The organism is Dyella sp., assembly GCF_035503745.1.
In the GTDB taxonomy this organism is placed as follows: Bacteria; Pseudomonadota; Gammaproteobacteria; order Xanthomonadales; family Rhodanobacteraceae; genus Dyella_B.
Map to the genome: position 1 here is coordinate 115,343 of NZ_DATJTC010000017.1, position 49,064 is coordinate 164,406.

47 protein-coding genes (1 of these 47 cut by a window edge) are annotated in these 49,064 nt (G+C 63.6%); 22 read left to right on the forward strand and 25 right to left on the reverse strand.

The window, feature by feature from the left end; genetic code table 11:
• The 6 genes from VME63_RS06515 to VME63_RS06540 all read right to left on the reverse strand — a co-directional run.
• Positions 1–719 carry the 5' portion of an FUSC family protein gene (locus tag VME63_RS06515; protein WP_325431472.1) on the reverse strand. Its footprint begins 439 nt before the window's first position, so only the first 719 of its 1,158 coding nucleotides appear in the window; the start codon lies at positions 717–719; the stop codon falls past the left edge of the window.
• A gap of 391 nt (positions 720–1,110) precedes the next feature.
• Positions 1,111–1,593 carry an FAD-dependent monooxygenase gene (locus VME63_RS06520; protein ID WP_325431474.1) on the reverse strand — a complete coding sequence of 161 codons (483 nt, stop codon included), beginning with the start codon at positions 1,591–1,593 and terminating at the stop codon, positions 1,111–1,113.
• Positions 1,594–1,618: 25 nt separating this feature from the next.
• Positions 1,619–2,320 carry a hypothetical protein gene (locus VME63_RS06525; protein ID WP_325431476.1) on the reverse strand — a complete coding sequence of 234 codons (702 nt, stop codon included), beginning with the start codon at positions 2,318–2,320 and terminating at the stop codon, positions 1,619–1,621.
• Between the two features lie 475 nt (positions 2,321–2,795).
• Positions 2,796–3,086, reverse strand: a complete 291-nt coding sequence (locus tag VME63_RS06530) for a hypothetical protein (RefSeq protein WP_325431478.1) — start codon at positions 3,084–3,086, stop codon at positions 2,796–2,798.
• Positions 3,087–3,129: 43 nt separating this feature from the next.
• Positions 3,130–3,876, reverse strand: coding sequence for an SDR family NAD(P)-dependent oxidoreductase (locus VME63_RS06535; RefSeq protein WP_325431480.1), 747 nt, complete (start codon positions 3,874–3,876; stop codon positions 3,130–3,132).
• A 56-nt stretch (positions 3,877–3,932) separates the two neighbouring features.
• Complete coding sequence (locus tag VME63_RS06540) at positions 3,933–4,811, reverse strand: NmrA family NAD(P)-binding protein (protein ID WP_325431482.1); 879 nt, start codon at positions 4,809–4,811, stop codon at positions 3,933–3,935.
• A 306-nt stretch (positions 4,812–5,117) separates the two neighbouring features.
• Between VME63_RS06540 and VME63_RS06545 the strand changes: the two genes are divergently transcribed.
• Positions 5,118–6,026: a LysR family transcriptional regulator gene (locus tag VME63_RS06545; RefSeq protein WP_325431484.1), complete on the forward strand. Its 909-nt coding sequence runs from the start codon at positions 5,118–5,120 to the stop codon at positions 6,024–6,026.
• Positions 6,027–6,072: 46 nt separating this feature from the next.
• On the opposite strand, the gene VME63_RS06550 is transcribed toward VME63_RS06545, so the two are convergent.
• Together VME63_RS06550 and VME63_RS06555 are read right to left on the reverse strand one after the other, a co-directional pair.
• Positions 6,073–6,531: a MarR family transcriptional regulator gene (locus tag VME63_RS06550; RefSeq protein ID WP_325431486.1), complete on the reverse strand. Its 459-nt coding sequence runs from the start codon at positions 6,529–6,531 to the stop codon at positions 6,073–6,075.
• A gap of 50 nt (positions 6,532–6,581) precedes the next feature.
• Positions 6,582–7,463, reverse strand: a complete 882-nt coding sequence (locus VME63_RS06555; RefSeq protein WP_325431488.1) for an NmrA family NAD(P)-binding protein — start codon at positions 7,461–7,463, stop codon at positions 6,582–6,584.
• A gap of 414 nt (positions 7,464–7,877) precedes the next feature.
• On the opposite strand from VME63_RS06555, the gene VME63_RS06560 reads away from it, so the two are divergent.
• The 5 genes from VME63_RS06560 to VME63_RS06580 all read left to right on the forward strand — a co-directional run bounded on the left by VME63_RS06560 (position 7,878) and on the right by VME63_RS06580 (position 11,887).
• Positions 7,878–8,192 (forward strand): hypothetical protein, encoded by a 315-nt coding sequence (locus VME63_RS06560; protein ID WP_325431490.1) that lies wholly within the window; start codon positions 7,878–7,880, stop codon positions 8,190–8,192.
• A 22-nt stretch (positions 8,193–8,214) separates the two neighbouring features.
• Positions 8,215–8,697: a hypothetical protein gene (locus tag VME63_RS06565; RefSeq protein WP_325431492.1), complete on the forward strand. Its 483-nt coding sequence runs from the start codon at positions 8,215–8,217 to the stop codon at positions 8,695–8,697.
• Positions 8,698–8,984: 287 nt separating this feature from the next.
• Complete coding sequence (locus VME63_RS06570; protein ID WP_325431494.1) at positions 8,985–10,022, forward strand: two-component system sensor histidine kinase NtrB; 1,038 nt, start codon at positions 8,985–8,987, stop codon at positions 10,020–10,022.
• Complete coding sequence (gene ntrC, locus VME63_RS06575) at positions 10,015–11,412, forward strand: nitrogen regulation protein NR(I) (protein ID WP_325431497.1); 1,398 nt, start codon at positions 10,015–10,017, stop codon at positions 11,410–11,412. The genes VME63_RS06570 and ntrC overlap by 8 nt, the downstream gene beginning before the upstream one ends.
• 22 nt (positions 11,413–11,434) lie before the next feature.
• Positions 11,435–11,887, forward strand: coding sequence for a GNAT family N-acetyltransferase (locus VME63_RS06580; protein ID WP_325431499.1), 453 nt, complete (start codon positions 11,435–11,437; stop codon positions 11,885–11,887).
• A gap of 50 nt (positions 11,888–11,937) precedes the next feature.
• Here the strand turns inward: VME63_RS06580 and VME63_RS06585 are convergent, their stop codons facing one another.
• Both VME63_RS06585 and VME63_RS06590 read right to left on the reverse strand, forming a co-directional pair.
• Positions 11,938–14,424, reverse strand: a complete 2,487-nt coding sequence (locus VME63_RS06585; protein ID WP_325431501.1) for a sensor domain-containing protein — start codon at positions 14,422–14,424, stop codon at positions 11,938–11,940.
• Positions 14,425–14,522: 98 nt separating this feature from the next.
• A complete protein-coding gene (locus tag VME63_RS06590; protein ID WP_325431503.1) occupies positions 14,523–15,665 on the reverse strand; it encodes a hypothetical protein in 1,143 nt (380 codons plus the stop codon).
• Positions 15,666–15,789: 124 nt separating this feature from the next.
• Here VME63_RS06590 and VME63_RS06595 point away from each other — a divergent pair, with 124 nt between their 5' ends.
• Positions 15,790–17,073 (forward strand): acetyl-CoA C-acetyltransferase, encoded by a 1,284-nt coding sequence (locus VME63_RS06595; protein WP_325431504.1) that lies wholly within the window; start codon positions 15,790–15,792, stop codon positions 17,071–17,073.
• A gap of 1 nt (position 17,074) precedes the next feature.
• On the opposite strand, the gene VME63_RS06600 is transcribed toward VME63_RS06595, so the two are convergent.
• The 5 genes from VME63_RS06600 to VME63_RS06620 form a co-directional block, all read right to left on the reverse strand.
• Positions 17,075–18,973: a phospholipase D family protein gene (locus tag VME63_RS06600; RefSeq protein ID WP_325431506.1), complete on the reverse strand. Its 1,899-nt coding sequence runs from the start codon at positions 18,971–18,973 to the stop codon at positions 17,075–17,077.
• Between the two features lie 21 nt (positions 18,974–18,994).
• Complete coding sequence (locus VME63_RS06605; RefSeq protein WP_325431558.1) at positions 18,995–19,534, reverse strand: YceI family protein; 540 nt, start codon at positions 19,532–19,534, stop codon at positions 18,995–18,997.
• 32 nt (positions 19,535–19,566) lie between these two features.
• Positions 19,567–20,040 (reverse strand): histidine phosphatase family protein, encoded by a 474-nt coding sequence (locus VME63_RS06610; RefSeq protein ID WP_325431508.1) that lies wholly within the window; start codon positions 20,038–20,040, stop codon positions 19,567–19,569.
• A 52-nt stretch (positions 20,041–20,092) separates the two neighbouring features.
• Positions 20,093–20,725, reverse strand: coding sequence for a ParA family protein (locus tag VME63_RS06615; RefSeq protein WP_325431510.1), 633 nt, complete (start codon positions 20,723–20,725; stop codon positions 20,093–20,095).
• Between the two features lie 65 nt (positions 20,726–20,790).
• A complete protein-coding gene (locus tag VME63_RS06620) occupies positions 20,791–21,822 on the reverse strand; it encodes a hypothetical protein (RefSeq protein WP_325431512.1) in 1,032 nt (343 codons plus the stop codon).
• A 136-nt stretch (positions 21,823–21,958) separates the two neighbouring features.
• Between VME63_RS06620 and VME63_RS06625 the strand changes: the two genes are divergently transcribed.
• Both VME63_RS06625 and VME63_RS06630 read left to right on the forward strand, forming a co-directional pair.
• Positions 21,959–22,156 carry an antitermination protein NusB gene (locus tag VME63_RS06625; protein ID WP_325431514.1) on the forward strand — a complete coding sequence of 66 codons (198 nt, stop codon included), beginning with the start codon at positions 21,959–21,961 and terminating at the stop codon, positions 22,154–22,156.
• Between the two features lie 141 nt (positions 22,157–22,297).
• Complete coding sequence (locus VME63_RS06630) at positions 22,298–22,813, forward strand: hypothetical protein (RefSeq protein ID WP_325431516.1); 516 nt, start codon at positions 22,298–22,300, stop codon at positions 22,811–22,813.
• Positions 22,814–22,879: 66 nt separating this feature from the next.
• Here the strand turns inward: VME63_RS06630 and speE are convergent, their stop codons facing one another.
• On the reverse strand, positions 22,880–23,731 hold the full coding sequence (gene speE, locus VME63_RS06635) for a polyamine aminopropyltransferase (RefSeq protein ID WP_325431518.1): 852 nt from the start codon (positions 23,729–23,731) through the stop codon (positions 22,880–22,882).
• Between the two features lie 265 nt (positions 23,732–23,996).
• Here speE and speA point away from each other — a divergent pair, with 265 nt between their 5' ends.
• The 5 genes from speA (at position 23,997) to VME63_RS06660 (ending at position 29,778) form a co-directional block, all read left to right on the forward strand.
• Positions 23,997–25,886, forward strand: a complete 1,890-nt coding sequence (speA, locus tag VME63_RS06640; RefSeq protein ID WP_325431520.1) for an arginine decarboxylase — start codon at positions 23,997–23,999, stop codon at positions 25,884–25,886.
• Between the two features lie 105 nt (positions 25,887–25,991).
• Entirely contained in the window at positions 25,992–26,777 is a 786-nt protein-coding gene (locus VME63_RS06645) for a 3-hydroxybutyrate dehydrogenase (protein WP_325431522.1), read from the forward strand.
• 173 nt (positions 26,778–26,950) lie between these two features.
• A complete protein-coding gene (locus VME63_RS06650) occupies positions 26,951–27,691 on the forward strand; it encodes an acetoacetate decarboxylase (protein ID WP_325431524.1) in 741 nt (246 codons plus the stop codon).
• A gap of 11 nt (positions 27,692–27,702) precedes the next feature.
• Complete coding sequence (locus tag VME63_RS06655) at positions 27,703–28,899, forward strand: patatin-like phospholipase family protein (RefSeq protein ID WP_325431526.1); 1,197 nt, start codon at positions 27,703–27,705, stop codon at positions 28,897–28,899.
• Positions 28,900–28,914: 15 nt separating this feature from the next.
• The gene (locus tag VME63_RS06660; protein WP_325431528.1) at positions 28,915–29,778 is read left to right on the forward strand and encodes an NAD(P)-dependent oxidoreductase; all 864 of its coding nucleotides are present in this window, start codon (positions 28,915–28,917) and stop codon (positions 29,776–29,778) included.
• Between the two features lie 59 nt (positions 29,779–29,837).
• Here VME63_RS06660 and VME63_RS06665 read toward each other — a convergent pair whose 3' ends face one another.
• Entirely contained in the window at positions 29,838–30,611 is a 774-nt protein-coding gene (locus tag VME63_RS06665) for a hypothetical protein (protein WP_325431530.1), read from the reverse strand.
• Positions 30,612–30,939: 328 nt separating this feature from the next.
• Here VME63_RS06665 and VME63_RS06670 point away from each other — a divergent pair, with 328 nt between their 5' ends.
• A complete protein-coding gene (locus tag VME63_RS06670) occupies positions 30,940–32,430 on the forward strand; it encodes an RDD family protein (protein WP_325431531.1) in 1,491 nt (496 codons plus the stop codon).
• A 70-nt stretch (positions 32,431–32,500) separates the two neighbouring features.
• Here VME63_RS06670 and VME63_RS06675 read toward each other — a convergent pair whose 3' ends face one another.
• From VME63_RS06675 to radC, 3 genes are all read right to left on the reverse strand, one after another.
• The gene (locus VME63_RS06675; protein WP_325431532.1) at positions 32,501–33,211 is read right to left on the reverse strand and encodes an SPOR domain-containing protein; all 711 of its coding nucleotides are present in this window, start codon (positions 33,209–33,211) and stop codon (positions 32,501–32,503) included.
• Positions 33,212–34,903 (reverse strand): arginine--tRNA ligase, encoded by a 1,692-nt coding sequence (gene argS, locus VME63_RS06680; RefSeq protein WP_325431534.1) that lies wholly within the window; start codon positions 34,901–34,903, stop codon positions 33,212–33,214.
• 504 nt (positions 34,904–35,407) lie between these two features.
• Entirely contained in the window at positions 35,408–36,079 is a 672-nt protein-coding gene (gene radC / locus VME63_RS06685; protein ID WP_325431536.1) for a RadC family protein, read from the reverse strand.
• A gap of 100 nt (positions 36,080–36,179) precedes the next feature.
• On the opposite strand from radC, the gene coaBC reads away from it, so the two are divergent.
• Genes coaBC through VME63_RS06700 form a run of 3 tightly spaced genes read left to right on the forward strand, consistent with a single transcriptional unit; the run spans position 36,180 to position 40,209 of the window.
• Positions 36,180–37,385, forward strand: a complete 1,206-nt coding sequence (gene coaBC / locus VME63_RS06690; RefSeq protein WP_325431538.1) for a bifunctional phosphopantothenoylcysteine decarboxylase/phosphopantothenate--cysteine ligase CoaBC — start codon at positions 36,180–36,182, stop codon at positions 37,383–37,385.
• The gene (gene dut / locus VME63_RS06695; protein WP_325431560.1) at positions 37,385–37,840 is read left to right on the forward strand and encodes a dUTP diphosphatase; all 456 of its coding nucleotides are present in this window, start codon (positions 37,385–37,387) and stop codon (positions 37,838–37,840) included. The genes coaBC and dut overlap by 1 nt, the downstream gene beginning before the upstream one ends.
• Before the next feature lie 20 nt (positions 37,841–37,860).
• A complete protein-coding gene (locus VME63_RS06700; RefSeq protein WP_325431540.1) occupies positions 37,861–40,209 on the forward strand; it encodes a phosphomannomutase/phosphoglucomutase in 2,349 nt (782 codons plus the stop codon).
• A gap of 35 nt (positions 40,210–40,244) precedes the next feature.
• On the opposite strand, the gene VME63_RS06705 is transcribed toward VME63_RS06700, so the two are convergent.
• The 3 genes from VME63_RS06705 to VME63_RS06715 all read right to left on the reverse strand — a co-directional run bounded on the left by VME63_RS06705 (position 40,245) and on the right by VME63_RS06715 (position 42,158).
• A complete protein-coding gene (locus tag VME63_RS06705; RefSeq protein WP_325431542.1) occupies positions 40,245–40,898 on the reverse strand; it encodes a DUF4124 domain-containing protein in 654 nt (217 codons plus the stop codon).
• A gap of 95 nt (positions 40,899–40,993) precedes the next feature.
• A complete protein-coding gene (gene pyrE, locus VME63_RS06710) occupies positions 40,994–41,641 on the reverse strand; it encodes an orotate phosphoribosyltransferase (protein WP_325431544.1) in 648 nt (215 codons plus the stop codon).
• Between the two features lie 22 nt (positions 41,642–41,663).
• Entirely contained in the window at positions 41,664–42,158 is a 495-nt protein-coding gene (locus VME63_RS06715; protein ID WP_325431546.1) for a GNAT family N-acetyltransferase, read from the reverse strand.
• A 35-nt stretch (positions 42,159–42,193) separates the two neighbouring features.
• On the opposite strand from VME63_RS06715, the gene VME63_RS06720 reads away from it, so the two are divergent.
• From VME63_RS06720 to VME63_RS06730, 3 genes are all read left to right on the forward strand, one after another.
• Positions 42,194–42,964 (forward strand): exodeoxyribonuclease III, encoded by a 771-nt coding sequence (locus VME63_RS06720; RefSeq protein WP_325431548.1) that lies wholly within the window; start codon positions 42,194–42,196, stop codon positions 42,962–42,964.
• Entirely contained in the window at positions 42,954–44,252 is a 1,299-nt protein-coding gene (locus VME63_RS06725) for an AmpG family muropeptide MFS transporter (protein WP_414648212.1), read from the forward strand. Before VME63_RS06720 ends, VME63_RS06725 begins: the two co-directional genes overlap by 11 nt.
• A gap of 134 nt (positions 44,253–44,386) precedes the next feature.
• Positions 44,387–44,671 carry a hypothetical protein gene (locus tag VME63_RS06730; protein ID WP_325431550.1) on the forward strand — a complete coding sequence of 95 codons (285 nt, stop codon included), beginning with the start codon at positions 44,387–44,389 and terminating at the stop codon, positions 44,669–44,671.
• Positions 44,672–44,689: 18 nt separating this feature from the next.
• Here VME63_RS06730 and VME63_RS06735 read toward each other — a convergent pair whose 3' ends face one another.
• Both VME63_RS06735 and VME63_RS06740 read right to left on the reverse strand, forming a co-directional pair.
• Positions 44,690–45,817 carry an anhydro-N-acetylmuramic acid kinase gene (locus VME63_RS06735; RefSeq protein WP_325431552.1) on the reverse strand — a complete coding sequence of 376 codons (1,128 nt, stop codon included), beginning with the start codon at positions 45,815–45,817 and terminating at the stop codon, positions 44,690–44,692.
• Positions 45,818–45,825: 8 nt separating this feature from the next.
• A complete protein-coding gene (locus VME63_RS06740) occupies positions 45,826–47,271 on the reverse strand; it encodes an OapA family protein (RefSeq protein WP_325431554.1) in 1,446 nt (481 codons plus the stop codon).
• Positions 47,272–47,486: 215 nt separating this feature from the next.
• Here VME63_RS06740 and tyrS point away from each other — a divergent pair, with 215 nt between their 5' ends.
• On the forward strand, positions 47,487–48,698 hold the full coding sequence (gene tyrS / locus VME63_RS06745; protein ID WP_325431556.1) for a tyrosine--tRNA ligase: 1,212 nt from the start codon (positions 47,487–47,489) through the stop codon (positions 48,696–48,698).
• Positions 48,699–49,064: the final 366 nt, after the last annotated feature.

Here is a 49,064-nt window from a genome sequence, read left to right on the forward strand (position 1 = left end):
TTTGGCAACGCGTGGAAATGGTTGACAGAACCAATAAGCGCAATAGCGATGGCGCCCTGCAGTGCCTGCCATATTCGTGTGGATCGTGAGCATTCGGCGACGTGTGGCGTAAAAGAGTCGCGGGAGCTTCGCTCTGAGGGCCCGGAAAGGTTAACTGACGAAGGGCCGCGGCGAAGCAATCGTTCAATGGAAAATGACGCTGCCGAGATCGTAGCCGTTGCGAGAACCCCCACGGAAACATCCAGGACTCTGTTCACGGCAAGACTGGGGGACGAATCGACGCCTACAGCATCACTGAGCACCATAATCGCGGTGACGGTTCCAAGAACCCAACTATAGGAATAGGGTGAACCAAGCATGCAGTAAACGCCAAGGCCGGAGACGAAGGAAAGCGCTACAACGGTCAGCCCGGATTGGCGAGACGCCATGGTTGCGAGCAGCACGCCGATCGACGCGCCGATTACCGTGCCAGCAAGTCGCTCCAGGCAACGCCGAAATACCACCGTGGGGCTTGCTCTGATGAGTGCATAGGCGCTTAGCGCCACCCACCAACGCTCTTTGAGGTTGAAAATATCCGCCAGATACACGGCAAAAACAACGGAAGCGACCGTTTGCGCACACAGTTTTCCGCGATCGCCCCGTAGGGTGACGAGACGAAGTTCCGTAACGACGCCGCCAGTTGTACGACGAAAATACCGGCGTAACATCGACATCTTCATGCGGCAGGATACCTCGTCAAGTCAAACACCTATTGAGCGTCGCGCTGCCCCTCTTTTGGCGGCCCCTTACCTGAAGCACGCGCGGCGTCGATGATCGCTGCTACCGCAGTCGGATTCGACAGCATTGGCATGTGGTTTGCATCCACCTTATCACTGTCGCGCCAAGTCGCTAGCATGTCTGCTTTCGATACAAACCGCACGCCATCTTCTCTGTTATTAAGCCTTCCAAGCCGAAACGATCGCTGGAGTCGAGTAAGCCCCGGCAGCAATTCCATGAATCCCAGGCTACCCCTATGAACAGATCAAGCAGAGCGACACGGTTTTGCTCTCGTCATCGGGTCATCGGGAATGGGTCCTTTTCGATTGAGATCCGCCACTGCCTGATTGAGATTTACGTACGGCGTGTACGTCGTTCGTAGGCTAGCCATGCCCGCTTCGACTCATCAGGATAACGAGCCATTCCGCAGGCCAGCACAAACGAACTGACCAAGGCGAGGTTCGTACCTTGACCCGTAAAAGGAGAAGGGCAATGGGCTGCGTCGCCAGCCAGCACTACCGTGCCCTGGGACCATGCGGGCATATCTATCTGGGCGAGTTCTTCATAATAAAACTGCGGCATCTCTTTCAAGGCTTCAATGATCCGAAGAGAGAAGCCACCCAAGCCTGCACATTTGGGTGCCACCATTTGCTTCTGCGCACCAGCATCGTGGCTGAATACTTCGGCGCCCTTTGTGCCGTAGCCAACGCCGACGCGGAGATTGTTTTGGTCGCGGCTTGGGTACATCGCTACGCTAGCCCTTACACAGAACAACCTGCTGCTATGCCGCGCCATGCGCAATCGCTGAAAGCCCTTCAAGTCGAGCAGGTAGGTCAAAGGGCAAACTCAAACCCCGGCAAGATTATTCAGAGGACGTCGTGCATTGAGTCTGATCGGCAACCTGACCTGTCCACCGCGCCCCGAATAGTCCGGGATAGATCCCCATGCATAAGGGATCGCCGATCTTTGTGCGGTTATATTGGTCGTAGTCGACCCATATTCTGTCGCCATGAATGCCCGGTCCCCAATCGCCAACCTTTAGGTAATACGACGTGCCCCTGTGATCGTCCACGTATTTCTGCGTAACCTGACTTGGATAGGCTTGCGGTGAGTGGTAGTCCAACAGGCGATTGAACAGCGCGGCCGTTGAGCCGCCGTAGATCAGGCACAGGACGCCCAACGCCAGCATTTCACCGAGCTTCGGCCTGTCAGCAACGACCACGCGCGTTGAAGCAACATAAAATGCGAGCCATAGCAGGATGCCCACTATTGCGGCGGGTAACAGGATGTCGCCAGGGTGCAAAAGATCTGACAGCACATTTGCACCGATCCCAAGGAAAAAAAGGGCGGCCACCAACGGTAAGAGCACGGGATCTTTGCTCTTGGGTCTTAGGAACGCCATCCGTCCGCTGCGAAAACTCTCAACTACATAACACCATGGAATGAGAGCAACGCCGGTAAATAACGCAGCTTGGCTGTTAAAGCCTACGGCGACCAGCGCGATCAATAATAAACCCGAGATGATCCAAACCGTCGAGGACTTGCTTGTTTCTTGGGTATCCATCGCTCCCCCTGGGCGCTGTGGCCATTTTTTGCGGTTGAGGAGGACGCCACTTCCCACGACGTCCCTGTCGTTCTCGCGAACAGGGCTCATTCTATCCGTTGGATAGGTACAGGGGCGGTGATGCGGGGATGTTCGATTACCAAACGAGTATGGGCGTTACTTTTGGTGCACCCGTCTCGTGTATTTCTCGGCAAGCCATTGATTGAAAATAACTATTCGATCTATATGAAAATCCATAGTTTATAAAACCCGCACAAACTATGTGCCTGAGAACAACTGAACAGAACTCCATAGTTTGTACGCTTTAGTACCCCATAGTCTGCGGGTTTAGTGGGCCATCAACGCGGACTATGCGTACAAACAGTACGCATAGCTTGCACATGGTCTTGGAAATCAGAAGGTTATCGCGCATCAATTGGCTTCGATGGGTACTTACGGAGCTCCACAGTATGTACATAGCCCTTCTCTGCGCACTTCACTTGCCCCGAATCAAGCGCCGAAGCGGGGCAAGCGGCACGACGGGCATGAATTCGTAAGACATCAGCTTCTCAGCCACGAACGGCAGCTCGTTGAGAATCGCTTTGGCTTCGTCGACCGATTCGACGTTCATCAGAAAAATAGGACCGAGCTTCTCTCGGAACCAGAACTGCTCGACCTTTCCATCAAGATAGAGCTGTAGAGTGGCAGGCGCTTCGTGCGGAATGTGCTTGTCGAACAGCTCGGGAGTGAGCGCCGCGCTAGCGGTCGCAATGGCCATGACTTTCATAATCGGATTCCTTATTTGGTCGGTGGATGTCGAAGGATTGGCGTTACGCGCGGATGGGCAGTCGCGTAAGCATCATCGCCTGCATGCCCTTGGGATCAGCCAGAAACGCTTCCATCGTGCCGCGTGTCTGCGCTCCGGCAACAACTTCGTCGTTGGTTCCGGCTTGCAGTGCGTCCAGCACGTCACCGACCACCTCCGCCGTCGTCATCCTGGGTTCCGGCATGACCGAACCCATGGATGTTTCGGTTTGCACGGCAACGACGCCGATGACTTGCGTCTTCTGCGCACCGAGTTCGGCGCGCAGGCTGCGCGTGAGCGAGAGCGCCGCAGCCTTTGAGGCAGCGTACGTGGCGGCGCGGGGCAAGCTGACGTACGACAGCATGGAGAGCATGTTGATCACCGCGCCGCCACCGTGGCTTGCCAACACAGGTGCAAATGCACGCGTCATCTCCAATGTCCCAAAGTAATTGACCTCCATTTCCTGTCGCGCACTCGCCGTGTCGTTAGCTGACAAGGCACCTTCGTACTTGGAGACGCCCGCATTGTTGATGAGAAGCGTCACGTCCGTGGCGACGTTGGCGGCAGCGGCCACCTGGTCGGCGTCGGTAACATCCAGCGGGAGTGGCACCAACCGCTTGTCGCCCTGTTGAAGGAGCTCATGCAACGAAGCGGTGTCGCGTGCAGCCACATAAATCTTCTTCACGCCGCGCTTGAGCAGTTCAGCGACGAACGCTGCGCCGATACCGCGATTGGCGCCGGTGACCAGGGCAATGGAATCTTTGATGTCCATGACGAAATCCTTAGATAGTGTGGGGAGGTGCGCCGAATGCTCCGGCGCACGGGGGCTTATGTGGCATTGAGTTGGTCGGCATGAAGGCGAGCAAACTCGCCCACGGACATCGAGCGGCGACCGGTCAGAAGCTCAACGTTGTTGTCGGCGCCGGACATGTGGCCGTGCTGGTAATCGAGCATCGCGCCGCCGAAGTGCTGTACGACATACGGGGGAAGTCCCATGTCGGTGATCGACGTAACGTATTCGGCGATGGCGATGTCCTGAAACACGATCTTGCGGCCGAGCGCCTCGGAGAGTTCGACGGCCATTTGCTCGTGATCCATTTCTACCGGACCGGACAGCGGAATCGTTTTACCGATGTGGTCGTCCGGATTCTTAAGAAGTGCCGCGATGGCGCGGCCTTGATCGGCGACAGCGATGGGTGAATGGCGGCCCTTGCCAGCGGGCAGACGAAGAATGCCGTGTTGCAGGTATGGCAACTGCCAGGGATAAAGCAACCATTCGAGGAAGAACGTGGGACGAAGATGGATGACCGGCACGCCCGACCAGTTGAACACCTGTTCGGAAATGTACGTGTCGCGGCAGGAGTCGCTGGTCGATTCGCGGTTGGCCGAACGCTGCGACAGATTGATGACGGCCTTGACGCCGGCTTCCTTCGCAGCTTGTGCGAAGTTGACCGTTGCGGCGATGAGACCTGGTGCAACCGGATAGACGAAGTAAGCAGCATCCACACCCTGCATGGCATCGCGCAGTGAATTGACGTTGTTGAAATCTCCCGCCACGATCTGGGCACCCAGCGCCTGAAGCGCGGTGGCGCGCTCGTCGATCGAGCGGACCATGGCTCGGACTTGGAGACCCAGCGCGATGGACTCGCGAACGGCGGCACTGCCGGTATCGCCGGTGGCTCCTGAAATAAGAACTTTCTTGGACATGACGGTAATCCTCGGGGTGAAGTAAGGGATGGCTTGGAGCCTTCGGCGGAGCGCTTCATGTGCTGCGTTTGCGTTCCGACAAGCTCACTATCGCGCCGGCTCCTGGGGGCCGGTAGCCTTCCATTTTTGCTATCACTTATCCGCAATCCGCATGGATCTTGGCCGAGGTGGCGTCATCCAAAACCACCGATCGGAGGCACTAAATCATCGAACCTGGCAGCCTGCGTTCTACGTTAAGATCCTGTCATAGATCGGTGCGACGCCTGGCGGGTACCGAATGTCATAACCTTCCAGGGTGAAGCGGGCATGGCTGTCAAGGACATTCTTACACTCAGGCTTTACACGCGCGTCGCGCACCTGGGTAGCTTTTCCGCCGCGGCGCGCGAGTGCGGAATGTCTCAGTCGCAGGTGTCGCGAATGATTGCTGATCTTGAAGCCGCTCTTGGTGCACGGCTCCTGTCGCGCACGACGCGCGCTGTCGTGTTAACGGAAGCGGGTGCGGAGTTCCTGGTGCGTATGGAACCCATCCTTGCCGCCATGGACGATGCGGAAAACAGCGTTCGAGAGACGGGTGAACTACGCGGCTTGTTACGTGTAAGCATGCCTTCGACGATGGCATCGAGAGTCGTACTACCTCGCTTATGGCGCTTCACAGAAGCGCATCCGCTTTTGCAAGTCGAAATTATTCTGGAAGACAAGCTCCAGGACATGGTTCGCGAAGCCATTGATGTCGGCATGCGCGTCGGTAATTTGCCGGATTCTGCGGGCACCGCTCGACTCGTCGGCCACATGCGGCGGGTCATCGTTGCGTCCCCTACCTATCTGGACCGTCACGGCACTCCACAAACGCCTGAAGAAATTCTTTCTCATCGCATCGTCGGTGGCCCGGCAAGTCCGGCGTCCTGGCAGTTCGAGCAAGACGGGACAACGAGCGCCATCTCACCACGTCCGAATGTCGTGACGAACGATACGGCCGGTGCCATCGCGGCGGCTGCGGCAGGATTGGGTATTACCTCGACGATGTCCTGGGCGTGTCGCGAGGAATTGAATCGCGGCGAGCTGGTGGCACTGCTTGCTGGATGGAAGACGCCCATACTTCCCGTGCACGCTTATTTTCCACTTGGTCGTGCGACGCGGTTACCGGCGCGAGCGTTTGTGGATTACATCGCAAACGAGCTTGGCGAGCTAGATGAATTGCGAAAGGCAGAGGGCTGATTGTTTGCCGATGCCCTTCTGTGTTGACGAGCGCGTTATAGGCTCATCAGTCAGAAGACGCGGCTAACTTATCGCCAACCTTGACGTGCGCAAGACTACTACGTAGAACGCCAACGCTCTTCGTCCCATTCATTTTTTCAAAGTGCCGTTGTGCTTCTTGCCAAAGCGGTGCTGCTCGTTCAAAAAGCACCTTGCCTTCAGGCGTGAGCTCAACAATGCGGCTACGGCCATCGGTCGGCGATGGCTGGACGCGCACATAGCCGTCACGCTCCAAGAAGCCAACCATCTTTCCCATCGCCGTCCGCTCAACGTCGAGACGTTCGGCGAGACCGTTGACCGTTGTGCTTTGTTGTTCGTTCAACGTCGCCAGGAGGAGAAATTGCGTGATCTTCAGCCCAGTGGGCTGAAGATGCGCATCGTAGAGGCGCGAGATCTGTCGGGCGGCCTTTCGCGTGGCGAAACAATGGCATTGATCAACGCCAACAGCTTGGTTGCCCGACAGCATTTCACACTCTCCTCGATCCATATAATCAGCTTTAGTGCTTGACGCACCCTTCAGACGAACGCAGTCCGGTTCTTTTCGATGAACTGGGTAACCGAAAGCGCCGGTGTGCCAGTAATCTTTTCGATCACGTCATTAGTGCCTTGGAAAATACCTTCCCTATAGTTCTGCGCAACCTCAACAAGATGCTGCACAAGGAACGTGGGGAACTTATACAGGTTTTCCATTTTTTCCTTGAATTCGTCGATGGACGCTGGGGCATACTCGATCTTTGCACCGAGAACATCACTCATGGCCGCCGCAATCTCGGTATGGTTCATTTCGACCGGACCGTGCAAGGTGTAGACCTTGCCGCCGTGTTCTGCCGGCTTGGCCAAGATATGCGCGATGACGCGGCCTTGGTCGTCGGCACTGATCGGAGCGTGACGTCCATTTTCAAACGGGAACTCGATCCTTTTCTTGGCCCAGATTTCCTTTGCGAAGTGCGGATACACAAGCCAGTCGGCGAAGAACGTGGGGCGCAGGTGTGTCGTAGGGACGCCTGACCCATCGAAAACGCGCTCGGAGACCCAATGGTCTTGTGCCGCATGACTTGTTGATTCTCGGCGCGCCGAGATTTGCGACATATTCACGATGGCGCTGACGCCAGCCTCTTTCGCAGCCTGCGCGTAATAGGCAGCAGCGCTGATGATCCCCGGTGCGATCGGATGGAGGAAATAGGCAGAACCGACCCCTTCCATGGCCGCACGGATATGGTCGATGTCGGTGAAGTCACCCACGGCGGTCTCCACACCGCGTGCTCGAAGCGCAGCCGCGCGCACATCATCTGAGCGCACGTAAGCTCTTACACGCTTGCCCAGGCGCAATAGTTCGTCGATGGCCGCGCCACCGGTACGGCCGGTTGCTCCGCTGACAAGAATGACCGAATTGTTCATGACTGGATCCTCTCAGAAATATAAGAGCATATGCCCGTAATGGCAAATATAAGAGCATATGCTCTTATATGCAAGAGGTAGATGCCTCAATGGGCTCAAACTCCCGCTAGGGCTCAGCGCGGCCTCCGTTTTTGACAGGTTCTTCAACGGCTATCCGGTGCCGCTCATCCTTCGAGAGGGCCGTTGGTGGGCTCGGACACCAGTCCCCATGAGGGACGCTCCAGCGGGTTCAAAAACCCAGACACTAACTGGAAAGCAATCGTGGCCATGCCGTCTTTGCAGCGGATTGTTAGCCGGACGTCGAGTCGATAGAGTTGCGCGGAATCAGTCGCTTATCGGCCGCGTTCAGAAAGGCGGCAAGGATGTATAACCGGGCATCATCGTCCGTCTATTAGGTAGTTAGGCCTTATCCATATGATTCTTCCGATGATGGGTCTGTTGTTTGTCGCTTTCGCTGCCGCGCCCCTTGGCGCCGCAATGCTTTACTTCGTGCATCCACGGCGCCGGCTCCTGCCGCTGGCACTGATTCCAGCTTTGGCCGCGGTTGGTTCGCTTCTTTTCTGCTGGGGTTTAGCTGTCGGTTTAGAACGGTTCTTCGCTTCGCAGCAGGCCGGCGGCATTGGCTTCTTTGGCGGCTACGTTCTTGGCGGGTTCCGACCCATAACGGACATCCGCATCGCTGAAGGCCCGCTTCCGACCGGGAGCGGTCGCAGCAAAAGCCCCTTCTAAATCACCGATTCGAGCACGCTTTATGACCACTCGGAGTAATGGCAAGCCACAGTCGGAAGGAGCCACCCTGGTTGTCTCTGCCGGTTTCGTCATCCTTCTTGCGCTGTTCGGCTGGCGCATCTTTCCTGCATGGGACCGCGTCAACAATATGCGGATTACCCTGGTGGTCTTACCCGGGATATTGCGTGCCATTAATCTCCCTGCAGACCAGGCACAGACGGCATTGACTGCGCCGGTTCGTGTAGGCCGTGGGGCCGTAAGCGCGGTAGACCTGGGCATCATCCAGGCTGCCCCGGACGGCGATCACAGCAGGGTATTCTGGAGCCGCCTGCCCCTCGGAGTCTGTGAAGGATTGCAGGTCCACGCACGCGAAATGTCCACTGATTTCACGGGCCTGATTCTCACGGTACCCGGGCATACGTGGCGCGACGCCAAGGACGTCCTGGTCACGAATTGCAAGTCCTTACCTGCTGGTTTCACTCTGACGGTGGAGCGAAAAAAATGAGATTTTGCAGGCTGACCAATCGGAAGTCCGCTTCCGATCCGAAGCAGACGTGGTCTACCGAGTTCATCGGATTGTCTACAGAAATCAGCCTACGAACCGGCACTAACCTCTTGATTTAGCGGTAGTCCCGTTCGGGGTTGAAAACACCATAGTTTGTAAAGGTCGAAAACACCAAAGTCTGTGTTTCCCTTACAAACTATGCGCATCGGAACAAAACACGTGCCCACCAGCGGCAATTAAGCCACGCCCCATTTGCACCAATTCTGCGCATTGTCCATGATGGTGCAATGAGCGAGCTGGGGTTTCAGAGCTGGGCGGAGCAGATGGCGACCGGGTTGGCGGTGGTCGATGGGCGGTTGCGGGTGCGGTGGATCAACGCGGCGTTGGCGGAGTTGCTGGGGTTGGGGTTGCGGCATGCGCAGGGTCAGTCGCTGGCCGGGTTGTTGCCGGAGGGCGGGGTGGCGGGGCAGGCGGTGCGCAGCCTGGCCGAGCAGCGGTCGGTGCAGTGCCGTGGCGTGGCGCTCAGTGGTGTGCATGGCGGCGCGCTACGCGTGGATGTGTCGCTGCAACCCTTGGACGCCGATAGCCTGCTGGTAGAAGTGCATGCGCTGGCCGAAGCCGCGCCGGCGGTGTCGCCCTTGTCGGCGACACTGCGCGGCTTTGCGCACGAGGTGAAGAATCCGCTTGCGGGTTTGCGCGGTGCCGCGCAGTTGTTGCAGCGCCGGCTGGATGATGCGGACATGCGCGCGCTCGCCGGGCTGGTGATCGCTGAGGCGGATCGGTTGGCGACCCTGGCGAACCGGCTGCTGCATCACGACGGCGCGCCGCAGCTGGCCGACGTGAATTTGCATCACCTGCTCGAACGCTTGAGCGAATTGATTCTGGCCCAAGCATCGCCGCCGCGCCTGCGCCACGATTACGATCCCAGCCTGCCCGATGTGCGCGGCGATGCCGATCGCTTGCAGCAGGTGATGTTGAACCTCGCGCGCAACGCGATCGAGGCCGGTGCGCGCACACTTACATTGCGCAGTCGCGTGGAGCATGGCGTGCGGCTGGGCGAGCACATGTTCCGCAGCGCCTTGCGGCTGGATGTGATCGACGACGGCCCCGGCGTGCCGGCCGCCCTGCGCGAGACGTTGTTCGAGCCGCTGGTGTCCGGGCGTGCGGATGGCACGGGGCTCGGCCTTGCGCTCTCGCGCGAAATCGCGCACGAGCATGGCGGCGAACTGCGTTATGTCAGCCGCCCCGGCGAAACCGTCTTCTCGCTTTACCTTCCCTTGCCCCCGCGCACGCCCGCGCCCACCGCAGGACGCTCCGATGGCTAAACCTTCCGATACCACCGGCATCTGGATCGTCGACGACGATCGCGGCGTACGCTTCGTGCTGGCCGAAACATTGCGCGACGCGGGGTTGCCGGTGCGTGAATTCGGCGATGCGGCCAGTGTGCGCGAGGCGCTGCGCGAAGCCACGCCTGCCTTGCTGATTACCGATGTGCGCATGCCCGGCGAAAGTGGCCTGGCGTTGCTGGAAGAATTGCGCGCGCGCGAGGTCGGGCCGGTGATCGTGATGAGCGCCTACACCGACGTGGCCACCACCGCGGCCGCGTATCGTGCCGGTGCGGTGGATTATCTGGCCAAGCCGTTCGATCTCGATCAGGCGCTGGCCGCTGTGCAACGTGCCCTGGCGGACGTGCCGCACGAGGAAGTGGACGCGACGGCGGTGACGGAACCTTCGCATGCGCTGCTCGGCGAAAGCGCGCCGATGCGGCAGGTGTTCCGACTGATCGGGCGCGTGGCGGCCAGCGATCTCAACGTGCTGATTACGGGTGAAACCGGCACCGGCAAAGAGTTGGTGGCGCGCGCGCTGCATGATGAAAGCGCGCGCCGCGGCAAGGCGTTCGTGGCATTGAATACGGCGGCCATTCCCAGCGAATTGCTGGAGAGCGAGCTGTTCGGCCACGAAGCCGGCGCGTTTACCGGCGCGACGCGGCGCGTGGCCGGACGTTTCGAACAGGCCGAAGGCGGCACGCTGTTCCTCGACGAAATCGGCGACATGCCGTTGATCCTGCAGACGCGGTTGTTGCGCGTGCTGGCGGAAGGCGAGTTCTATCGGGTCGGCGGGCGCGAATTGATCCGCTGCAACGTGCGCATCATCGCTGCCACGCATCAGGATCTGGATGCACGCGTGGCGGCCGGACAGTTTCGCGCCGATCTCAAACATCGCCTGGATGTGGTGCGCATCGAGTTGCCGCCGCTGCGCGAACGGCGCAGCGATATTCCCTTGCTGGCGCAGCATTTTCTGGCCGGTACCACGCAGGAGTTGAAACTGCCGCCTAAGCGCTTTTCCAAGGCGGCGTTGAAGGCGATCGCGCAGCGCGATTTCCCGGGCAATGTGCGCGAGTTGGAAAACCTGTGCCGGCGGCTGGCGGTGATCGCCGCCGGCAACGAAATCCTCCCGGCGGACCTTGGCAGCACCTCGGCACATGTGCAGCGCGGGGACTGGACTGATGCCCTGCGCGACTGGACCGACCGCGCGCTGGCCGATGGCGAGGCGGACATTCACACGCGTGCACGCGAGACGCTCGACCGCGTGTTGCTGGAAGCGGCGCTGGCTGCCAACGAGGGGCATCGCCAACATGCCGCGACCGCGCTGGGTGTGGGCCGCAATACGTTGACGCGCAAACTGGGCGCGTCGCGCACCCGCCGCAAACCATGACGATTCAATCGGAGCCTGAGCCGTGCCGACCTTGACTATCCGCCCCGCCACGCGCGGCGACATCGACCACATCGCCGCCTGGAACGCGGCCATGGCGTGGGAAACCGAGCAAAAACACCTGGATTTGGAAGTGCTTACGCCCGGTGTCGCGGCGGTGTTCGACGAGCCGCGCCGCGGCTTCTACATGGTGGCCGAGCATGACGGGCAGGCGGTGGGCTGCCTGTTGGTGACGTACGAATGGAGCGACTGGCGCAATGGCGACTTCTGGTGGATCCAGAGCGTGTACGTGGCGCCTCATGCGCGTCGCGGCGGCGTATTTCGCGCGTTGTATGGCGAGGTAGTGCGGCGTGCCTGGGCGTCGGGCGCGGTGGGTTTGCGCTTGTATGTGGAGACCCAGAACGAGCGTGCGCAACGCACATACCGTGAGCTTGGCATGTCCGAGTGCCATTACCGAATGTATGAGCAGATGATCTGACGGCCGCGAGCGCTGGGTTTTCCCGCGGAGGGAGAGGGCGCCCTTGTCGCTCAGGCCGGCTGTTCGGCCAGACGCTGTTGGAATATCGCCGCCGGCATGGGCGCGCCGAACAGAAAGCCCTGCATTTGCGAGCAGCCGGCTTCGCGCAAAAAGGTACTTTGCACTTCCGTTTCCACGCCTTCGGCGATCACGTCCTTGTTGAGGCTGCGTGCCATGTCGATGATCGCGCTGGTGATCGCGGCGGTTTCGGCGTCCAGGGTGATATCGCGCACGAATGCGCGATCGATCTTCAGCGCGTCCACGGGGAAGTGCTTGAGGTAGGCAAGGCTGCTGTAACCCATGCCGAAGTCGTCCAGCGAAAGGCGCACGCCGCGTTGGCGGATGCGGCGCAGCAGGCGGATGGTGCCGTCGCCGCCGCCCATCATGGTGCGTTCGGTCAGTTCCAGTTCGAGCAGGTTCGGATCCAGGCCCGTTTCGTTGAGGATCGCGTCGAGCCGCTCGTAGAAACCCGCATACTGAAATTGCAGCGGCGAGACGTTGACCGATACCGGAATCGCCCAGCCTTCGCGCTGCCACGCGCGTGCCTGCAGGCAGGCTTCGCGCAACACCCACGTGCCGATGGAGACGATCAGTCCGGTGTCCTCGGCGACGGGAATGAACTGGTCGGGCACAAACAGGTCCTGACCGTTCACCTGCAGGCGCAGCAGCGCTTCGGCGCCCACAATATGGCCTTGGACGGCATCGACCTTCGGCTGGTACTGCAGCGAAAGTTCGCCGTGCGCCAGGGCGTGGCGCAACACGTTTTCGATGCGCTGGCTGGCGGCCGTGCGCTGGCTCATTTCCGGCGAATAGAAACAGTAGCCATGGCGGCCCTGCACTTTCACCTCATACATGGCGGCATCGGCGGTGCGCACCAGCGCATCCGGTTCGGTGGCGTCGTTGGGAAACAGGCTGATGCCGATGCTGCAGCGGACATCCAGTGGCGGCAGGTGCGCCACGCGCGTGTGCGCGCAGGCGTCGAGCAGCTTCTGTGCGAAAGTGGCCGCTTCCTCGGCACCGTCCACGCGCGGCAATAGCACGACAAATTCGTCGCCGGAATAGCGGAAGGCCAGATCTTCGCTGTCGCGCAGCGCGCTGCGGATCTGCTGCGCCACCGCCTGCAGCACCTGGTCGCCGACGCCGTGCCCGAGTGTGTCGTTGATGCGGCGGAAGTGATCCAGGTCCAGATAAAGCAGCGCGCATTGGCGATGCCGTTGCGTGGCCAGCGAGGTGGCCTGCTCGATGCGTGCGTACAGCAGGCTGCGGTTGGGCAGGCCGGTCAAGGTGTCGTGCTGCGCCAGCTGAATCATTTTCAGCGCCAGCATGCGGTTCTCGCTGATGTCGTGGCAGACCAGTACGCCGCCGGTGACATTGCCGGCGTGGTCGTGGATCAGCGCGGCCGAGGTTTCGATCGGCGTTTCGAAGCCGTTGCGGTGAAGCAGGATCGCCCGGCCGCTGAAATCGACCAATGCGTTGCGTCGCATCGCCTGGCGCAAGGGATTTTCCAGCGGCTGGCGGTTGTTGATGTCGCGCACGCGGAAAATGTCGTCGAGCGGGCAGCCCCTCGCATCGGCGTTGGACCAGCCGGTCATTGCCTCGGCGATCGGGTTGAGCGAGGTGACATTGAGGCCGACGTCGGTAGTGATGACCGCGTCGCCGATGGAGTTCAAGGTGACTTCGGCCAGCTGGCGTTCGCGGAACAGCGCTTCTTCGTATTGTTTGCGCTTGGTGATGTCCTGCACCTGGCTGACGAAATAGTTCAGCTGCCCCGCTTCGTTGCGCACCAGCGACACGCTCAACATCACGTGCACGACGTGGCCGTCGCGGTGCAGGTAGCGCTTTTCGGTCTGGAAGGCCTCGCGCTTGCCGCCGGCCACCAGCGAAGTGAGTGTGTCGCTCACGGTCAGGTCGTCCGGATGGGTGACGTCGCGCCAGGTCATGGCGCGCATTTCGGTTTCGTTGTAGCCGAGCATTTCGCACAGCGCGGCGTTGACGCGCTGGTAGCGGCCGCCGGGCAGGATCAGCGCCATGCCCACCGCCGCGTGCTGGAACGCCTGCGAGAAGCGTTGCTCGCTGTCGCGCAATTGTTCTTCCAGCGCGTGCCGCTCGGTGATGTCGGTGAACACGGTAAGTACGCCGCGCAACTGGCCGTTCTCGTCGCGGTCGGGCTTGAAGGTGCCGTGCACGTAGCGGTGCTCGGGGCGGTCGAACAGCTCGCCTTCGTAGCTGGAAGGATGGCCATCCAGCGCTTGCAGCAGCGCACTGCGCACGCGCAGGTAGCTTTCCGGATCGAGTACTTCGCTGACCAGGCGCCCGATGATCCGCTGCGGGTCGATCTCGAACCAGTGGCGGTGCGCCTCGTTGGCAAACCAGAAGCGCTCCTCGGGGCTGATGTAGGCGATCAGCGCCGAAACATTCTGTACCACGTGCGCAAGCAGCTCCGGCCCCGGTTGCAAGGGGCGCGGATGACCTTCTTTAGGCTGCGTCACCTTCGGCACGTCGATCTCCCGGCTCGAACGTTCCTGGCACTGGCCCGCACATCATGCGCCGGACCAGGTGCGGTTTGCATCTTCCGGGCCAAGGGCGGCGTGGGGAGTTAATGCAGGGCGGCCGCCGGTGCGCCGAGGGCGCCTTGCTCGTCCAAGTGGATGCGGCCCAGCGCGTGCAGATCGCTGGCGATGCCGAAACGGTCGGCCAGGGTGGCGACCAGCGAACCCAGCGCCGCCGCATGCAGGGGATATCCATGGGCCAGCATGCGGGCCCGGCCGGCAGGTCCGCGCTGCGCGAGGGTCACCACCACCACGCCCAGGCCCGCGGCCTCGTGGGCGTATAAGGTGGGCGCATCGTAGGCGTCGTCGGCGTCGGCGACTATTTCCGCAAGCCAGCCTTCGCCCGCATCGATCGTCCGATCGCCTGCCGCATCCAGTTGCAGCGGCAGGCCGTGCGCGTGCAGCAGCGCCGCGTATTGGCGCAATTCGAACACCACCCCGGCCAGCGCATGGCTGCGTTCGGCGTCGTCGCCTTCCTGGGCTGCAAGCCACTGGGCGGGCGATTGCGCGTGGATCTTGCCGTCGGCGTAGCGAAAGGCCAGGCCGCGCGCGCTGAGCGTGGCCTCGCCGCGATAAGGGGTCAGCAGCGCCGCTTCCAACAGTTGCCAGAGCGGGGCGAGGTTGACGTGCTCGTACTGCACGCAAGTGAGCGCGAGCAGGTCGTTGCGGCTGAGGTAGCGCGCGTGTTCCAGGCGCACGCCCAGGTGGCGCATCAGCCAGTCGGCGGTACGCGCGCCGGCTTCGCCGCGGCCGACCAGTTCCACTTCCAGGCGCTCGGACAGCGTCTGCACCCGTGCTTCGGGCACGAGCAGGCTCAAGGGCAACAGGCGCATCGGGCCGTCCGCGTAGGCACGGTCCGGCTCCAGCGTCTGGGCCGGCATGTGGCCGTCATGGCTGCCGAAGGCCACCACGTTTTCCAGCTGGCCGCGGGGCACGCGGCGCGCCAGTTCGTCCAGCGTGGCCCAGACCGGAAAGCCGGGGCGCAGCAGTTCCACCGCGTCGAAGGAGGCGCCGGCCAGCGCCAGCCGTGCCTGCACCACCTCGGGCACCAGCGCGTGCAGGTCCTCGGCGATCAGTGCGGCCAGCTCGGCGGCGTCATCGCGGGCCAGGCTCAGGCGTTGCGGCGGCTCGCCAGGGGACAGTTCCAGCGCCAGTACGGCGGGCAGGGCTTGCAGCGGGCCGGCTTCCACGGGGTGATTCCGTCAACAAAGGGAAGCAAGTCTAACATTTGGCCTTCTGGCACCGTTTCGGGCTTTCGTCGCGGGACGGAGCGGGTTAGCCTTGGGCGATCGGGCGTATTTGGATAGTCTGGCTATGGAAAACACGCAGCAACGTGTCGGTGTGATCGGCGGAGTGCGGATTCCCTTCTGTCGCAATAACACGGCGTATGCGGATGTGGGCAACTTCGGCATGTCGGTGAAGGTGCTCGGATCGCTGGTGGAGCGCTTCGGGCTGCATGGTGTGGAACTGGGCGAAGTGGCGATGGGCGCGGTGATCAAGCACTCCTCGGAGTGGAACCTGGCCCGCGAAGCCCTGTTGAGTTCGGGTCTGGCGCCGACCACCCCGGGCATCACCACCGCCCGTGCCTGCGGTACCTCGCTGGACAACGCCATCATCATCGCCAACAAGATCGCCGCCGGCCAGATCGAGGCCGGCATCGCCGGCGGTTCGGATACCACCAGCGACGTGCCGATCGTCTACAGCCAGCGCCTGCGCAAGCGCCTGCTGGCGGTCAACCGTGCCAAGACGCCGATGGAAAAATTCAAAACCGCCGTGCGCGGTTTTTCCTTGCGCGAGTTGAAGCCCTCGTTCCCGGGCGTGGCCGAGCCGCGCACCGGCATGTCGATGGGCGATCACTGCGAAAAGATGGCGCGCGAATGGCACATCGGCCGCGAGGCGCAGGACCGTCTGGCGCTTGAGAGTCATCGCAAGCTGGCGGCCGCTTACGAGGCCGGCTTCTTCGAGGACCTGGTGGTGCCTTTCCGCGGCTTGAAGCGCGACGGTTTCCTGCGTCCGGACACGACGATGGAAAAGCTCGCCACGCTCAAGCCTGCGTTCGACAAGAGCTCGGGCCTGGGCACGCTCACCGCCGGCAATTCCACCGGCTTGTCCGACGGCGCGGCGGCGGTGCTGCTGGCCAACGAGTCATGGGCGGCGCGGCGCGGGTTGAAAATCCAGGCGTATCTGCGCGATGCCGAGGTGGCGGCGGTGGATTTCGTGCACGGCGAGGGCCTGTTGATGGCACCCACCGTGGCAGTGCCGCGCATGCTCGCGCGGCATGGCCTCACCCTGCAGGATTTCGATTTCTACGAAATCCACGAAGCCTTCGCCGCGCAGGTGCTGTGCACGCTGCGCGCGTGGGAGTCGGCCGACTACTGCAAGCACCGCTTGGGCCTGGACCAGCCGCTGGGCAGCATCGATCCGGCCAAATTGAACGTGCATGGCTCCAGCCTCGCGGTGGGCCATCCGTTCGCCGCGACCGGTGCGCGCATCGTCGCCACGCTGGCCAAAATGCTGGAGCAGAAAGGTTCCGGCCGTGGCCTGATTTCCATCTGCACGGCCGGCGGCATGGGCGTCACCGCGATACTCGAGCGCTGATTTACAACACCCCCGTCACCCCCGCGCCGAAGGCGGTAATCAAGCGCGTGTAGAGCAGCTTGGGCGAAATGTCGACGTCGGGGAAATCGCCCACGGGCGTATAGCACTGGTCAAAATGCGGATCGGTGGGCAGCAGCGGCCCGCAGCCGGGCTTGATGTCGTAACTGGTGGCGTAGCGGAACGGCCACAGATCGAACAGCGGCAGCTTGGCCGACACATCGCCGATGGCGCGGCTGATGGTGCCCAGCACGGGGATGGTCGGCTTGCGTTCGGCGATCACCCACGCGTTTTGCGGTTCGGTGGCGACCAGGATCGAGGCGCGCAGCGCCCGCGCGAAGCGCGCGTCGTAAACGATCACCCCGGCTTCGGTATTGTAGTGGTCCGAGCGCGGATCGAAGTTGTGGGAGCCGACCATCGCCACGTCATCGTCGATCACCAGCGACTTGGCATGCAGGCCGAAGCGGCGCCCCTCGCTCAACAGCGGCGCGGGCCGGTTACGGCGGCCGTTGCTGCCGAACAGGCCGGGCCGGCGGTCGGTGCCGGGAAAGCGCCGGGCGGTCTTGCCTGCGGATGCCTGCGCGGAAGGCGCGCCGTCATCGTCTTGTTCTTCGTCCACCACGTTGGCCTGGGTGTAGGCATCCATCGCCAGCGGCGCATGCGGCTTCATCTCGTAGATGTCGAAGCCGTATTGGGTGAGATAGCGCTTGCGGTGCTTGTAGGACACCGCATAGACCGCGAAGGCGTCGGTGGAGGCCAGCGAATTGGTCGATACGATGATCCGCGGCGCGGGGTGTTCCCTGTGCAGGCGCCTGAACAGCTTTTTTGCGCGGCGGCTCATCACCAGGTACGGCGTCTGCAGCACCACCTCGCGATGCGCATTGCCGACCAGGCGCATCAGGTTGGCGGTAAATTGCAGCGCCTCGCGCTTCTGGGGCTGCTCGGTCTTGGCCGGGCGATCGCTGAAAAACTCCACCTTGCCCGTTCGCATGGTGGGGTCGATCAGGTGCGCGGCGAGCCAGTCGGGATCTTCCGCCTCCGCCTGCGCCTCGGCCACGCGCGCGGGGTTGGTGTAGTGCGGCGCGGGCCACGGCGGCGGCGCGGGGTCGGCGCGGATCAGGCGATTGACGTCGCGCAGTTGGATCAACGGCACCGAGCGCTTGAGGTTCCAGAACAGGTTGAAGCTTGCCGCCATCTGGTGCGCCGCCGGGCCGCCGACCATGACGTCGCGGTCGACGTAGTTGAAGTCGTTGTCCCAGTTGAAATAGCGGTCCTGGTAATTGCGCCCGCCGGTGATGCCGATGCTGTCGTCCACCAGCAGCAGCTTGTTGTGCATGCGCTGGTTGAAGCGGATGAAACAGCAGACCAGGCCGGCGGCAAATTCCAGCGGCGTGGTGCGCGAGCTGTGGAAGGTGGGGTTGTAGATGCGCACGCTCAGATGGGGGCTGACGCGCGTGAGCCGCTCCAGCATGGCCGGGTCTTCGAACGAAAACAGCTGGTCGGCAAGAATGCGCACGTCCACGCCGCGGCGTGCGGCGGCGATCAGTTCGTTGAGGATCAGTTGGCCGGTGTCGTCTTCGTCCCAGATATAGGTCTGCACGTCGATCGACTGCCGCGCCGCTCGGATCAGGTTGATGCGCGCGACCAGCGCCGCCTGGCTGTCGTCGAGCAGGGTGACGACGTGTTCGGGCTGCTCTGGCGTGGAATGGGCCAGCGCATCCTCGGCGTCGTCGAGCAGGGGCGAGGGTGCGGCGCAGCGGTCGGCGCGCGTGCAGGTGGTCTGCCGGTCGATGCTTGCGGCGACGATCGCGTCGGCCTGGCGGACATGCGCGCGACTGGTCGCGCAACCCTGCAGCAGGGCCGCCACGAAAACAGGAATCAGTAAGCTGCCGCGCAGATGCATGCCGCGGATGATAGCCGCCGCTTAGCGACTTTCGCGTTGCAGCGTGATGCTAAGGTTCAGGTCCACGCTGTCCGAAAGCGCCAGGCGGTCGCTGGTCATGCCGAATGTGCTGCGGTGTACGCGTCCGCTGAGCTGGATGCGGCAGGGCGCTGCCGCCAGGTGTTCGCAGTGCGCCGGTTGCACGATAAACCGCACGGGCGCGGTGACGCCGCGCACGGTGATGTATCCGCTGAGCGTGCCGCCCTGGTCCAGTTGCTCCTGTCCGATCGGATCGGACACGAAATGGATGATCGGATGGTGGGTGGCATCGAAGAAATCCGGTGCCAGCACCCAGCGGCGCAGCCGCTTGGAAGGCATGGCCACGCTATCGACCGGAATGTCGGCGTTGACTACCCAGCTATCGGGGCGCGGGCCCGGTACGACATCGCCGGCCACTTGCGAGAAATGGCCGTTGACGCTTTCCAGCCAGAACACATGGACCTGGAAGGTGGCCTGCGAGGTGGCCGAATCGATGCGGTAATCGTCATCGCGGGCGACGGCACGCGCGGACCACAACAACACTAGACACAAGCAGAACGCGAACCGCCCAAGCCTCACGGCGACCAGAACGCATCCAGTCGTGCGTTGCCCGGTTCCAGCGGGCCATCCAGGTGGAGCACGGCCAATCCGGCCGGCGGCATGCCACGAAAGTCATCGGAGCGGCCTTCGACCAGCAAGGCCACCAGCCGTTCGATCCCAGGGTTGTGACCGATCAGCAGCACCGTGTTGGCGTCGTCGTGCTGATCGAGCAGGGCCAGCAATTCGCCCGGCGTCGCGTTGTAGATTTCCGGCGCCATGCGCATGTCCGGCGTCGGCTCCAGGGCGGACAGCGCAAGTTGCGCGGTGGCGCAGGTACGCTCGGACGGCGAGCAGAGCACGCGGTCGGGGCGTACGCCATGCGAGCTCAACCAGGTGCCGGCGGCACGCGCCTCCTGTTCACCGCGTCCGCTCAGGCGGCGCACGACATCCTCGCCGCCCGGCGGTGCGGGCTGGGCTTCGGCGTGTCGCAGCAGGATCAGTTCGTGCATGGTCGTAGGTTCTCCATAAAGACACGCCGGTTTAATCCGGCGCGGAAGGTGCTCAGTGCTGGCGCTTGATCCAGCGCAGCAGGGGCGCCCAGTCGTGCTGGTGGCCGCGCACCTGTTCGGACCCATAGTCGAAGATGCCCTTGCCCAGCGACGTCAACAAAACATAGGCCTGGGTGTCGCGCAATTGCGCCACCACCGGGAACGGCGATTGCTCGGCCAGCTGCTCCATGGCGTCCTGGCTGGCGTGGGTCCACGGCTTGAGGCGATTGCCTACAACCGCCACGGGCAATTTCCCACGCTTGATGCGGCTGATGCCGTGCAGGTGCTTGAGAAAATTCAGTGTCGCGTGCAGGTCGAAGGACGACGGCAGCGCGGGCACCAGTACTACGCTGGCCTTTTCCAGGTAGGGTTCGAGTTCTTTCTCGTGCGAACCGGCGGCGGTGTCGATGAGTACGCGATCGGTATCGTCGGGCAGTTTGTCCAGCGCCTTGCGGCCGCCTTCCAGCGCCAGCACGCCGGGCACGTTGTCTGGCCGGATGCTGGCCCAGCGGAAGCTCGAACCCTGCGGATCGCTATCGACAATGGCCGTGCGCTTGCCGTCCTGGGCCCAATGCGAGGCCAGCTGGGTTACCAGCGTGCTCTTGCCGCAACCGCCCTTGCTGCTTGCTACCAACACCGTGACCATCGACTACCCCTAATGGCGTGAGGTGGCCCAAGGGTAGCGGGGGAAAGCGGAACTGTGAACAGGCCCTAGTTGGTTTTGCCCGCCTGCTCGTCGGCCGGGGCATCGGTGGGGATGCCGTCGTCGCGCAGGGCGGCCAGCACCAGGCTCATCTGCGTGCCCCCGTTGCGGGCCAGGGCCAGCAGGTGCTGGGACTGGCCCCTGTCGTTCTGCGCGCGCAGGGACAGCTCGGCGAAATTCTGCACCTGCCACACCAGGTTGCGGCGCGCGGTTTTCGCGTCCTGCTGCTGGGCCGGATCGGGATTGAGCACTTCGCGCAGATGCAGGCCCAGCGAACGCGCCAGTGGGCTGGAACCCCACTCCAGCGTCTTGCCCAGTTTCAGGCAGTCGTCCTTGACCGAAGGATCGCTGGGGGCGTTTTTCTCGCAGAAAGTTGCCGTTTCGCGCAGGGCCGGCTGAGGCATCCCCTGGGCGCTGCCGAAGGCGATCAGCAGCTGCACGCCGTTGGCACCGGCGGCGGAGTTGGGGTCGAGCGTGGCATTCGGGGGCGGCAGCAGGCTGACCGCGTTGGCCAAGGCCATAAGGCCGATGCCGGAATAATCGTCATACAGCTTGGCGGAGGCCGCCTTGGCCAGATCCTGGCGCACATCCTGCGACTTGAGGTTGTTGGCGTCCTGACCCAGCTTGAGCAGCCACACCGCCGCGTTGTCCGGCGCCTGCTGCAGCAGTTGTGCCAGTGCGTCGGCGTTGGGGCAGCTGGAATTCTTTGGATCGCAATCGGCCAGGCGGGCCCAGTTTTCGGCGGGGCCGGCATCGTCGGCGCGCGCGGCGCGTTCGATCAGCGCGTGGAAGGAGTTCACCTTGCTCTGGTTGGGCAGGGGGCGGGCCAGCAGGGCCGCCGCCAGCAGGCGCTGGGCATCTCCGCTGGGCGACAGCACGTTGACCAGGTCGCTCTGGAACGAAGCCAGCGCCTGGCTGCGCGCCTGGGCGGGCTTTTTGGCAATCGGCGTCGCGGGATGCGCGTGCTGGGCGACCGCCAGCGCCGGGACGGCGAGTGCGCAGGCCAGGGAAAGGGCTACAGGGCGACGCCAACCACGCATCGAGGTACTCCGTCATTCATTCATAAAGTCACCAGCATAGCGTCCCGGCGTTGAGGATGTTCTGAACAGCCGGCGGAGCCCGCGCCGGCCAGCTGCTAGCATGGCCTTCTGCCCAGGCGGTACACAGGAGAGTGCTGTGGAGTCGTTTTCGTTGTTGTCCCAGGGGACCGCGCCGTGGTTCGTCGGCTGGGGAACGCTGGCGTTGATCAATGCGGGCCTTGCCCAGGGCAAGAATCGCAGCGGCCTGCTGTGGTTCGCGCTGTCGGTGCTGTTCGGCCCCTTCGCCACCCTGGCGCTGGTGTTGCTGCCGAAGGTGCGCGAGCGCTTGTTCTGATTGAAAAATCGGGCAAATCCGATTTCTTGAGCGCGTGGCCGGGCATTAGCCTCTTCCATGAAGCAGGCCGTATTCGATACGACCCGCAGACTTGGTCTGCCTTGGATGCCGCCGCCCGAGGGATGCCGCTTAGAGGTCTTCATGTACGAGATCGCGCTCGCTTGTGCCCGAGATGTCGATGGCATCGCCGCGTTGCTGCAAGCCAATTCCGCCGACCGCGGAGGTTCGCTGACCGGCGAATTTCCGCAGGACAAAGTGGCGCGCATGGCACTCAACGGAGCGCCGGTGATGGTGGCGCATCGGCATGGCCGGGTGGTGGGCGTCTTGTTCAGTGCTCACAAAGATGCCCCGGCACCGCCTTCCGTTCAGGCGATGTTGGCGGCGTGGCCCGGCGGCCCGGATGCCTACGTGTATGGCCCGGCCTGTGTCGCCGATAGCGAGCGCGGGCAAGGTGTGCTGGGCCAGCTATATGCCGCTTTGCGCGAACATCGTCCCGGCCAGGAAGCTGTGCTTTTCATTCGGCGCGACAACGCCGCCTCCTTGCGCGCCCACGAGCGGCTTGGCATGCGCGAAGTGGCGGGTTTTGTGTTCGATGACAGCGGCTATGCCGTGCTGAGCGATCGCCAGCGCGAAACCATCCGCAACCAGGGCGCTTGATTGCGCGGCGCCCGGAGCATGCGGCGCCAAGCCATATTGACGCCACGAATCTTGCTCGAAGGCGGTTTACTCGCCCAGCGCTTCGCGCATGAATTCGGGCAACGCCAGCGCACCCTTGTGCACGTCGGCGTTGTAGTAGCGAGTGGGGAAGTTCTTGCTGATCGCGCCGCGCTCGCGGAAGCCGGCCAGGTCGCCGCCCTTGCGCGCCATCGTGCAGCTCCACCAGCCGGTGGGATAGCACGGCTGCGGAAACGGCAGGGTTTTCACCGCGTTGAAACCGGCCGTGCGCATCGCCGCGCGCATCGACTTGATCAGCTCCAAATGCGCCAGCGGCGATTCGCTCTGCTGCACCAGGATGCCGCCATGACGCAGCGCCTTGTGACAACTGGCGTAGAACGCGGCGTTGAACAGGCCCTCGGCGGGACCGACCGGATCGGTCGAGTCGACGATGATCAAATCCAGCGAATCGGGCTCGGCCTCGGCCATGTACTTGATGCCGTCGATGAACAACAGCTCCGCACGCGGATCGCCGTTGGACTCGCACAGTTCCGGAAAATACTGCTCGGCCAGGCGAGTGACGCGCTCGTCGATCTCCACCTGCGCGGCGTGCTCCACTTCTTCGTGCTTGAGCACTTCGCGCAGCGTGCCGCAGTCGCCGCCGCCGATGATCACCACGCGCTTGGCGCGCGCATGGGTGAACAGCGCCGGGTGGGTCATCATCTCGTGGTAGAGGAAGTTGTCGCGGGTGGTCAGCATCACGCAGCCGTCGATCACCATCAGGTTGCCCCAGTCGGTGGTCTGGTAGATCTCGATGGTCTGGAACGGGGTTTTCTCGGCATGAAGCGGCTTTTCCAAGCGATAACCGATGGAGGATCCGGAAGCCTGGTGCGCTTCGGTGAACCAGCTGGGCTGCGACATGACGGGAAAATCCTGGGAAGCATGGTTAAAGAGCCGCAATTGTAGCGGCAACCGCCCCCGGGCGTCCCGGTGCGGGTGACCTCAAATTGTCGCCTGTGCCTATTACAATAGTCGTTCGGGTCGCCGCGCGGCGGCCCGCCAAGTCCTACGGCCCCGCGGCGTGCGAGGCTTCCGGCCGGGGGCTTTGCGTTCGTCAAGGCTCGCCGCTGCGACGATGTCATCCCTAGGGTCGATCCGTCGACTCCCATAAGGAGATACCGTCAACATGGCCCATTCCTGGAATGCCGATGCCGCCCGCCACACTTATGCCGTGCCCTACTGGGGCGACGGCTACGTCGATGTGAACGATGCCGGCGACATCGTGATGCGCCCGCGCGGTGCGAAGGGTCCAGCGTTTTCGCTGCCTCAGATCGTCGATCGCGCACGCGACGAAGGCTTGCGCTTGCCGCTGCTGGTACGTTTCCCCGACATCCTTGCCGACCGTCTCGCGCGCCTGCAGGGCGCCTTCGCCAAGGCGATCGGCGAGTGGAATTATGCGGGCGGCTATACGGCCGTCTATCCGATCAAGGTGAACCAGCAACGCGGCGTGGTTGCCGAGCTGGTCGCCGCGGGCGAGCAGGGCTTCGGCCTGGAGGCCGGCTCCAAGCCGGAGCTGATGGCGGTGCTGGCGATGGCGCGGCCAGGCTCCATCGTGGTGTGCAACGGCTACAAAGATCGTCAATACATCCGTCTGGCCCTCATCGGGCGCAAGCTCGGCCTGCGCATCCACATCGTGATCGAAAAACCGTCGGAACTGGAGCACGTCATCGCCGAATCCAAGGCGCTGGACGTGGAGCCGCTGCTGGGCGTGCGCGTGCGGCTGGCCTCGATCGGCGCGGGCAAGTGGCAGAACACCGGCGGCGACAAGGGCAAGTTCGGGCTGTCGCCGGCGCAGGTGCTCAGCCTGGTCGAACGCCTGGATCAGGCCGGTCTCAAGCACACACTGAAACTGCAGCATTTCCACATGGGGTCGCAAATTTCCAACGTGCGCGACATCGCCAACGGCATGCGCGAGGCCACGCGTTATTTCGTGGAGCTGACCCGGCTGGGCGTGCCGCTTGAGATCGTGGATGTCGGCGGCGGCCTGGGCGTGGACTACGAAGGCTCGCGCTCGCGCAGCCACAACTCGATCAACTACTCGCTGGAACAGTACGCCGCCACCATCGTGCAGTCGCTGGCCGAGGCCGTGGACGCCGCAGGCCTTCCGGCGCCGCACATCATCACCGAGGCCGGCCGCGCGATGACCGCGCATCACGCGGTGATGGTGATCAACGTAAGCGAAGTCGAATCGGTGCCCGCCGGCAGCCTGCCGCCCGCCGATGACGATGAGCCGGCCGTGCTGCGCCATCTGCGCGAAGTGCACGATGAACTCGATGCGCGACCCTCGCTGGAGCTTTACCACGAAGCCCAGCATCACTTCCAGGAAGGCCAGACGCTGTACGCGCTGGGCCAGTTGTCGCTGGCCGCGCGTGCGCGCCTGGATGAGCTGTACTACGCCATCGTCAATGCCGTGCGCGCGCGCCTGCTTTCCTCCGAGCGCGCACATCGCCAGGTGCTGGACGACCTGGACGAAAAGCTGGTCGATAAATACTTCGTCAATTTCTCGGTGTTCGAGTCCGTGCCCGACGTCTGGGCGATCGATCAAATTTTTCCGATCGCGCCGATCGCGCGCTTGAACGAGCAACCCACCCGCCGCGGCGTGCTGGTTGACCTCACCTGCGATTCGGACGGCCGTATCGATCACTACGTGGACGCCGAAGGTGTGGACGTAAGCCTGCCGCTGCATGCGCTCAAGGACGGCGAGCCGTATCGCCTGGGCATCTTCATGGTCGGCGCCTATCAGGAAACGCTGGGCGACATCCACAATCTGTTCGGCGATACCGACGCGGTAAACGTTCGTATCGACCGTGGGAACTATGTTTTCGCCCATAAGCGTCGCGGCGACACCACCGACCTGATGCTCGACTACGTCGGCTACGACCTGGAAGCGCTGCGAAACAGCTATCGCGAACGCATCGCGGCGGTCAATCTTGGCGAAGATCAGGCCAAGGCGCTGTTTGTAACATTGAATGAAGGCCTGACCAGCTATACCTATCTTTCCGAGGGCGCGCGTTGATCTGACAAGCGCCGGCGTCCCGCCGCCGCGGCGGGCGTCCCGGGCAGGCAAGCACGCGAGGCGCCCGCAATCGGTTCCCTCATCCCCCATCCGAAGGAGTGGCACATGGCAAAACTCGACGGCAAAGTCGCATTGATCACCGGCGCGGCCAGCGGCCTGGGCAAGGCCATCGCGGAGCTTTACGCCAAGAACGGCGCGGCGGTCGCGATCGCCGACATCAACCAGCAGGCCGCCGATGCGGCGGCGGCGCAGATCAATGCCGCCGGCGGCAAGGCCATCGGCATCGAAATGGACGTCACCAGTGAAGAGGCGGTGAACGCCGGCACCGACAAGGCCGTGGCGGCATTGGGCAGCCTGGACATTCTTATTTCCAATGCGGGCGTGCAGATCATCAACCCGATCGACCAGTTTGCCTTCGCCGATTGGAAGAAGATGCTGGCCATCCATCTGGACGGCGGCTTCCTCACCACCAAGGCCGCGCTCAAGCACATGTACAAGGGCGATCGCGGCGGCACGGTGATCTACATGGGCTCGGTGCATTCGCACGAGGCGTCCAAGCTCAAGTCCGCCTACGTCACCGCCAAGCACGGCTTGCTGGGCCTGGCGCGCACCTTGGCGAAGGAAGGCGCGGCGCACAACGTGCGCTCGCACGTGATCTGCCCGGGCTTCGTGCGCACGCCGCTGGTGGAAAAGCAGATTCCCGAACAGGCCAAAGAACTGGGCATCAGCGAAGCGGACGTGATCAAGAACGTGATGCTGAAGGATACGGTGGACGGCGTGTTCACCACCGTGGAAGACATCGCCGAAACGGCACTGTACCTGGCCGCCTTCCCGAGCGCGGCGCTCACCGGCCAAAGCATCGTGGTAAGCCACGGCTGGTACATGCAGTAACCGACCTGCACCCTCCCCGACGTGTAACAGGGGAGGGTTGGGGTGGGGTGAAGCCCCTGAAGGTTGCGGCAAGCTCGTGCAACCCCTCTCCAGCCCTACCCTGCATGCACGGGAGGGGGCAAAACGCGAATTGAAGTTCGGTATCACGCAACGTTTTCCATAAGGACGCGTCTATGAAAATCGCCGACGTCAAGGCCAATGCCTTCGCCATGCCGCTGACCAGCCCCGCCTTTCCGCCGGGGCCCTATCGCTTCGTCAATCGCGAGTTCCTGGTCATCACCTATCGCACCGACATGGACGCGCTACGCGCGGTGGTGCCCGAGCCGCTGGAAGTTACCGAGCCGGTGGTGAAATACGAATTCATCCGCATGCCCGACTCGACCGGATTTGGCGACTACACCGAATCGGGACAAGTCATCCCCGTCAGCTTCAACGGCGAGCGTGGCGGTTATGTGCACGCGATGTATCTCAACGACCATCCGCCGATCGCCGGCGGCCGCGAGCTGTGGGGGTTCCCCAAGAAGCTGGCGACACCCATCCTGGAAACGGAAATCGACACGCTGGTGGGTACGCTCGATTACGGCAAGGTGCGCGTGGCCAAGGCCACCATGGGCTTCAAGCATCGCGTGGCCGATCATGCAGCGGTGCTGGCGGGCCTGGCCGCGCCCAATTACCTGCTTAAGATCATTCCGCACGTGGACGGCACGCCGCGCATCTGCGAGCTGGTTCGCTACTACACCAGCAACGTCACGCTGAAAGGCGCCTGGACGGGGCCGGCATCGTTGGAGCTGCATCCCCACGCGCTGGCGCCGGTGGCCGATCTACCCGTCTTGAAAGTAGAGTCGGCAGTGCATTACGTCACCGATCTTACGCTCGACCTGGGTACGGTGGTTCACGATTATCTTGCCGAGTAACAGAGGTTCGCATGTCTTCGCCTTCGTCCAAGACGTCTTCGCCGACAGTAGCGCGCAATCCCGCGCAGGATGCCTACAAGGTCACCGCCCTGGTATTGCAGGGCGGCGGCGCCCTGGGTGCCTACCAGGCAGGGGTGTACCAGGCGCTCGATGAAGCCGGACTGCATCCGGATTGGGTCGCCGGCATTTCCATCGGCGCCTTGAACGCGGCGATCATCGCCGGCAACGCGCCGGAACATCGCGTCGAGCGGCTTACCCAATTTTGGGAAACGATCTGCAAGTCGGCGTTCTGGCCTAATCGCCCCACGTTCTCGTGGCCGGAGAACATGACCTGGCCGCAGATTTTTCGCGACGGCATCAACACGATGTCCGCATGGCGCGCGATCACCGAAGGGCAGAGCGGTTTCTTCCAGCCGCGCATGCCGCCGCCGTTCCTGCAATGGAACGGCACGCCGGCCACGGCAAGCTGGTACGACACCGCACCGTTGCGCGCAACGTTGGAGCAGCTGGCTGATTTCGATCGCATCAACCATCCCAAGTGCGTGCGCGTGTCGGTGGGCGCGGTCAACGTGCGCACCGGTAATTTCGCGTATTTCGACAATCGCGTGGGGCCGCTGCGGCCCGAGCATTTCATGGCCTCCGGTGCGCTGCCGCCAGGCTTTCCCGCGGTAGAAATCGACGGCGAGTACTACTGGGACGGCGGCATGGTGTCCAACACGCCGCTGTACAAGGTGCTGTCGGAGCGGCCGCATCACGATTCGCTGATCTTCCAGGTCGATTTGTGGAGCGCCTGCGGCGCCCTGCCGCGCGACATGGGCACCGTGGCCGAACGCGCCAAGGACATCCAGTTCTCCAGCCGCACGCGCCTGGTGACCGAGTACATGCACAACACGCGCGAGCAACAGCAGCTGTTGCACGAACTGATGAAACTGGTACCCGAAGACAAGCGCACCGCGCCAGCGTTCAAGCGCGCCGAACGCTACTCCAACGGTGCGCTGACCAACCTCATCCACCTGATCTATCGCGACAAGCCCTACGAAGGGCATTACAAGGATTACGAATTCAGTCCTGCTACGATGCACGAACACTGGCAGAGCGGCCTGACTGACATGCGTCACACGCTGACGCAACCGCACTGGCTCGATCCGCCGACCCGCGAGAAACCGTTCGTGACACACGATGTGCATCGTGTGCTCAATTGCGATTGAGTTTAAGGAACCTGCATGACTCCAAGAGCAGCCTTCATCGGCCTGGGTGCGATGGGCGCACCGATGGCCGGACATCTGAAACGTCACGGCCTGTTGCATGCCGTGGCCAACCGCACGCACGCCAAGGCCGTCGCGCTGGCGCAAGCGCTGGACGTAAGCGCACCGGCGACGCTGGCGGAGCTGGCCGGCGCATGTGACCTGATTGCGCTGTGCGTGACGGCCGATGCCGACGTGCTTGCCACCGTCGATGCGCTGGCGCCGCACTTGAAAGCAGGCGCGATCGTCGTCGATCACTCCACCGTGGCACCCGATACCGCCAAGGAGGCCGCCGCGCGGCTCGCCGCGGTCGGCGTGCATTTCCTGGATGCGCCGGTGTCGGGCGGCGTGGAAGGCGCCAAGAACGGCAAGCTGTCGGTGATGGTCGGCGGCGATGCGGCAGTGCTGGAGCGTGCACGGCCGGCGCTGGAAACCTATGCGCTGCGCATCACGCATCTGGGTCCGGTGGGTGCGGGCCAGGCGACCAAGGCGGTAAACCAGGTGCTGGTGGCCGGCATCGCGCAGGCGGTTTGCGAAGGGCTCGCCTTGGGCGAGGCGCTGGGCCTGGATCCGGACCGGCTGATTCCCACGCTCGGCGCGGGCGCAGCCGGCAATTGGTTCCTGGAAAAGCGCGGCGCCACCATGCTGAAGAATGAATTCAGCGTGGGCTTCAAGCTGGCGCTGTTGCATAAAGACCTTGGCATCGTACGCGGTATCGCCGAGGGTGTCGGTACCGATCGCACGGTGATCGAGCGTTCGCTCGCCGACTACGCCGAACTGATGCGCCAGGGTCATGGCGATGACGATATCTCGGGCCTGATCCGCCTCAAGCGCAAACACTGACGGCGCACGGCATGAAACAGGCGGCCTGTCGCGGCATCGCCTGTTTCATGTGCGATCGGTTACTTGCCCGATCCGACGTAGGTCAGGTCCGCGCTGTAGCTATCCACATGCGAGGAGATGTCCTTGATCGCATCGTTGATCGCCTTGCGGATGGCCAGGGCATCGGCCTTGCCGTACACGCCTTCGACCATTTTCCACACGTCCGGATTGGGATCCCGGCCCAGTTCCGCCCAGCTGCCGGACGGCGATATCAGGATGAAATCGGGTGCGCCCTCGCCCCCATCGATGACCTGCCCGAACCGGTAGTAATACGGCCATTTGGCTTTTTCGGCTGCGGCGGCGACTTTTTTCACGTTCGCCGTGAATGTCTCGGACGCTTCATGGCCCGGCTTGAGCATGAAGTAGGTGACTTCGATCAGCTTGGGCGTCGCGTCCGTGCCCTTGGAAACGTGGCTGAGTTCGGGCATCCATTGCAGGAATGAACTGGTCTCGCTCTTGAGGTGCGGATTGACGCTGGAGCGCAACACGCCATCGCAGGTTTTTCCCACCGCTTCCATGTCATCGAAGCCACCCCATGGAAGGGGGTCGGATGTATACGAATAACTGTACGTATTGCCGGTTTCGTGCACCCAGGCCGTCCAGGTGTACTTGGCGCCATGCTGGCGCATGCACTGGTTGAAGTTTTTGACACCCGCTTCGTACGCCTCCTGGTCTGCCGGTGCGACCACGTCGGTGTAGTCGCGCAGGACGGTCGTCGGTGCCGCTTTTTCCTGTGCCTGCGCCGCCGTGCCAAACAGCAGCGCCAAAGCGAGCCACGCCGTAACGTTCTTCATAAGAACCTCCAATCGGGGCAGTTGCCCCCACAATGGTTTGGGGTTCCCCTGGTTCTGGCGAACGGGCGGTTCGTACCATTATGCGCGCGGTAGGCGCCATAGTGCGCGCACGATCGCAAAAGCATGCTTTGGGCCGATGGCGTCGCCGAAAGCCGGGCCGGATGAACCGGTCGAGCGCTGCCGGCCCAGGACGCATGGCGGCCACCGTATCCAAGGGCGCTCCCGAAGCCGGCGGGAAGCGCGCTGGCAGCCAGCCTCCCTTCGGCGCGCCGTTGACGACAAGCGTGTTAGAGTCCGGCGCACGCAAATTAATGCCCATGGGGGGGACATGGACGACACGGCAAACTGGTCAGTGACGCTGACCGGAAAGACCATCGCGGGCGCGGACCCGCAAACCGCCTGGCAACGCGTCGCCGAGACCATGAAGCTCGACGCGGACACTTTCCGTACCCGCATTCTTCAACGCGTGCCGCTGACGCTCAAGGCGGTAGGCGAGCCGGCCGCGCTGGGGCAGCGCGACGCCCTGCGCGCATGCGGCGTGGAGGCCTTCGCCTTGACCAATCCTGGCGGCCGCTATCTGTGGCTGCAGCAACAAGGCGAGGTGCGCGGCCCGGTCAGCGAGGGCTACCTGCGCCAGGCTCTGGAAAGCGGTGCGCTGGATCGCCAGGCGCGCGTGTGCGTCAAGGGCGAGCAGGACTGGCAGACGCTGGAGGCGGCGCTGTCGTTGTCGCCGTTGGCGTCGGCGGCCTTGCATCTGGAAGAAGATACGCCACCCGCCGCCGCGGGCGTGCCGGCCCCGCCTCGGGCCCAGCCCAGGCCGGCGGCGCACCCCGATGCGATCCGCCTGGATGTCGTGGACGTCGCCGAGCCGGTCGTGCGCCATGCGCGCGTGTTGCCGGAAAACGCCGCCGGCCTGTATGGCGGCTTCTGGATGCGCGTGGCGGCCTATGCGCTGGATATGCTGATCATTTGGCTGGCGTTTTTCGTGTTGTTCTTCGTGCTTGCGCTGATGCTGCCGCATCGGAGCCCGACCGCTGCGCCGCCGTCGCAGGTGATGCCGACGGTCGTGGCTTTCCTGCTGATTCTGGCCACGTGGCTGTATTTCCCGCTATGGGAATCGAGCGCCAAGCAGGCTACGCCCGGCAAGCAGGCGCTGGGTTTGCGCGTCACCGACGAAAACGGCAACCGCTTAGGTTTCTGGCATGCATTCGGGCGCTTTCTCGGCAAGATCGTGTCTGGCCTGATCTTGTACGTGGGTTACATGATGGCGGGCTGGACCAGCCGCAAACAGGGGCTGCACGACCTCATGGCCGGCACCTTCGTGGTGCGCGGCCAGGTGCTGGAAGCATGGGAGCAGGGCGAGCATCCGCCGGGCAGGCCCACGACGCCGATGCCCGCCTGGGCGATCGTGCTGATCGTGCTGGGCGCCGGTTTTTTCCTGATCGTGCCGATCATGGCGGCGATTGCCATTCCGGCGTATCAGAGCTACGTGGTTCGGGCCCAGACGATGGAAGCGGTCGCCCTTACCCAAAGCGCCAAGATTGCCGTCACCAACTATCTGCTGACGAACGGCACGCCGCCGGCCGACAACGCGCAGGCGGGGCTGGGCAGTCCCGAGCAAGTGCATGGGCGTTACGTTTCGTCGGTGTCGATAGTCGACGGCACCATCGTCGCCAGTTTCGGCGACCAGGCCGCGACGGTGCTGCACGACAAGCACCTTACGCTGACGCCGGCGCTGCAGGCGCACGGGGTCAGTTGGAGTTGCGCCAGCGAGGATATCCCCAACCAGTACCTGCCGCTGGCGTGCCAGACACACTGATCCGGGCAATCTGCGGAAAAACAAAAAAGCCACGTGACAGCGTGGCTTTTTGTTGGCGGCCACTGAAAGCTTAGTGGCCTTCTTTCAGCGCGATCGCGGGAAAGCCCGCCGAAGCGAGCCGCTGCTTGGCCGACTCCAGGTCGGTGGCCGAATGGAACGGCCCCAGGCGCACGCGATGGTAGGTTTGTCCGCCCACGCTGACCGATTGCACGTTGGCGACGAAGCCTTGCAGCGCCAGCTTGGCTTTCAGCGTTTCGGCATCGGCCGCGCTCGGGAAGGCGCCGACCTGCAGCAGATACCCGGTTTGCGCCGGGCTGGCCGCGGGTGGCGCCGTCGGGGCCAGCGATGGCGCGGCGGTGATGTTTTGCGTTTCGGCGCGCGGCGCGTTGGGCGGCAGCGGCGGCGCGGACGGCGTCGCATTCTGCGCCTGCGCCTGCTGCTGCGTGGCTTGCTGGCGTTGTTCGGCCTTGGCCTGCGCGCTGATTTCCGAATCGGGAATGCGCACTTCTTTTTCCGATAGCACGGAGTAGAAATCGTATTGCGGCTTTTTCGGCGCGGTGGCGCCGTTGGCCGGCGCCAGGCCTTCGTCGCTGCCGGGCTGCGCGGTGGCTTCGGGATTGGGCTGCGGACCCTTGGGCGTCATCGGGACCAGCGAATGGCGCATCAGCACGACCACCACCAGCGCCCCGATCAGGATGCCGATGACGACCCCGGCCCAGGCCGGAAACCCGCCGCTGTTGTTGCGCACGGCCTGACGGCCTTTGCCCTTGCGTGGTGGCATTTACATCTTCTCCGGGGCACTGAGTCCCAGCAAATCCAGTCCGTTACGTATGACCTGGCGGGTGGCGAGGGCCAGCGTGATGCGCGCATTGCGCAGTTGGGCGTCGTCCACGATCCATTTGTGTTCGTGATAGTAACTGTGAAGCGCGCCGGCGAGTTCGCGCAGGTATTGCGCGATCAGGTGCGGTTCCAGATTGCTGGCGGCCGCCTCGACCACTTCCGGATAGCGCGACAGTTCCGTCAGCAGGATCTGCTCGGCTTGCGTATCCAGCCGCGCCATCTGCGCGATGCCGGCCTGGGTGTCTACCGGCGGCAGGCCGCGCTCGGACAGTTCCTCCAGCACGCGGCACACGCGGGCGTGCGCGTACTGGATGTAATAGACCGGGTTGTCGTTGCTTTGCGAGCGGGCCAGGTCGATGTCGAACACCAGCTGCGAGTCGGCCTTGCGTGCGATCAGGAAGTAGCGCGTGGCGTCGCGGCCGGCTTCCTCGATCAGGTCGCGCAAGGTGACGTAGCTGCCGGCGCGCTTGGAGATCTTCACTTCCTCGCCGCCGCGCATCACCGTCACCATCTGGTGCAGCACGTATTCGGGCCAGCCCTTGGGGATGCCGCAGTCCAGCGCCTGCAGGCCCGCCCGCACGCGGGCCAGGCTGCCGTGGTGGTCCGAGCCCAGCTCGGTGATCGCGCGCTCGTAGCCGCGCAGCCATTTGCTGCGGTGGTAGGCCACATCCGGCACGAAGTACGTGTAGGTGCCGTCGGACTTGCGCATGACGCGGTCCTTGTCGTCGGCGAAATCGGTGGTGCGCAGCCACAGCGCGCCGCCTTCCTCGTAGGTGTGGCCGTGGGCGATAAGCTCGCGCACGGTTTCGTCCACCTTGCCTTGGGTGTATAGCGAGGATTCGAGGAAGTACACGTCGAAGCCGACCCCGTAGGCTTGCAGGTCAAGGTCCTGCTCGCGGCGCAGATAGGCCACGGCAAAGTGGCGGATCGCTTCCAGGTCGTCGGGGTTCTTGGCGCCGACCACCGCCTGGCCGTCGGCGATCACCGTGTCGCCGGCAAGATAGGCGCGGGCGACGTCGGCGATATAGTCGCCGCGGTAGCCCTCTTCCGGCCAGCCGGCATCGCCCGGCGCCAGCCCGTGCGCGCGCGCCTGGGTGGAAATCGCCAGGTTCTGGATCTGCACGCCGGCGTCGTTGTAGTAGAACTCGCGCTTGACGTTCCAGCCGGTCGCCTCAAGCAACCGGCTCAGGCAGTCGCCGATGACGGCGGCGCGGCCGTGTCCCACGTGGAGCGGGCCGGTTGGATTGGCCGACACGAATTCCACGCCCACCGTGTGACCGGCGCCGCTGCTGTTGCGGCCGTAGGCGTGCCCCTGCGACAGCATGCGTCCGGCCTCGGCGTGATAGGCGGCCGGGGCCAGGAAAAAGTTGATGAAGCCGGGGCCGGCGATCTCGACCTTGTACACCAGCGCGTTGGCGGGCAGGGCGGCCACCAGTTTCTCGGCCAGCTCGCGCGGCTTGGCGCGCGCCGGCTTGGCCAGCAGCATCGCGGCGTTGGTAGCGAAATCACCGTGTTCGCGGCTGCGCGCGCGCTCGATCACGAAATTCGGCCATTCGATATCCGCCGGCAGGACGGCATCGGCTTGGAGGGTCCGCAGGGCCTGCAGAACCAGATCGCGCAGCGCTTCTTTCACGGGAGGGGTTTGATCGGGATGGAACCGCGCATCCTAACAGACGGCGCACCCGTGGCCGCGTTTTGCCATGGCTACACGTTTTTGACCGTTCCATGGGGCCGCCTGCTGCATTGCGGGGGGATACGGCCTGTGGATAACTCTGTGGGGAAAGTGCGGGCGCGTTGCGGCGCGATGCGGTAAAGATCGGTAGAAACCAGTCTGTCATGAAATTAATCAAACAAAAATAACAACTTGGGTAATGAAATTGATGTGATCTTCAGCAATGAGGCGGTAAGTGGCTCCGCACAGGCGATGTGCATAAGTCTTGCCACCCACTTGTAGTGGCCAGGTGCAGGGTATGTGTAGGGCATGTCATACCCTGGTCATGACGCATTGCGACAATGCCTGGGTATCACCGGCGTCTCCCCCGTCGGATCGATACGGGACCGCCGCATCCCTTCATACCCTCCCCTCATGCGGCTCCCGGCGCGAACCTAGCGGTCGCGCCGTTTTTTTTGGCCGCGATCAAAGCAGGCCGCGGGACGCCATGGATACCGGTTCGGCATGGCCGATCACCAGGTGGTCGAGCACGCGCACCCCGACCAGTCGCAGGGCCTGCCCCAGTTCCCGGGTGATCGCCTGGTCGGCCGCGCTGGGCTCGGCCACGCCGCTGGGGTGGTTATGGGCAAAGATCACGGCGGCCGCGTTGTGCTTAAGACACGCGCGCACCACTTCGCGGGGGTGCACGCTGGCGCCGTCGATGGTGCCGCGGAACAACTCTTCGAAAGCAAGCACGCGGTGGCGGTTGTCCAGGTAAAGACAGGCGAACACTTCGTACGGCAGATGGCGCAGGCGCGCGGCCAGGTACTCCCCGCTTTCGCGCGGGTTGCCCAACGCGGGCCGCTCGGCCAGTTGCTCGGCCAGGCTGCGGCGCGCCAGTTCCAGTGCGGCCACGATGCGCGCGCGCTTGGCTGGTCCCAGGCCTGCGCTGCGCACATCCTGGTCCGGACGTCCGAGCAGGGCGCCGAGGCTGCCGGCTCGCGTCAATAGTTCGCGTCCCAGTGCGATGGCGTCCTTGCCGCGCGTGCCACTGCCCAGCAGCACGGCCAGCAATTCGGCGTCCGACAAGGCGCCGCTGCCGCGCGCCAGCAATTTTTCGCGAGGACGTTCGCCCTCCGGCCAGTCTTTGATACTCATCGCGATAGCATCGTTGGTAAGGATGCGATCGGGACAGCAGTGGCGGTAGATGAATCCGGTAAGCTACTGCTCTATCGGTATGTCAGACGACGCTTACACCATGAGTCTTGCTCAACGCCGCATCCTGCTGGGAGTGTCGGGCGGCATCGCCGCCTACAAGTCTTGCGAACTGGTCCGCCGCCTGCGCGACCTGGGTGCGCAGGTGCGCGTGGCGATGACCGAAAACGCCACGCGGTTCGTCACCCCGACCACTTTCCAGGCGCTGTCGGGCGAGGCGGTGCGCGTGAGCCTGTGGGATGAATCGGCCGAGGCGGCCATGGGCCACATCGAGCTGGCGCGCTGGGCCGAGCGCGTGCTGATCGCGCCGGCCAGCGCCGACCTGATGGCGCGCCTGGCGCATGGCCACGCCGACGACTTGCTCGCCACGGTCTGTCTGGCGACGGCGGCACCCGTTTACCTGGCGCCGGCGATGAACCAGCAGATGTGGGCGCATGCCGCGGTGCAGGCCAATCTGGCCACGCTGCGCGCCCGCGGGGTGCATATCCTGGGTCCGGCCGCGGGCGACCAGGCCTGCGGCGAGGTGGGTTCGGGCCGTATGCTCGAACCGCACGAATTGCGCGAGGCGATGGTGGCTTCCTTCGGCGACCAGGTTCTGCGCGGCAAGCAGGTAGTGGTCAGCGCCGGGCCTACCTACGAGGACATTGATCCGGTTCGCTTCATCGGCAACCGCAGCTCCGGCAAAATGGGTTTCGCGGTGGCGCAGGCGGCCGCGCAGGCCGGCGCGCAGGTGACGCTGATCGCAGGTCCCGTGGGGTTGGCCACGCCCGCCGGCGTAGCGCGGCGCGTGGATGTACGCAGCGCCGCGCAGATGCAGGCTGCCGTGATCGAGGCGAGCCGCGGCGCGGACATCTACATCGGCGCGGCGGCCGTCGGCGACTATCGCCCGACCGACGTGGCCGAGCACAAGCTGAAAAAGCAGGCCGGCTCGGATCTCACTCTGCAGCTGGCGGAAAACCCCGACATCCTGGCCAGCCTTTCCGCACAGCGCGAACATCCGTTCCTGGTCGGTTTCGCGGCGGAAACCCAGAACGTGGAGAGTTATGCGCGCGACAAACTGCAACGCAAAGGCCTGGACATGATCGCCGCCAACCAGGTCGGCGAGGGCATGGGTTTCGAAACGGCCGACAATGCGGTCACGCTGTTTTGGGCCGATGGCTCGCAGGCCTTGCCGCGCGCCGACAAGTCGGTCATCGCACGCCAGCTGGTCGCATGCATCGCCAGCCGCTTCCAGGCGGTGCGTGGATGATGGTCGATGTCGAACTGAAAATTCTCGATTCGCGCCTGGGCACCAGCATCCCTTTGCCGCAGGCCGCCACCTTGGGCAGTGCCGGCATGGACTTGCGGGCCGCGCTGGATACGCCGCTCACCCTGGCGCCGGGCGAAAGCGCCCTGGTACCCAGCGGCATGGCCATCCATATTGGCGATCCGGGCTGGTGCGCCTTGATCGTGCCGCGTTCGGGGCTGGGCCACAAACACGGCCTGGTCATGGGCAATCTGGTAGGAGTGATCGACGCGGACTACCAGGGGCCGCTGATGATTTCATGCTGGAACCGCGGGACCCAGCCCTACACCATCGCAGTGGGCGAGCGCATCGCCCAGTTGCTGCTGGTGCCGGTGGCCCAGGCACGCTTGAAGATCGTGGATGAATTCGTGCCGTCAGAACGGGGCGAAGGCGGATTCGGTTCGACGGGGAAACACTAAAACGCTTGGGGAAATGGGGCATGGCGATGAGCGGCGCACGAGCGCGTTTGCCGGTAGTGCAAGTCCATTGGGGGCGGTTGCTGACGCTGGCGGCCGGCACGTTGCTGCTGGCCTTGGGCGCGTTCAGCGCGTGGCAGACTTGGTTGATTGCCAACCAGGGCACGGCCGTGCAGCACGTGCATGCCGTGCAGCAGCAAGCCGTGCGGGCGCTGGCGCAGGAGATCGCCGCCGAGCACGACCAGGTGGTCCGTGCCATCGCCGGCATCGACACCAGCAGTTTGCCCGGCGATCCCGCGCCGGTGCTGGCGGCCCTCAAGCAACGCTTGCCGCAGGCCCAGGACGTGGAGCTGTACAGCGCCGGACTCGACGAAGTCTTGCACGCCAACTACCACACCTTCGGCTATGCCAAGGCGGCACAGCTGATGAGCGCGCCCGATGCCGGGGGCGATCCGCCGGTGCAGTCCACGCTCAAGGGTGCCGGCGATCGCCGTGTGACCATGGTGCTGCCGCTCCTCGCACAGCAAAAAACCGTGGCGTGGGTGTGGATCGAATTGCCGTTTGCGGAAATCGCCAAGCGCTTCGATGATCTGCCGGTGGACAGCGGCAGACTGGAGCTGCACCAGAGCAGCGACCGCGGCGAGGATCTTCAACTCATGGCGCATGGCAGCTCGAGCGCCCTCGACAGGGAATCGTCGGGAAAGGACATACCCGGCAGCACCTTCAACATCGTGGCGGTGTTGCCCGGGGCTTACATCCTGTTGCCGCAATCGGTGCTGCTGGCCGCCGCCTTGGCGCTGATCGGGCTGGCGGGCGGCGGCTACATTTTCTGGTTGCTCAGTCATTGGGGCGCTCGCCGCGTCGCTGCTGATGCGCTGGCTGAACAGGAAGCGATGGCGGCCCAAGCGGAGTTGGCCGCACAGCCCGAGCCGGTCAAGCCGGTCGCGCGCCCCGCCGCCAAACCGGCTCCCCCGCCGGCACCGGCATCCGTCGCGATCGATCCGGCCATCTTTCGTGCTTATGACATCCGTGGCGTGGTCGGCAAAAGCCTCACCACCGACGTCGCCAAGCTGCTGGGCCAGGCGATCGGTTCACTGATGCGCGAGAAGGGGCTGCACGAAATCGTGGTCGGCCGCGACGGCCGCCTCTCCGGCCCGGATCTGGCCGGTGCCCTGTCCGACGGCCTGCGGGCTGCGGCCATCGATGTGATCGACATCGGCGCCGTGCCCACGCCGGTGGTGTATTACGCCACCTATCGATTCAATACCGGCTGCGGCGTGGCGGTGACCGGCAGCCACAATCCACCCGATTACAACGGCTTCAAGATTGTGATCGGCGGGGAAACGCTGTCGGAGGATGCTATCCAGGATCTCTACCGGCGCATGGCCGGCAACACGCTCGATCATGATGGCGGCGGCATGCTGCGCCACGTCGACGTGGTGCCGGACTACATCGAACGCATCACCTCCGACGTGCAGACCGAGCGCCGTCTCAAGCTGGTGGTCGATTGCGGCAACGGCATTCCCGGCGCGGTGGCGCCGCAAGTGCTCGAAGGCATCGGGTGCGAGGTGATTCCGCTGTATTGCGAGGTGGACGGCCATTTCCCCAACCATCATCCCGATCCCTCCGACCCCAATAACCTGCAGGATCTGATCCTATCGGTGAAGCAGACCGGCGCGGACCTGGGCCTGGCCTTCGATGGCGACGGCGATCGCCTGGGCGTGGTCACGCGCGGCGGCGAGATCATTTTCCCCGACCGCACGCTGATGCTGTTTGCGCGCGACGTGCTGTCGCGCCAGCCGGGCGCCACGATCATCTACGACGTCAAATGCACGGGGCATCTGAAGGGACAGATCCTGGATGCGGGCGGCAGTCCCTTGATGTGGCGCACCGGCCACTCGCTGATCAAGGCCAAGATGCGCGAGACCGACGCGGAACTGGCCGGCGAAATGAGCGGGCACTTCTTCTTCAAGGAGCGCTGGTACGGTTTCGACGATGGCATCTACGCCGGCGCGCGCTTGCTGGAAATTCTTGCGGGGGACATCGAAGGTCGAACCCCGGAAGAGATTTTCGCCACCTGCCCCAAAGGCGTGTCCACGCCGGAGCTGAAGATCGCGATGGCCGAAGGCGAGCATTACCGCTTCATCGAAAAATTCCGCGAGCAGGCCCATTTCGGCGAGGCTACGCTGGTCACCATCGACGGCGTGCGCGCGGACTGGCCGGACGGATGGGGGCTCGTGCGCGCTTCCAACACCACGCCGGTGCTGGTGCTGCGGTTCGATGCGGATAATGCCCAAGCGCTTGCGCGCATCCAGGGTGTCTTTCGCACGCAGTTGCTGGCGGTCGATCCGGCGCTGACACTGCCGTTTTGACATCCATCGGCCGGCGGCGACGGCGCCGCCGGCGATCAGTAGCCGCGATTGTCCTTCTGCGCGGCCTTCAGTTCGCGGTAGTGCTCAAGCTCTTGCGCCTGCTGCTGCACGGTCGCTTCCCGGTTGGCCTTCTGGCGTTCCAGCAGCGCCCGCTCGCTGGCGACGATGTTGCGCTCGGAGGAAATCTGGTCGCTGAGAAACTTCGGCACCGGTTGCTTGGCGCGTTCGTCGTCGGCGGCACGATTGAGCAGGTCGGTCAGTGCGGCATCCTGGCTGTGCAAGTTGGCGCGGGTGGTGCCCATCTGTCCGTCGAGGCTGTCCAGCACCTGCTGCTGTTGCAGCTTGAGCGCATCCTCGTCCGGGTAGGTGTTAAGCAGCCGCATGTCGGCGCGCTTCTGCTCGTCCAATGCATGCTGCCGGGCGGCCTCCTCGGCGGCCTGCTTGTCGGCGGCCGCGCGCTCGCTGGGCGACAGCGCGCGGTTCACGTGCTGGATCACCATGCCGTCGCCGCTGATGACGTCATAGCCGTACTTCACCGCATCATTGGTGAGGCTGTCGCTGAAGTGAGGCAGGCCGCTCGGATCCACCCAGCGGTAATGGATGCCGCTGGACTTGGTGTTCTGCGCGACCGCCGGGCCGGCGAGGCCAAGCGACAACGCGATGGACATAACCAGTACAAGTCGACGCATGTTCCCCTCCTCCATCGAGTATAGCCGTGGTCTGCGGTCTGCTGAATTGCGGATATGCGCCAGCGTGACTGAATTCACCGCAAACCCCCGAGGAGCTACTCGCGTACGCCGTAGCGCTCGCGGTAGGCAAGCAGGCGCTGGTGCTCGGCGGCCAGGTCCGGGCGCTCGCCCGCGTAGGCCAGCACGTCGCTGAAACCGGTAATGGCAACGACCGGAATGCCGTAATCGCGCTGCACTTCCTGCGCGGCGGACAACTCGCCCTGGCCGCGCTCCTGGCGGTCCAGCGCAATCAGCACGCCTGCCGGCGTGGCGCCCTGTGCGCGGATCAGGCCGAGCGACTCGCGCACCGCGGTACCGGCGGTCATCACATCGTCCACGATCAGCACGCGGCCTTGCAGTGGCGCGCCCACCAGTACGCCGCCCTCGCCGTGATCCTTCGCTTCCTTGCGGTTGTAGGCCCATGGAAGGTCCCGGCCGTGCTGGTCAGCCAGGGCCATGGCGGTGGCGGCGGCGAGCGCGATGCCTTTGTAGGCGGGGCCAAACAGCATGTCCACCTGCAGCCCCGAATGGACCACTGCCGCCGCGTAGGCGCGCCCGAGGCGGGCCAGCGCCGCGCCCGAATCGATACGGCCCATGTTGAAGAAATACGGGCTCTGGCGACCGGACTTGAGCGTGAATTGACCAAAACGCAGCACATCGCGCTGCAGGGTAAGTTCGATGAAGTCGCGCTGGTAATCGTGCACAGGGAAATCTCGTCAAAAGGAATCAGGGCAGGGCGCGCCACAGCAGATGCTGCGGCCCGGACCGGCCGCCATGGTACAGCTGGCCAGTGTCGACGAAGCCCGCGCGCAGATAAAGCCGCAACGCGGGAAGGTTGCGGCCATGGGTCAGCAACACCAGCAATTGTGCTTCGGGGTGGCGCCCGGCCAGGTCGCCGATCAACGCCTGCAGCGCCTGCGTGGCGAGTCCTTGGCCCTGCCAGCGATAATCGATGAAGAACGAGCGCAGGCCCACCGCGGGCCGGTCGAAATCGCAGTCGGCGAGGCTGCGCGCCTGGGCCTCGATGCGGTAGTAGCCCACGGGAACCTCACCGCGCAGAATCGCCATCGGCGTGCTGCCCTGGCAACGTTCGGCATCGATCAGCGACGGCTCGATGTCGCTCACAAAATCGCGTTGCGGCGCGGTGACCCGCAACGAGAGCAAGGCATCGCGCCACGGCGGCGACACCGGAACGACGCGGATGGCGGCGCGATCAGGCATGGTTGGTATGATGGCGCATTCCATGAGGAACGCCCATGCGCATTATTTCCCTGAACGCCAACGGCATCCGCTCCGCCGCCAACAAGGGCGTGTTCGAATGGCTGCACAAGCAGCGCGCGGACGTGGTCTGCCTGCAGGAAACCAAGGCGCAGGAGGACCAGCTCACCGATCCCATGTTCCGCCCCGACGGGCACCACTGCTTTTATCGCGATGCCACCAGCAAGAAGGGTTACAGCGGCGTGGCCATCTACGCCCGGCGCGAGCCGGACAAGGTGCTCACCGAGCTGGGCTGGGACGAATTTGACAACGAAGGCCGTTACGTCGAGGCCCGCTTCGGCAACCTCAGCGTGGTCTCCCTGTACGTGCCGTCGGGATCGTCCGGCGATGAGCGCCAGCAATTCAAATTCAAGGTGATGGACTGGATCACGCCGATCTTCGACAAGTGGCTCAAGAGCAAGCGCGATTACGTGATCTGCGGCGACTGGAACATCGTGCATACCAAGGACGACATCAAGAATTGGACGTCCAACCAGAAAAATTCCGGTTGCCTGCCCGAAGAGCGCGCATGGCTGGATCTGTTGTTCAAGCAGCGCGGGTGGGTGGACAGCTTCCGCGCGCTCAAGCCGGAAGCCGTGGAATACACCTGGTGGTCCAACCGCGGCCGCGCCCGCGAAAACAACGTGGGGTGGCGCATCGACTACCAGGTGGTGACGCCTTCGCTGCGCGATCGCCTCAAGCATTGCTCCATCTATCGCGACGAGCGCTTCTCCGATCACGCCCCGTATACCGTTGATTATGCCGACTGATCCTGGCGCCGCGCCGGCGCGCAAACCATCGGTTCTGCGCGCGTTTTCGCAGCCGGCCGCATGGACGATGTGCTTGCTCGGTTTTTCATCGGGCCTGCCGTTCTTGCTGGTGGCCGGCACGCTGGCATTCTGGCTGAAAGAAAACGGCATCGTGCTGACAGACATCACGATGATCGCCAGCGCGGGCATGACCTACGCGTTCAAGTTTGTCTGGGCGCCCTTGCTGGACCATTGGCGCGTGCCGTTGTTCGCGCGATTGGGCCAGCGTCGCGGCTGGCTGCTGTTGGCGCAGATGGGCGTGTTCGCCGGCTTGCTGGGGATGGCGGCGTTGACGCCGCATCAGCTGGTGCCGTTCGTGGCGATGACGTTGTTCGTTGCGTTCATGGGCGCAACGCAGGACATCGCCATCGACGCCTATCGCATCGAAATCGCGCCGCCGTCCGCGCAGGGCGCCTTGGTCGCGACGTATTCGCTCGGCTATCGCCTTGGCCTGCTGATGGCCGGCGCCATCGCGCTGATCCTGGCCGATCACGTTGCCTGGGCCAAGGTCTACACGTTGATGGCGGTGATGATGGTGGTGCCGATTGTCACCACGCTGGTGATGCGCGAACCGGACGTGCGCCGTAACAAGCCCTCGTCATGGCGTGGCGCCATGCGCGAAAGCGTGATCGATCCGTTCGCCGATTTCTTCCGCCGCTACGGGTGGATCGTCGCCGGGCTCACGCTGCTGTTCATCCTTTTTTTCAAGATTCCCGAGCAGGCCATCGTCGGCGGCGTGATGAGCCCGTTTTATCGCGACATGGGTTTTTCCAAGACCGAAATCGGCGCGATTACCAAAATCTACGGCGTGTGGATCGGCATCGCGGGTGCGTTCGTGGGCGGTGCGTCGGTCGCGCGCTGGGGTGCGTGGCGCACCTTGGGCGTGTGTATCGTGCTGGAAAGCTGCAGCAATCTTTTGTACCTGCTGCTGATCCACCACCATGGCAATGTGATGATGTTGACGGCGGCTATTTCAGGGCAAAACTTCGCCGAAGGCTTGCTCGGTCCGCCGACCGTGGCCTTCCTGTCCTTGCTGGTGAATCGCCAGCACACCGCCACGCAATATGCACTGTTAAGTTCACTGGTGAACTTGCCGGGCAAAGTGCTGGGCTTCTTCGCCGGCGGCATCGTCATGGCGCTAGGCTATGGCGGATACTTTGTAATCACCGTGTTTTCAATGCTGCCGGCGATGCTGCTTTTCGCCTGTCTTTGGCGGCGTTTTCGCTACGACGAACCGGGGCCGGCCTGATTCAGCATCAGCCGCAAACGCGTTCACACCCCGATTGCCAACTTGTCCACGGAACCTCGCGATGACGATTGCCAGCGCGATGAAGGTTGGCCACTATCAGCGCACAGGGGCTACGTGGCACGGAGCGGAGCCATATGCCGGATATCATGATTCGTCACATCGATCGTCTAATGGCCGAGCGCATTCAGTTGCTCGCCAAAGAGCGGCAGTGGTCGGTCAACGATGTAGTGCTGCAGGCACTGCGGCGCGGCTTGGGCGTGGCCGAAAGCAGCAGCGCGCTCGCCGAGACGTCGCTCGAATCCAAGGAGCTGGCCAAGCCGGCGGGCGAGTGGGACGCAAGCGAACAGGCGGCGTTTCAGGAAGCCATGCAGGCGCTGGCGGTCGCACGCGCGGAGCAGCTTGCTCCCGCCGGCCGCTGAACGAATCGTTCGGCGGGTTCAGTCTGATCTACGGGGCGCCGCGTGGACTGCGCCCAACACGCGCAAGCCGCGCGCACCGGTAACGGCAGGCAGATTTCCCGGCAGTCCCAGCAAGCGCTGGCGGGCGAGCCACGCAAAAGCGGTGGCCTCCAGGTAATCCGGGTCGACGCCATGGTCGGCCGTGCTGCGCAATGCGCGCGGTTGCAGCAGTTCGCCCAGGCGCTGGACCAGCAATCGGTTATGCACGCCGCCACCGCACAGAAGCACGTCGCTGGCGTCGTTCGCGTGCTCTGCGATGGCGTCGGCAACGCTCCTGGCGGTCAGTTCAAGCAAGGTTGCCTGCACGTCGGACGGCGACAGGCTGGTGCCCGACAAGCGCGCATCCAGCCAGCCGAGGTGGAAATGTTCACGCCCGGTGCTTTTGGGTGGAGGCGCGCGGAAATACGGATCGTCCAGCAGCGTGGCGAGCAGCGCGGCATCGACGCGTCCGCTGCGCGCAAACGCGCCATCGCGATCGAAGGCTTCGCCGCAATGGCGCAGACACCAGGCATCGAGCAGGCCGTTGGCCGGGCCCGTGTCGAAACCCGCCACGCGGCCGTCGGCCCATAGCGCGGTGATATTGGCGATGCCACCCAGGTTGAGCACCACCCGCGTACGGCCCGGCAGCGCAAGCAACATGGCGTGCACCGCCGGAAGCAGCGGTGCGCCCTGGCCGCCCGCAGCCACATCGGCGCGGCGGAAATCGGCCACCACGTCGATGCCGCTGCGTTCGGCGATCACGCTCGCATCGCCGATCTGCAGGGTAAACGGATGCTCCCCGGTGGGCCGATGGCGGATCGTCTGGCCATGCGAACCGATCGCGCGCACCGCATCGGATGGCGTTCCACTTTGCGCAAGCAATTGGCGTACCGCATCGGCAAAAATCTCGCCGATGGCCACGTCGAGCCGGCCGTAGGCATCCAGGTCGAGCCGGGCCTCGTCTTGCGCGACGCGCAGGATCTGCGAACGCAGTGCGGGGGGCCAGGGATGGGTCAGCGCATGCAGCAGTCGCGGCGTGTCACGCTCGAACTGCACCAGCGCGGCGTCGATGCCGTCCGCACTGGTGCCGGAAATCAGGCCGATGTAAAGCGCCGAAGCGTCATTCACGCGATGGCTCAATCGTCGCTGCGCTTGGTCGATTGGGCCTGCGCAAGCTTGTAGTTGTTGTCAATTTCCATCAGCCGCGCGAGCTGCGGCTTCACCACCGAACTCTCGAACTTTGCCATCTGCGCGGGCGGTAGCGGCTCGGGTTTGGGCAGCGTGACGGTTTGCGGATTGCGCTGCACGCCATCCACGCGGAATTCATAGTGCAGGTGCGGGCCGGTGGCCAGGCCCGTCATGCCGACGTAGCCGATGACGTCACCCTGACGCACGTGCTGGCCTACATGCTCGTTGGCGAAGCGCGACATGTGGCCATAGGCAGTGCTGATGTGGCTGTTGTGCTGGATGATCACGAAATTGCCGTAGCCGTTCATCCAGCCGCGGAACTTGATCACGCCGTCGCCCGCCGCATGGATCGGCGTGCCGGTCGGCGCGGCGTAATCCACGCCCTTGTGCGCGCGCATCAGGCCCAGGATAGGATGCATGCGCGCCGCGCTGAAGGGCGATGAGATGCGCGTGAAGTCCACCGGAATGCGCAGGAAGGACTTCTGCAGCGGGCGTCCGTCCTCGCTGAACCAACCGTCGCTGCCGTCGGCGCGTTTGAACTTGTAGGCGGTGTAGCGATGCCCCTGGTTGACGAACTCGGCCGCGACGATGTCGCCTTCGTGCAGGTAGGCGCCGTCGCGATACACGTTGTCGTAAATCACGGTAAAGCTGTCGCCCACGCGCAGGTCCTGCACGAAGTCGATGTCGTATTTGAACAGGTCCGCCAGCTTGATCACCATCGCGTTGCTCAGGCCCGCCTTGTTGGCGGCGGCAAACAGCGAATCGTCGATCACCCCGTGGGCAATTTGTTCGCGCGTCTCCACCGAGCGCGCCACGGTCGTGACGGTGGGTGCATGGCCATCGAGGCGGATGATGGCGCGGGTGTCCTCGTCCTTGTCGAAGCGGATGCCTTCCAGATTGCCGCTGCGGCCGATCAGGAAATCGAACTCCTGCCCGGGATGGATACGGTGCAGTGCGCTCTTGGCATCGCCGGCGCTGTCGATCACGGTCTGCAAATCGGTCAGGCTTAGCCCCTGGCCCTGGAAGATGTCCGACAGCGTCTGACCCGGACGCACTTGCACCACGCGCCAGTCTTCCACCGCGGGCGCCTTGAGCGTGGGAGCCTGGATCTTCGGAAGCGCAAGCGGCAGCAGGATATGTTCCACCGGCGCGGCCGCCACCGGCTTCATCGCCGTGGCCCAGGCCGGGATGAGGAAGCCCGATAGCAGGGTGATCAGCAGGCCGGTCGCGGCGAGAATCCAGCGCTCGCGATGCCAGTGAATGGGCGCGCCTTCACCCTGGCCGTTGAAAGACCAGTGGGCGCAGCGTTCGTAGAAGTGAGAGTGGCGTCGTTGAGCCTTGCGGCGAATGGCCTGTTTGCGCGCCGCGCGCGCGTCTTGCTTGCCCTCAGCCATCACCTGTACACCTTATTCTTCTTATTCATCTGCTGTACCCGCCCCCGCACGGTACAAAGTATCAATAAGCGCGTACCATAACGACCTTGTGCAAAGTGCGTCAATGCCTTTTGCATCAAGGGTTTGCGCGATGTTTGCGGTTAACGCACAATTAACGCAATTGACGGCCGCCATCACTCTATTGGCTGTCTAGACAACTAAACCACGAGGGATACATGAGCGAGCTTGAGCAGGCGCTGGCCACCATTGCGCGCGGCGCCGACGAAATCATCAAGCGGGAAGACCTGGTCGAACGGCTGAAACTGGGGCGGCCCCTGCGCATCAAGGCGGGCTTCGACCCGACCGCGCCGGACCTGCACCTGGGCCACACCGTGCTGCTCAACAAGATGCGTCAATTCCAGGACCTGGGGCACACGGTGATTTTCCTGATTGGCGACTTCACCGGCATGATCGGCGACCCGACCGGCAAGAACGTCACGCGCAAGCCGCTCACCCGCGAAGACGTGCTGGCCAACGCCGAGACCTACGCCGAGCAGGTGTACAAGGTGCTCGATCGCCAGAAAACCGAGCTGCGCTTCAATTCCGAATGGTTCGGCCAGATGAACGCGGCCGACATGATCAAGCTGGCCGCGCAGCACACCGTGGCGCGCATGCTCGAGCGCGACGATTTCGCCAAGCGCTATGCCGCGCAGCAGCCGATCGCCATTCATGAATTCCTCTACCCGCTGGTGCAGGGCTACGACTCGGTGGCGCTCAAGTGCGACGTCGAACTCGGCGGCACCGACCAGAAATTCAACCTGCTGATGGGCCGCATGCTGCAGGAACACCACGGCCAGCCGCCGCAGATCGTGCTGACCATGCCCTTGCTTGAGGGCCTGGACGGCGTCAACAAGATGTCCAAGTCGCTAGGCAACTACATCGGCATCAACGAGCCGGCGATCGACATCGTTACCAAGACCATGAAGATCGGCGACGAGCTGATGTGGCGCTGGTTCGAGCTGCTCAGCTTCGACGTGTCGCTTGATGAACTTGCGCAGATGAAGCGCGACATCGCCAGCGGCGTGCTCAATCCGCGCGACGCCAAGCTGCGGCTCGCCCGCGAGCTGGCCACGCGCTTCCACGATGCGGCGGCGGCGGAGCAGGCCATTGCGGGGTGGCACGCGGTAGTGCGCGGCGAAGGCGACACCCGTCTGCTGCCGCTCACCGAGGTAGCCGTGCCCGCCGAAGGCCTGCGCTTGCCGGCCTTGTTGACGGCGGCGGGCCTGACGCCGAGCAACGCGGAAGCCCATCGCAAGCTCAAGGAGCGTGCCGTGCGCATCGATGCCGAAGTGGTCGAGGACGCGCAGCGCGTGTTCGCGCCGGGTTTCGAGGGCGTCCTGCAGATCGGCAAGCGCAACTTCGCGCGCGTGCTTCTGATTTCCGCCTGAGTCGAACCCGGCGGCGACCTGCATTCGGGCCGCTGACGCCCGGCTCGAAAAATAAGTTTCGCTACAGAACAACGCTTTACGCGAAGTGCGAAGAAAAATTAAAAAATCGCTTGCCAAAGGGTAGGGGCCTCCCTAAGATTCGCCTCCCCGCCGCAGGCAACGCACTTCGACGGCAACAACGGAATCAAAAATATTTTGATGAAGGTGTTGACGGACTGAAGACACGATGTAGAATGGGCGGCTCACCCGGGACGAAACGCTTCGGGGCGATCTTCAAGAGAAGGTTGCAAGTGATTGATCTTTGACAGTGTGCGCAGGTGACTTGTGTGGGCGCCTTGCGGTGGAAGGGAAACCTGTCCATAAATG

Bases quoted from the DNA above. Each gene is read 5' to 3' on its own strand.
- VME63_RS06525 (WP_325431476.1), bottom strand. From the start codon at position 2,320: ATGGATACCCAAGAAACAAGCAAGTCCTCGACGGTTTGGATCATCTCG.
- VME63_RS06530 (WP_325431478.1), bottom strand. From the start codon at position 3,086: ATGAAAGTCATGGCCATTGCGACCGCTAGCGCGGCGCTCACTCCCGAG.
- VME63_RS06535 (WP_325431480.1), bottom strand. From the start codon at position 3,876: ATGGACATCAAAGATTCCATTGCCCTGGTCACCGGCGCCAATCGCGGT.
- VME63_RS06540 (WP_325431482.1), bottom strand. From the start codon at position 4,811: ATGTCCAAGAAAGTTCTTATTTCAGGAGCCACCGGCGATACCGGCAGT.
- VME63_RS06545 (WP_325431484.1), top strand. From the start codon at position 5,118: ATGGCTGTCAAGGACATTCTTACACTCAGGCTTTACACGCGCGTCGCG.
- VME63_RS06550 (WP_325431486.1), bottom strand. From the start codon at position 6,531: ATGCTGTCGGGCAACCAAGCTGTTGGCGTTGATCAATGCCATTGTTTC.
- VME63_RS06555 (WP_325431488.1), bottom strand. From the start codon at position 7,463: ATGAACAATTCGGTCATTCTTGTCAGCGGAGCAACCGGCCGTACCGGT.
- VME63_RS06560 (WP_325431490.1), top strand. From the start codon at position 7,878: ATGATTCTTCCGATGATGGGTCTGTTGTTTGTCGCTTTCGCTGCCGCG.
- VME63_RS06565 (WP_325431492.1), top strand. From the start codon at position 8,215: ATGACCACTCGGAGTAATGGCAAGCCACAGTCGGAAGGAGCCACCCTG.
- VME63_RS06570 (WP_325431494.1), top strand. From the start codon at position 8,985: ATGAGCGAGCTGGGGTTTCAGAGCTGGGCGGAGCAGATGGCGACCGGG.
- ntrC (WP_325431497.1), top strand. From the start codon at position 10,015: ATGGCTAAACCTTCCGATACCACCGGCATCTGGATCGTCGACGACGAT.
- VME63_RS06595 (WP_325431504.1), top strand. From the start codon at position 15,790: ATGGAAAACACGCAGCAACGTGTCGGTGTGATCGGCGGAGTGCGGATT.
- VME63_RS06600 (WP_325431506.1), bottom strand. From the start codon at position 18,973: ATGCATCTGCGCGGCAGCTTACTGATTCCTGTTTTCGTGGCGGCCCTG.
- VME63_RS06610 (WP_325431508.1), bottom strand. From the start codon at position 20,040: ATGCACGAACTGATCCTGCTGCGACACGCCGAAGCCCAGCCCGCACCG.
- VME63_RS06615 (WP_325431510.1), bottom strand. From the start codon at position 20,725: ATGGTCACGGTGTTGGTAGCAAGCAGCAAGGGCGGTTGCGGCAAGAGC.
- VME63_RS06620 (WP_325431512.1), bottom strand. From the start codon at position 21,822: ATGCGTGGTTGGCGTCGCCCTGTAGCCCTTTCCCTGGCCTGCGCACTC.
- VME63_RS06630 (WP_325431516.1), top strand. From the start codon at position 22,298: ATGTACGAGATCGCGCTCGCTTGTGCCCGAGATGTCGATGGCATCGCC.
- speE (WP_325431518.1), bottom strand. From the start codon at position 23,731: ATGTCGCAGCCCAGCTGGTTCACCGAAGCGCACCAGGCTTCCGGATCC.
- speA (WP_325431520.1), top strand. From the start codon at position 23,997: ATGGCCCATTCCTGGAATGCCGATGCCGCCCGCCACACTTATGCCGTG.
- VME63_RS06645 (WP_325431522.1), top strand. From the start codon at position 25,992: ATGGCAAAACTCGACGGCAAAGTCGCATTGATCACCGGCGCGGCCAGC.
- VME63_RS06650 (WP_325431524.1), top strand. From the start codon at position 26,951: ATGAAAATCGCCGACGTCAAGGCCAATGCCTTCGCCATGCCGCTGACC.
- VME63_RS06655 (WP_325431526.1), top strand. From the start codon at position 27,703: ATGTCTTCGCCTTCGTCCAAGACGTCTTCGCCGACAGTAGCGCGCAAT.
- VME63_RS06660 (WP_325431528.1), top strand. From the start codon at position 28,915: ATGACTCCAAGAGCAGCCTTCATCGGCCTGGGTGCGATGGGCGCACCG.
- VME63_RS06665 (WP_325431530.1), bottom strand. From the start codon at position 30,611: ATGAAGAACGTTACGGCGTGGCTCGCTTTGGCGCTGCTGTTTGGCACG.
- VME63_RS06670 (WP_325431531.1), top strand. From the start codon at position 30,940: ATGGACGACACGGCAAACTGGTCAGTGACGCTGACCGGAAAGACCATC.
- VME63_RS06675 (WP_325431532.1), bottom strand. From the start codon at position 33,211: ATGCCACCACGCAAGGGCAAAGGCCGTCAGGCCGTGCGCAACAACAGC.
- radC (WP_325431536.1), bottom strand. From the start codon at position 36,079: ATGAGTATCAAAGACTGGCCGGAGGGCGAACGTCCTCGCGAAAAATTG.
- coaBC (WP_325431538.1), top strand. From the start codon at position 36,180: ATGAGTCTTGCTCAACGCCGCATCCTGCTGGGAGTGTCGGGCGGCATC.
- dut (WP_325431560.1), top strand. From the start codon at position 37,385: ATGGTCGATGTCGAACTGAAAATTCTCGATTCGCGCCTGGGCACCAGC.
- VME63_RS06700 (WP_325431540.1), top strand. From the start codon at position 37,861: ATGGCGATGAGCGGCGCACGAGCGCGTTTGCCGGTAGTGCAAGTCCAT.
- VME63_RS06705 (WP_325431542.1), bottom strand. From the start codon at position 40,898: ATGCGTCGACTTGTACTGGTTATGTCCATCGCGTTGTCGCTTGGCCTC.
- VME63_RS06715 (WP_325431546.1), bottom strand. From the start codon at position 42,158: ATGCCTGATCGCGCCGCCATCCGCGTCGTTCCGGTGTCGCCGCCGTGG.
- VME63_RS06720 (WP_325431548.1), top strand. From the start codon at position 42,194: ATGCGCATTATTTCCCTGAACGCCAACGGCATCCGCTCCGCCGCCAAC.
- VME63_RS06725 (WP_414648212.1), top strand. From the start codon at position 42,954: ATGCCGACTGATCCTGGCGCCGCGCCGGCGCGCAAACCATCGGTTCTG.
- VME63_RS06730 (WP_325431550.1), top strand. From the start codon at position 44,387: ATGCCGGATATCATGATTCGTCACATCGATCGTCTAATGGCCGAGCGC.
- VME63_RS06740 (WP_325431554.1), bottom strand. From the start codon at position 47,271: ATGGCTGAGGGCAAGCAAGACGCGCGCGCGGCGCGCAAACAGGCCATT.
- tyrS (WP_325431556.1), top strand. From the start codon at position 47,487: ATGAGCGAGCTTGAGCAGGCGCTGGCCACCATTGCGCGCGGCGCCGAC.